Genomic DNA, 56186 nt, shown 5'->3' with positions numbered 1-56186 from the left:
CCTGAAGCGCGGAGGGAATTTTTGTATTCATATCTACGCCGACTACATCCCCGAGGACGTCATTGCACAACTGGAAACTGATGTCGGCAATGAACTGGGTGGAACGCTGGATGGTGTTTTCGAAGGCAACCTGTCACTGGCTGTGCCGTCAAGCAATGGCATGGACAGCATCAATGCGTTTTTTGATCGGTTCCGCGAGAAAACCGGACTCGAATGGTATTACGCCAATATCTATAAAAACATTGATGATGAAGATGATGAAACGCTGCTCAATTGGTGGTTGCAGAGCTGACTGATAGACCAGCAGACGGCAGGTTCACGAGACCAGGATCAAGTCAAAGGAGTGACAACATGAAAGACGCCATTCGCTTGGGCGACGCCACCACCCACGGTGGCAAGGTGCTCGAAGCCTTCTCCCAAACCGATCTCAACGGCAAGCCTGTTGCCGGAGTCGGTCACAAGGTCAGCTGTCCACTGTGCAAAGGGGTTTTCCCGATTGCAGAGGGCAGCAGCACCTACACCGTTGATGGCACGCCCATCGCTCTGGACGGTATGAAAACCGCTTGCGGCGCTGCGCTGATTGCAAGCGGCCCGAAAGGGGCTGTGATCAGTTGAATCAACATGTACCGCATCGGCATATGCCGGGCATCACCTGATGTTTGTTGCATGAGTGTTGGCAGGCCCAGGCCATCAATCATTTCTTTAAAGTCTCGAACTATCTTACGGATGAGATGCAGTCATGACGACTGAAACGCCTGTCGCGAAAGTACGTGAACCTCAAGTGGCGATCGTTCCGCTCAACACCATTGACATCAAGGATGTCGGACGCGGTGCAGCCAGATTCGATGCCTGGCTGCAATCGATCAGTGGTGGAGTAGTCACTCTTGAGCGCGTCAAGAACGTTGCCGGAGCGTTGCCGGTGGTGGGCAACATCATGGCCTTGGTGGATGCGCTCGGAGACATTGTTGTCCTTGCCAAAAGCAAGCAACGCCAGATTCTGGACTGGGTCAGCCTGGGTATCAATCTGATCGGTGTTTTACCGGCCCCACCCACAATGGCCTCGGCGCGTATGACCTTGCGTCCGACCTTGTCACTGGTGCGTCAAGAACTTCGTAACAGCGCCAAGATGCTGCTGGGCGATTCGCTGATCGAAGTCCTGATCGGACATTTGAATGCCACCATTGTCGGTACGATCGATGACTTTGTAGAGCAGGCCAAGCCGAAGCTGGCTGAAATACTCGACAACGGCGGCAAGCTTGGCCAGAACGCGGTCAACGAAATCGCCAAGGGACTGGAAACGGTGGTCAACGGCGAGCTTGATGCAAAAGGCGACATGAAGTCGGCGAGTGCCAAGATGAGTGCGGCCGGAGGTCAGTTGTTGCATGACCCGAAGGCAGCCATCAGTAATATTTTCGGCGCAGCCTTCAGCGCCTACAAGGCTGCCGGTAAAGGTGTTGCCAACAGTGCGGCAAAGAATCTGTTGCCGGACAGTGCCAAGGCTTTGGTGCTGAGCAATACCGGCATGCTTCGTACTATGGGTGTGGAGTTGCGCACTCAAATGAACAAGCTGGGTGATCCGGCTGTTCAGCATTCAATCGGTTGGCTGCTGCAGATGTTGGCAGGTTCTGTTATGAGCTGGCGCAAGCGTCGAGCACATGGTCAAGGGGCCAGCGTCAAGCCGGATACTACTTCAAAGACTCAGCACAGGGCTGGAGAGGGGCGGCTTGAAGCCAGCAGCCAACAAGCGCCAGCGACGCATAACTGCAAAACATGTAAAAACGGCGTCATGCCGGGCACGGCGCATAGCATCAGTTTTGCCCTGGGCTCTGAATCGCTGAGCCATACGGATTTCAACCTGCCTGGTGCATTCCCTCTCGAGTGGACACGCACCTACTGTTCGCGTCTGGATGCGTATGACGCCAGCGAGATGGGCGCCCGCTGGATTACGTCGTTGACTACCCGTTTTGACTGCGTTGGCGGGAGTCTGGTGTTCCATGACGCTGATGGTCGCAGCCACGACTATGTGCTGCCCGAGACAGGGCAGACTCACTACGATGCCATTGAAAACATGACGCTGGTACGGGTGACCGATGACCAGCTTCTGTTGTGCAGAGGGTTTGAACGCAAGGAAACCTATCTGCGTCGTGGACAACGTTTCGTGCTGGTCGGCGTGGTTTTGCGCAACGGTGCGGGAATCATGCTGCACTACGAGCATCGCCACGAAGGAATACCGGTGCTGTCCGACCTGATTACCTATCAGGGTGATATGGCCGACGTCAGATATCACCTCGGCACCCTGCTTGATGAGCACGGTCGCGTAAAGGGGCTTTGGCTGATCAGCGACGGTGTTCCTCAGCGTCAACTGTGTGCCTATCACTACGACAGTGTCGGTGATTTGATTCAGGCTCAGGACGAGAACGGTGCGGCCTGGAGCTATGAGTACCAGCATCATCTTATCCGTCGTTACACCGATCGGACCGGACGGGGCATGAATCTGGAATGGCAGGGCACAGGCGCTGATGCGCGGGCCGTTCGCGAGTGGGCAGACGACGACAGTTTCGATACGCGCCTTGAGTGGGACGAGAATATTCGCCTGACCTATGTCACCGATGCCTACGGTAACGAAACCTGGCACTACTACGACATTCTTGGTTATACGTACCGCATTCGCCATCCGGATGAACGTTCCGAATGGTTGTTCCGTGACGAAGCGAAAAACCTGATTCGACACGTACATGCTGACGGCACAACTGATCGCTTCATCTACGACGCGCGTGGCAACGTCGTCGAACATTTGCGTGCCGACGACAGCGTGCTGCATTTTGCCTACGACGATCTGGATCAACTGATCAAGACCAGCGATGCAGAAGGGGGGCAGTGGCAGCGTGCTTATGACGATCATGGCAACCTTGTGGAAGCAGTCGACCCCCTTGGTAACGTAACGGAGTTTGCCTACAGCGTGGCAGGGTTGCCGACAGCGATCAAAGACGCCGCCGGCAATGAGAAGAAGCTCGACTACAACGATGCCGGTCAACTGATCGAGTATGTCGACTGCTCAGGAAAGACCAGGGCCTGGGAGTACAACGAACTCGGACAGATGATCTGTTCTACCGACGCGGCCGGCCAGAGTACCGAGTACGGGTATCGACTGGGCCATCTGGCCTGGATCAGGCACCCGGACAAGTCCGAGGAATATTTTGAACGAGACGCTGAAGCCCGGTTGCTCGCGCACACGGATCGTCTTGGCCGCTGCACTACCTGGAAATATACAGCTGCCGGTCTTGTAGCCGAGCGCATCGATGCTGATGAGCATACATTGGTCTACCGCTGGGATCGTCTCGGGCGCTTGCAGGCGCTGGACAACGAAAACGAGAGCCGGGCGCATTTCCTCTACGACCCGATAGGTCGCCTGCTGGAAGAAAAGAGCTTTGATGGTCGTATCACCCGCTATCGGTATGATTCTGATACGGGCCATTTGAGTCATATCGTCAACGGCGAGCGTGTGATTTGCGTGAGCTTTGATGCCATGGGACGCCTGATTGAGCGGCGCGCCAGTCAAGGTGAGAAATCGCAAAGCGAGCGCTTCATTTATGACGGCAACGGTAACCTGATTGAAGCCGCCAACTCAGACAGTCGTTTACAGTGGTTTCACGACCTGGCCGGCAATGTGCTGCGCGAGCATCAGCATTACCTTGGGCTGGACCAGCCCCCGGTAGTTGGCGTGTGGCAGCACGAGTACGATGTGCTCAACAATCGGGTCGCGACAGTTCGTCCGGACGGGCACCGTGTCAGCTGGCTCACCTATGGCAGCGGTCATTTGTTGGGGCTACGCCTGGACGAGCACGAGCTGATTGGCCTGGAGCGCGACGACCTTCATCGTGAGATTGTCCGGCATCAGGGCAACCACCTGCAGCAGACGCAAAAGTGGGATTCTGCCGGTCGTTTGCAGGAGCAGGTGCTGGGACGCAGTGAGGACGGTGCGACGCTTGTCAAACGGACATATCAATACGATGCCGCTGGTCAACTGACTGCGATCAACGATACCCGAAGAGGCGCGATTTCATACCGTTACGATCCTCTCGGTCGACTGTTGGAAGCAGCGACACGACAGGTGGTTGAAACATTCACCTTTGACCCGGCCAGTAATCTGCTTGATGAAAAGGCGAGTGAAATTCGACGACCACTGGACCGGTCTCCGCGCCAGGAGAGGCAGGTAGACAACCTGCTACACGAGTACGAAGGTAATCAGTTCACATACGATGAGCGCGGCAACCTGGTCGAGCGTCTGCAAAACAATCAGCGGAGCTTCCTGCAATGGGATCTGTTTGACCGTTTGGTGCGATTTGAAGATCAACGCTTGTCGGTTGAATTCGCCTATGACGCTCTTGGACGTCGTCTTCACAAAAACTCTGTCGCCCATTCCAAGGGGCGTCCCGAGGCGGGGTCGCACTGGAACCGGAACGAGCATGCACGCATACAGCGTGAGTACGGCTGTGGCTTCACGCTCTACGGCTGGGACGGTAACCGACTTGCCTGGGAAAGCAGTGCCACGCAACTGGATGGCGGTGCCGGACGCACGGTGCACTACATTTTCGAGCCCGGTAGTTTCGCTCCTGTAGCACAGGCCATACGACATGCCCCGATTACACTGACGAATCAGCCTGAGTATCAGGGAGAGTACAGCCTGGATGACGATCCGTTATGGAATCGCAAGGTCACGGTTCAGCCAATTGACGTTTTGCTCTGGTATCAGTGCGATCACCTGGGTACGCCTCAGGAACTGACCGACTCTGAGGGGCAGTTGGTCTGGACGGCTCAGTACAAGGCATGGGGGGCGATATCGGAGCAGCGATCGCAATCGGCCCGACAAAGTGATGTGAGAAATCCTATAAGATTTCCGGGGCAGTACCATGATCATGAGACCGGGCTGCATTACAACCGGCATCGTTACTATGACCCGGCGGTGGGGCGATTCGTCAGCCAGGATCCGATCGGTTATGCGGGCGGTCTGAATCTCTACACCTATGGTCCGAACCCTACAGGGTGGGTGGATCCGATGGGCCTGACGGGGGTCGATGTCTATCGGGCCATGAAAACCGACGAAAAAGGGAAGCCCATTGCTGACTCGACCGCGCGTGGCCTAGGGGTACGTCCTGTCGATATTCCAGTTGATAAAGATGGGAACGTTCATCCCAATACCGGTGGGATGTCCGTAGCGCCGGATACTCCGCAAAACCTGCCGGATCATCGGCGCCCCTCCACGTTACCCGGCGGAACCGGCAAAGACAGCGCCTGCAAATTGAATACCGCTTCACTTCCGGAAAGTCTTCGTTACGTGCAAGACAAAAAAACTCACGGAACCATTCAGCCTAGTAAGGCCATGCCACTTTCTGATTACCAGAAGGCACTAGGGTCGACGGCTGAGCATTGGGAGAAACAATGATGAAAACGCTTGATAAACCGTTGGACGATGAACTGTCCGGCGCATTGAGGAGGGGGGATGATCTTCTTTCGATACGGGAAATCCTGCTGAAGTATCGAGATAAGGGTTTTTCGGCTATATCGGTTAATGAACTGTTGGGGTCAATGCGCGGTGATGCCGATGAAGAGTTGGAGGATCGGATTCTGGAGGTGATGGATATCGTTACCGGGTTTTGTGCGCCAGCTCTGGAAGTCTGGTAAGCGGCGGGTTTGGAATTGAGAAGTTTCACTGGAAATCTGGGAAATGAGCATGAAAAACACTGCTGTGATCCTTGCACTGACCGCCACTTTCGGCCTCTGCGCCCTGGCCCGCGCAGAAGCGCCAGATCCCGCTACCCTGAAAAGCATGTATGACAGCGGTCGCAACATGTCGGGCCTGATCAAGCATTGCGTCGACAAGGGCTACCTGAAAGCGGACAGCACGGAAAACGCCAACAAGATGGTGGCGTTCGTTGCGAATATGCCGGGCGCGTTCGACAAGGCTGATGGCGACAAGAACGAAAGTCTCGGTCGCAAAGGCGAAGTGTTGGCCGACGGTCAATACAAGAGCCTGCAAGGCAACCTGCCGCCGGATCTGAGCCTCAAGCAATGGTGCGAGCAAGCGGATCAAGGGATGCGTGAGGGGCTCAAGCAAATCGGCTTGTAAACCACATCGAAGAGAACACTTGCCATGAAATCCGAAATACCACCCACCGACGCTTCGGCACTCATCGACGCTCGAATCGCTGAACTGGCCGATTGGCGTGGTGCCATCCTCGGCGAGATTCGCAAAGTCATGCACCAGGCTGATCCCAAGGTGGTGGAGGAGTGGAAGTGGCGCGGTGTTCCGGTGTGGTCACGGGGCGGGATCATTTGTACCGGAGAGACCTACAAGGCGGCAGTCAAAATGACCTTCGCCAAGGGCGCGGCGCTGGCCGATCCGGCGGGGTTGTTCAACGCCAGCCTTGAGGGCAACACCCGCCGGGCGATTGATTTTCATGAGGGTGACACGATCGATGAACAGGCCTTGCAAGCGCTGATTCGCGAGGCGATTGCGCTGAATTTGTCGAAGTGAATCGTGGCGTTTGCCTCGGCTCAGAAATAACTGGCTGTTTTAAAACAAATTTTTTTGCACTCAGGGCTTCCCAGATCAAAAAAAGGTTGGTAAATTGCGGCCCATTCTCGCAGAGCTTGTTACAGAGCTTGAGATACAGGGGCGTCGCCAAGCGGTAAGGCAGCAGGTTTTGATCCTGCCATGCGTTGGTTCGAATCCAGCCGCCCCTGCCATATTCAGAAAAAACGCCAGTCCGAAAGGGCTGGCGTTTTTTTATGCGCGCGATTTGTGGCTGGGGCTGACAGTTGCCTGAGCCGGAGCGGGGGACTGATGTAAACTGCCCGCGCGGAAGTCCCGGCGGGTTATTGGCCGGCGACCCTCAATCTCTCCAGACAAGAGACTTTCATGGCTAATCAAGACCTCAGCTTTACCCCTGATCCGGATGCAGATTCGATTTCCTCCGACGTTGTCGGTTTCAACGGCATTCTGGTTTCGACCCAGATCCCGACCCGCGCCGACGGCAGCCTGGAGCTGGGCGATATCACCCTGCAAAGCGAATGCACCCTGCAGGCGCTGAAAGTGGCGCTGGAGCGGGCCGGCAGTTCGATGGATCGCGTGATGCACCTGACCATCTACCTCACCGACATGGCCGATCGCGCGGCGTTCAACGAAGTCTACAAGCGCTTCTTCGCCAAGCCATGGCCGGTGCGCGCTGCGGTGGGCGTGGCGTCGCTGGCGGTGGAAGGCATGCGCGTGGAAGTCACCGCAATGGCCGCCAAGGCCTGACCGCCCCCTGTAGGAGTGAGCCTGCTCGCGATAGCGGTAAATCAGCCACCATCAACGTTGACTGTGCCACCATCATCGCGAGCAGGCTCACTCCTACAGGAGACTCTCGTGTCGGATTGGAGCGAGGTCATCTGCCACTTGGCAGCACAGGCGTGCCGCTCGGGCGTTTCGCGGCTACAATGCGCGCCTTAACCGTGACAGCCTGACTAAAAAAACTATGTCCTTGCCCAAGCATCATCTGGAATTGCTCAGCCCCGCCCGTGACGTGGCGATTGCCCGCGAGGCGATCCTGCACGGCGCCGACGCCGTGTACATCGGTGGCCCGAGCTTCGGCGCGCGCCACAATGCCTGCAACGAGGTGAGCGAAATTGCCGAGCTGGTGGAGTTTGCCCGCCGTTATCACGCGCGCATTTTCACCACCATCAACACCATCCTGCACGACAACGAACTGGAGCCGGCGCGCAAGCTGATCCACCAGTTGTACGACGCCGGCGTCGACGCGCTGATCGTCCAGGACCTGGGCGTGATGGAACTGGACATTCCGCCGATCGAGCTGCATGCGAGTACCCAGACCGACATCCGCACCCTGGAGCGGGCGAAATTCCTCGATCAGGCCGGTTTCTCGCAACTGGTACTGGCCCGCGAGCTGAACCTGAAAGAAATTCGTGCCATCGCCGACGAAACCGATGCCGCCATCGAATTCTTCATCCACGGCGCGCTGTGCGTGGCGTTCTCCGGGCAGTGCAACATCTCCCACGCGCAGACCGGGCGCAGCGCCAACCGTGGCGACTGCTCCCAGGCCTGCCGTTTGCCGTACACCCTCAAAGACGAAAAGGGTGGGGTGATCGCCTACGAAAAACACCTGCTGTCGATGAAGGACAACAACCAGAGCGCCAACATTCGCGCGCTGGTCGAAGCCGGTGTGCGTTCGTTCAAGATCGAAGGTCGCTACAAGGACATGGGCTATGTGAAGAACATCACCGCCTATTACCGCCAGCGCCTTGACGACGTGCTCGAAGACCGCCCGGACCTGGCTCGCGCTTCCAGCGGCCGCACTGCGCACTTCTTCCTGCCGGACCCGGAAAAGACTTTCCACCGTGGCAGCACCGACTACTTTGTCACCGATCGCAAGATCGACATCGGCGCGTTCGACTCGCCGACCTTCACCGGCCTGCCAGTGGGCACCGTCGAGAAAGTCGGCAAGCGTGACATGCAGGTGGTGACGCAGGAACCGCTTTCCAACGGCGACGGCCTCAACGTGCTGGTCAAGCGTGAAGTCGTCGGTTTCCGGGCCAACATTGCCGAGCCCAAAGGCGAGTTCGAAGAAGACGGCGAGAAGCGCTATCGCTACCGCGTCGAGCCGAACGAAATGCCCGAAGGCCTGTACAAGCTGCGGCCGAATCATCCGCTGAACCGCAACCTCGACCACAACTGGCAACAGGCGCTGCAGAAGACCTCTGCCGAGCGTCGTATCGCATTGAGCTGGGTCGCACGTCTGCGTGAAGAACAGCTGGAAGTGACCGCGACCAGTGAAGAGGGGATCAGCGCCAGTGTGACCCTCAACGGCCCGTTCGGTGTGGCCAACAAGCCGGAGCAGGCGCTGGAGCAATTGCAGGATCTGCTCGGTCAGCTCGGTACCACGCAGTACCACGCCACCGACATCAAGCTCGACGCGCCGCAGGCGTTCTTCATCCCGAACTCGCAGCTCAAGGCCTTGCGCCGTGAAGTGATCGAAGCGCTGACCGCTGCTCGCGTCGCCGCACACCCGCGTGGCGGCCGCAAGGCCGAAACCACGCCGCCGCCGGTGTACCCGGAATCGCACCTGTCGTTCCTGGCCAACGTCTACAACCAGAAGGCACGCGACTTCTATCACCGTCACGGCGTGAAGCTGATCGATGCGGCCTACGAGGCGCACGAAGAGGCCGGTGAAGTGCCGGTGATGATCACCAAGCACTGCCTGCGTTTCTCGTTCAACCTGTGTCCGAAACAGGCCAAAGGCGTAACCGGCGTGCGCACCAAAGTCGCGCCGATGCAGCTGATTCACGGCGACGAAGTGCTGACCCTGAAGTTCGACTGCAAGCCGTGCGAGATGCACATCATCGGCAAGATGAAAGGCCACGTCCTCAACATGCCGCAACCGGGCAGCGTGGTTGGCCACATCAGCCCGGAAGACCTGCTGAAAACCATCCCGCGCGCGCCACACTGAGTGACGGGCGGGCGTGGCGCTACGGTGTCACGCCTGCGCGGGCTCGCGCTCCGCAAGGTCTTCGAGCAGGTCGGCTGACGGCACAAAGAACAACCCCCCGGTGACTGCGGTGCTGAAGTCCAACAAACGGTCGTAGTTGCCGACGGGTTTGCCGACAAACATGTTCTCCAGCATCTGCTCGATCGGTTCCGGCGAGCGCGCGTAACCGATGAAATAGGTGCCGAACTCGCCAACCCCCGGGCGGCCGAACGGCATGTTGTCGCGCAGGATCTTCTGCTCCTGACCGTCCTTGGTGATGGTGGTCAGGGCGCTGTGGGAATTGCTCGGCTTGACCTCTTCACCGAGTTCGATGTCGGCCAGCTTGGTGCGGCCGATCACCTTCTCCTGAGCCTCGACGCTCAACGCATTCCACGCCTCCATCTTGTGCAGGTACTTCTGCACCAGCACATAACTGCCGGATTCGAATGCCGGGTCTTCGTTGCCGATCAGGGTGAAGTGGTCTGCCTTGCGGCCCACCGGGTTCTCGGTGCCATCGACGAAACCGATGATGCTGCGCATGTCGAAGTAGCGGAACCCCTGCACCTCATCCACCACGGTGATCGCGCCATTGAGCGCGCTGCACAACTGGGTTGCCAGTTCGAAACACAGATCCATCTGGTCGGCACGGATGTGCAGCAGGATGTCGCCCGGCGTCGCAACGGCGCGACGGCCCTCGACGCCGAACTCGCGGAACGGATGCAGCGAGGCCGGGCGTGGACTGCCGAACAGGGCGTCCCAGGCGCTGGCGCTGAAACCGCAGACACATGACAAGTTGCCGTTGGGCACACGTTTGCCGACCGAACGGGTGAGGGCGGCGATGTCGCCGCACCAGCCGCGCACCTGACTGGCGGCGTCGCTGCCGGGCAGCAGCGTGGCGACGATGAAGATCGCGCTGCTGGTGATCGGGTTGCAGATCGCTTGCGGCTCGGGGGTATCCATTGATGAGGTCATAGTCGGTTCCATATGCGCGGGGCCAAGTTCGGCGCTCAGTATGAAACCAAAAACGTTTCATCGGTATCTCAGAAGCGACCCAGTCGATAGGCATCCATCGTCGGCACGCCGGAATGGGTCGAGGGAGACGCCAACTGAGCAATCATCTCGGCAGTCACCGCCGCCTGCGTCAGCCCCAAATGCTGATGCCCGAACGCGAGCAGCACCTTGCCGTCGCAGACCTTGTCGATGATCGGCAGCGAGTCCGGCAGCGACGGACGAAAGCCCATCCACGGCATTGCGTCTTCAGCGTTCAAATCACGGCGGAACAAACCTTTGCTCAAGCGATGCAATTGCCAGGCGCGCTCCATAAACGGCGGGCGCTGCAGGCCGGCGAACTCCACCGTACCGGCCAGGCGCAGGCCGCCGGTCATTGGTGTCATGATGAACTTGCGCTCCAGCGACGTGACGGCGAACGGCAGTCGCTCGTGCTCGTGGGGCAACATCAGGTGATAGCCGCGCTCGGTGTCCAGCGGCACGCGTTTACCGGTCAGCGCAGTGGTGAGCTTCGCCGAATGCGCGCCACAGGCGATCAGCACCTGCCGCGCGGTGAAACGCCCCTGATCGGTGATCAGCGACACGCCATGCGCCTGCAACTGGCCGCCCTGAACTTCCTGCTGGAAAAACTGCACGCCGGCCGTTTTGGCCGCGCTCGCCAATTCGCACACCACCTGATACGGGTCGAGAAAATGCCCGGTGCGCGGGTAGAACAATCCGCCCTGAATCTGTTCGCTGAGCTGCGGCGCGGTGTCCCGCACGGCGCTGGCCGACCAGAAGTCCACGGGCACCTGTTGCTGACGCATGCGAGTCTGCAAGGCGTCGATCGCTTGCCGCGACTCGGCGCGCTCGAACACCAGCAGCGAGCCGTCCTCCTTGAGCAGGTCGGGGCGAGCGATGCTGTGCAGCAGGCGCTTCCAGGCGTCGAGGCTGCTTTCGTTGAGCGCGCGCAAACCGGCCACGGTGCGCTGAAACGGAGCTGGGCGCAGGTTCAGCAGCAGGCGGCTGAACCACGGCACGGCGCACGGCAGGTACTTCCAGTCCAGGCGCAGCGGCCCCATCGGGTCCATCAGCATCGCTGGCAGACGCTTGAGGATCGACGCATCGGCAATCGGAAACACCTGCTCGGTGGCCAGATGCCCGGCGTTGCCGAACGAGGCGCCATGACCGGGCGGCTGCTTGTCGATGACCACCACCCGTTTACCCTGACGTGCCAGTTGCAGGGCGCAGGCGACACCGATGATGCCGGCGCCGATCACCGCGATATCGGCGTTGTCCGCTGTGAGGTTGTCGGGCATGTTCAGGCTTCCCTCTGACCGTCGAGCAAGCGCCGTAATTGCAGCGGATTCGTCTGTTTCAGCGGCTGCGGCAGCAGGCTGTCGGGGAAATCCTGATAACACACCGGACGCAGGAAACGCAGGATCGCCGCCGTGCCGACCGAGGTGCTGCGCGAATCCGACGTGGCCGGGAACGGCCCGCCATGCACCATCGCGTCACACACTTCGACCCCGGTCGGCCAGCCGTTGACCAGCAGACGTCCGGCCTTGCGCTCCAGTGTCGGCAACAAGGCCCGAGCTTGATCCAGATCGGCGTCATCCAGGTGCAGGGTGGCGGTCAACTGGCCTTCGAGGTGTTCGCAGATCTGACGGATTTCATCGTCGTTGGCGCACTGTACGAACAGTGATGCGGCACCAAAGATTTCACCTTGCAGGCGTGCGTCGGCGAGGAAGTCCTGCGCCTGAGTCATGAACAATTGCGTCTGGCACTGGTTCGGGCCTTCAGCCGCTAGACCGCTCGCCACGTGTTGCGCCTGCGGATGTTCGGCCAACGCGGCGACGGCGTTTGCATAGGCGCGGAAAATCCCCGGCGTGAGCATGGTCTGCGCCGGGCTGCGCTGGACCCCTTCGGCGGCGGTGGCGATGAAACTGTCCAGCGCCGGCCCTTGGTGAGCGATGACCAGCCCGGGATTGGTACAGAACTGCCCGGCACCCTGAGTCAGCGAGGCGACAAAACCCTGCGCCAACGCCTCACCGCGAGCAGCAAGCGCTGCGGGAAACAGCAGCACCGGATTGATCGAGCTCATTTCCGCGTATACCGGAATCGGCTCGGGACGTGCCTGCGCCGCTCGGCTCAGGGCGAGGCCGCCGCTGCGCGAGCCGGTGAAGCCCACGGCCTTGATGCGCCAATCACTGACCAACGCAATGCCGACTTCGTTGCCGGAACCGAACAGCAGCGAAAACACGCCTTCAGGCAAACCGCATTTTTTCACCGCGCGAGCCAGCGCTTGGCCGACCAGTTCACTGGTGCCGGGATGCGCGCTGTGCGCCTTGACGATCACCGGGCAACCGGCGGCCAATGCCGAAGCGGTGTCGCCGCCGGCCACCGAGAACGCCAGCGGAAAGTTGCTGGCGCCGAACACGGCCACTGGCCCCAGCGCGATCTGCCGTTGGCGCAAATCAGAACGTGGCAGCGGCTGGCGCTGTGGTTGTGATTGATCGACGCGAACGTCCAGCCATTCGCCAGCACGCACTGTGCGGGCAAAGGTGCGCAATTGCCCGCAAGTGCGTCCGCGTTCGCCCTGGATACGGGCGCGTGGCAGGCCGGTTTCGGCCACGGCACGGTCGATCAGCGCATCGCCAAGGGCTTCGATCTCATTGGCGATGGTTTCGAGAAATTCGGCGCGAGCGTTGAGGGACGTCTCGCGATAACGATCAAAGGCTTGCCACGCCAGTATGCAGGCCTGTTCGACATGCTCGCTGCTGCCACCGGCATAGGCGGGTTCCAGCACTGCGTCGGTGGCGGGATTGATCGCGCGGATCGCTTCACGGCTGCCGGCAATGGCTTGGCCGCCGATCAACATGTGGCCTGTCAGAGTCATGACGCTTCCTTGAAAAAACAGGTGAAGCCCCGGCATCACGCTGGGGCAGGGGCTGCGATCAGGCGAGGTTCTGTTCGGCAGACCAGTTTTTGTACCACTGGCGGAACAGCGCGTACTGGGTCTCGGCGTAACGCCGCTGGGCATCGCTCAAGGCGTCGGTTTCGTTGAAGTGCAGGGCGTATTCGCGGTCGCCGTTGAGCACCATCAGGTGCTTGTAATACAGCACCAGATCGCAGCCTTCGTCGAACGACGACAGCACTGCCAGCGCCGCTTCCAGTTCGCGCGCCAGACGTCGGGCCTTGGCATCGCCCTTGGCCGCTTGCTTGCTCAGCGCCACCAGTTGCAGCACTTCGCGGGGCAGGGCGTTGCCGATACCGGTGATCGCGCCGGTGGCGTTGCAGTTGACGAAACCGTGCACCACTTGGGTATCGACACCGACCATCAGGGTCACGGCATCGTCCTGCGAGGTGATGTTTTCGGCGGCGTAGCGCAAGTCGGCGCCACCACCGAATTCCTTGAAGCCGATCAGGTTCGGGTGTTCACGGCGCAGTTCGAAGAACAGGTCGGCGCGGGTGGCGAAGCCGTAGTAGGGGCTGTTGTAGATCACCGCCGGCAGGTTCGGCGCAGCGTTGAGGATCGCGGCGAAGTGAGCTTTTTGTGCGGTGGCTGAGGCACCACGGGACAAGACACGTGGAATCACCATCAGGCCATGGGCGCCAACTTTCGCCGCATGTGCAGCGTGGGACACCGCTTCACGGCTGTTGACCGCGCCAGTGCCGACGATGGTCGGAACCCCGGCGGCCACCAGACGCGCTACGCCTTCCTGACGCTCGGCCTCGGTCAGCAGCGGCCAGTCGCCCATCGAACCGCAGTAAACCACCGCGCTCATGCCGATATCGATCAGCTCGCGACCCTTGGCCACCAGGGCGTCGAAGTCGGGTTTACGCGCGGCGGTGCACGGAGTCATCAGCGCGGGAATGCAGCCAGTGAAGATGTTATCGCTCATTGTTGTAGCTCCTCGGGACATTCATTCAGGTCGAAAAAAACGGGGCGGGTCAGATGCCCCAGGCGAAAGGGTCCTGCTCGTCGATCAGCAGGGTGGCGTCGGCGGTCATGTAGGCGCGGCCGGTAATGAAAGGGCGCACGCGTTCGCCATGCCATTCGAAGCGGCCTTCGAACTGGCTGCCGGTGATGCTCGCTTGCGTCCAGACCTGGCCTTCGGCGAGTTTGCCGTCAGCGGCCAGGCAGGCGAGTTTGGCGCTGGTGCCGGTGCCGCAGGGCGAGCGGTCGTAGGCCTTGCCCGGGCACATGACGAAGTTGCGGCTGTCGGCGTGGGCGTCGTCGGCAAACAGTTCGACGTGATCGATCAGTGCGCCGTCCTCGCCGTGAACGCCTTGGGCCTCAAGGGCCTTGAGCATCGCCCAGGTGTAATCGGTGAGGCCTTCGACGTTGCTCATCTGCAGGTCCTGGCCGTGTTCGGAAACCAGGAAAAACCAGTTGCCGCCCCAGGCAATGTCGCCGAACACGCGACCGTAGCCGGGCACATCGACCGGCACCTGTTTGCGGTAGCGCCAGGCCGGGACGTTGCCCAGAGTTACCGCGCCGTCCTCGTGCAGGGTGGCGCTGACCGGGCCGACCGGGGTGTCGATCTGGTGCACGCCCGGTTCGATCTGCCCCAGGTAATGCAGCGAGTTGACCAGGCCGATGGTGCCGTGGCCGCACATGCCGAGGTAACCGGCGTTGTTGAAGAAAATCACCCCGCAGGTGGCATCCGGCGAGACCGGCGCGCAGTACAGCGCACCGACCAGCACGTCGTTGCCACGTGGTTCGAGCAGGCAGGCGCGGCGCCATTGATCGTGGCCTTCGCGCAAGGCATCGCGCTTCTCGGCCATGCTGTTGCCGGGCAGCTCGGGGAAGCCCTTCATCACCAGGCGCGTGGGTTCGCCGCCGGTATGGGAATCGATGATGTGCAGTCGTTTCATGGTTCGTCCCTTGAGTGAAGGTCAGGCGTGAGCAGGGCGCTGGCCCGTTGCCGAATGGGTGGAGGATTCAGCGGCTTCGCTTTCGTCGTCCTCGGTTTCCAGACGAATCAGGCGTGCCGGTACGCCGGTGGCGGCGCCCCAGTAGTAGATGCCCAGCGCGCAGACCGCGACGATCACCGTGTCGAACGGATGACTGAGCACGCCGATGCCGCCGAAACTGCCGAGCTTGGAGAGGACGATGGTCACGGCGTAGAAGCCGATCAGCCACGCCGACGAGCGCACTTGCTGGCCCAGATTCAGGTGCGCGGTCGGCACCATGCGCCCGCACAGCAGGTAGATGACAAACATCAGGATTTGCAGGCCGAGCAACCACGACACGGTGCCCCAGCCCGACCAGTAGACAATCAGCGCGGCGATGATGAACGACAGCGGCCCAAGCACGCTCATGCCCTTGACCCGGAACGGACGCGGCATGTCCGGCGCGTTACGGCGCAGTGCGGCCACCGTCACCGGCGCCACCGCATAGCTCAATACCAGCGCGGCGGAGACCACGTTGATCAGAGCTTCCCACGACGGGAACGGCAGGGTCCAGAACACCGACAGGCCAAAGGTCAGCCACAGCGCCGGGCGCGGGATGCCGGATTTTTCGTCGATGCGGGTGAAAATCTTGAAGAACGTCCCGGTCTGCGCCCAGCCGTAGATCACCCGTGGCGTGGCGTTCATGTAGATGTTGCCGCAGCCGCTGGGCGAGATCACCGCATCGGCCACCACCAGATACGCCAGCCAGCCGACGCCCAGTGCCAGGGCGATGTCGCGATACGGCAGGGCCAGTTCCTTGGCGACGCCGGCCCAGCCATTGGCGAGCATTTCGGTCGGGATGCCGCCGAGGAAAGCGGTTTGCAGCAACACGTAAATCGCGGTGGACAGCAGCACCGACAGGATCAGCGCGATCGGGATTGTGCGTTGCGGGTTCTTCACTTCACTGGCCACGGAAATGATCGGCGTCAGGCCCAGATAAGCAAAGATCACCCCACCCGCCGAGACCGCCATCTCAATGCCGGACAGACCGAACGGCGCAAAGCCATGCACTTCGAAATTGGCCGGTTTGAAGAAGGTGAACAGCACGCCGATCACCAGCAGCGGCACGATGAACTTGAACACGCTGACCAGATTGTTGGCCATGGCGAAGGTCTTCACGCTGCGGTAATTGAGCAGGAAAAACAGGCACAACAGCCCGAACTGCACGAACCACCCGAGCACGGTCGGGTCGCTGGAACCGGCCTTGGTCAATTCGGGAAACCACGCCGCCGCATATTGCCGCGAGGCAACCACTTCGATCGCCACCAGACTGGAAAACGCGATCAGCGTGATGAAGCCCATCAGGTAGCCAAGCAGCGGGCCGTGGGAGTAAACCGGGTAGCGCACCACACCGCCGGCACGGGGCAGTGCGGCGCCCAGTTCGCAGTAGACGATGCCCAGCAGCAACACGGCGAAACCACCGAGCAGCCAGGAAAAGATCCCCGCCGGGCCGGCGATGGCCGACACGTGACTGGCGGCGAACAACCACCCCGAACCGAAGATCGCCCCCAGCCCGATGAACGTGAGGTCTATCAATGAAAGTTGTTTCTTGAACTTGCCTTGGCCTGTCATAGCGTCGCCTTCTTGTTGGTTGTTGGAGGGGCGTGCAGTGGCGCTACAGTGAACTCATCGGGCGATGGGCGATTGATGTTTTTTGCCGGTGACGATGACGAAATCAGCACAATGGCCAACGGCAAAGGCCCGGCTCGACAGGCTGTCGGCCATGGGGCAATCTGCGTGCAAGTGATAAAACCGAGTGGGGAGTGAGAGGCATGCCGCAGAACGCGTTTGCGATCCTGAGCCAGCACAACGAAGCGAGCCGACCGCAATGCCTCGACGATCTGCTCGCCAGCATGGCGCTGCTGTTGCCGATGCTCGACGTGATTCCCAACGCGGCGATCTTCATCAAGGATCTGCAGGCGCGCTACGTAATGGCCAACCAGACGCTGGTGCAGCGCTGCGGTTTGAAAGACCTGCGACCGTTACTGGGCAAGACCAGCGCCGAAGTGTTTCCGGCGCAATTGGGCCCGGGCTACACCGAGCAGGATCGGCGCGTACTGGAAGAGGGATTTGTGCTGGAGGATCAGCTGGAGCTGCATCTGTACGGCAGCCGCGAACCGGGCTGGTGCCTGACCCACAAGCGTCCGTTGTACGACCGCAACAATCGGATCATTGGCCTGGCGGGAATTTCCGTCGACTTGCAGACCGCCAGCGAAACCCATCCGGCGTATCAGCGACTGGCGGCGGTGGATGAATACATCCGGGCGAACTTCAATCAGCGCGTCAGCCTGAGCGAACTGACGCGCATCGCCGGGATTTCCGTGGCGCAACTGGAGCGTTACTGCAAGCGAGTGTTCCACCTGACGCCGCGGCAGATGATCCAGAAGGTGCGTCTTGAGCACGCGCATCGGCTGTTGCACGGCGACCTGCCGATCACCGAAGTGGCGCTGCAGTGCGGTTATACCGACCACAGCGCGTTCACCCGGCAGTTCAAGGCTTCCACCGGATTCACCCCGCGCCAGTACCGGTTGGCGACGGCGCAGTGAGGCTTGCCCGTCAGGCCTTGACCCAGCGCTGCCGGCTCCACGCACTCAGCGAATCCACGCCCAGCACCAGAATCAGCATCGCCAGAATCACCGTGCTCGCCTGCGCTTCCTGAAACAGGCTGAGGCTGACATACAGCATCTGCCCCAAACCCCCGGCACCGACAAAGCCCAGCACGCTGGCCATGCGAATGTTGTTTTCCCAGCGATACAGGCAATACGCGAGCAATTGCGGAGCGAGGTTGGGCAGGGTGCCGTAGCAGAACGCGAGCACCGGGTTGCCGCCCTGCAAGCGGATCGCTTCGGCTGGTTCCGGCGGGGTGTTTTCCAGCGCTTCGGCGAACAACCGGCCGAGCACGCCGGTGGTGTGCAGGGCCAGCGCCAGGGTGCCGGCGTTCGGGCCGAGGCCGGCGGCGAGCACCATCAGTGCCGCCCACACCAGTTCCGGAATCGCTCGCAGGCCGTTGAGCAGCAGGCGCGAAGCGCTTTGCAGCGGCCAGCCGAAGCGTCCGGCGGCGGGCAGCGCGAGGAGGATGCCGAACACCGCCGCGAGCAGGGTGCCGAGGGCCGACATGGAGAGGGTTTCCAGCGAACCCTTGAGGATCGCCCGCAAGTGCGTGGCGCTCAGGTCCGGGCTGAGAAAGCGTTGCGCATACGCGCCCATCTGCTTGAGGCTGGTGGCGCTGCCGAGTTCACCGAGATCGAGTTCGAGGTAACCGAACGAGGCGATAACCGCGACGCCAATGCCGACGATCAGCAACAGATTGATCAGGCGATTCATGTCAGCCTCCAGCGCAGCAGGCGGCTGAGTTGGTCGGCACCGAGCACCAGAATCAGGAAGGTCAGCAACATGCTCGCCACTTCACCGCTGGCGAACATGCGCAATGAAAGGTCGATCTGTTGGCCGAGGCCACCGGCGCCGACAAACCCCATCACCACTGACGCACGAATCGCGCACTCCCAGCGATACACCGTGTACGACAGCAGCTCCGCCGCGACATTCGGCAGAATCCCATAGGCAAAACCCGCGAGCCGTCCGCTGCCGGCCTGCATCAAGGCATGTGCCGGACGCTGGTCGGTGGACTCGAAAATCTCCGCGTAGACCTTGCCGAGCATGCCGCTGTAGGTGATCGCGATCGCCAGCACACCGGCCGCCGGGCCGAGGCCAACGGCACGCACAAACAGCAGCGCCCAGACAATCTCGGGCACGCTGCGCAAGAAGATCAGCAGGCCGCGTACTGGCCAGCGCAACAAGCGCCCGAGCCGACTGGGAATGCCGCTCCGGGACGCCGCCGACAACGACAGCGCGCGGCTGGCAATCAGGCTCGCCGGTACCGCCAGCAGCAGCGCCAGAGCCATACCGGCGGTGGCGATGGCCAGGGTTTGCAGGGTCGCCTTGAGCAGCAACTGGAGAAAGTCGTGGTCATGCGCCGGTGGCCAGAACCCGGAGATGAAACGGCCCATTTCGGTCTGGCTGTCGCTGTGCAGCAGCACGCCAAGGTCCAGTTCGCTGAGCTGGATGCCCGGCCACAGCAGGGCAATCGCCAGCAGGGTCAGCAGTAATCGCGGCGCGGCAGCAGGGTCGCGTGAATCGGCCCTCAGCATCTCGGGATCTGCACAATCAGCGGCGCACTGGGCGTCGTCGGGCTTTGCAATTGCTCGTTGGCGTACAGCGTGTCGAGCATCTCGCGGCTGACCTGTTCGGCCGGGCTGTCAAACAGGATCTGGCCGTCGCGCAAACCGATGATGCGCGGAAAGTGCGCCAGCGCCAGTTCCACCGCGTGCAGGCTCGCTACCAGCGTGACGTTATGTGCCCGGGCATGCTGCGAGAGGATCGACAGGGTGTGCCCGGCGAGTACCGGGTCCATCGCCGACACCGGTTCGTCCGCCAGCAGAACCTCCGGCGCCTGATACAGCACCCGGGCAATGCCCACGCGCTGCAATTGGCCGCCGGACAATTGCTGGCAGTAAGCGAAGAGTTTGTCACCCAGATCCAGGCGGCCGAGGGCCGCACGGGCGCCGGGGATGTCCGTGGGATGCAGCAGATTGAGCAGGCTCTTGCCCAGACTCCATTGGCCGAGTTTACCGGCCAGCACCGCCGTTACCACGCGCTGGCGCGGCGGCAGAGGTGGGGCTTGATGCACCAGGCCGATGCGCGCACGCAGGCGTTGCCGTTGACGAGTGGAGAGGTGCCAGGGACGTTCGCCCAGCACCTCGATTTCACCGCTGCTGGGGCGCAACGCGGTGGCCAGCAGGTTCAACAGACTCGACTTGCCGGCCCCGGAAGGACCGATGATCGCAACCTGCTCACCGGCGCCAATCTGCAGGTCGATGCCACGCAGCGCATCGACCCCGTTGGCGTGGTGCAGAGTGCCTTGTTTGAGGCTCAGGGTCATTTCAACAGATCGGCGGCGCGAGCAGCTTCCTCGATGCCCTTGTAGTTTTCAGGCTTGGTGTCGATGAAGCGGCTGGCCGCCTGCAGATCAAGAATCTTCTTCTGCTCAGGATTGGCCGGGTCGAGGTCGAGGAAGGCTTTCTTGATCTTCGCCGCCAGCGCCGGGTCGAGGGTGCCGCGCACGGTCCAGTTGTAATCGAAGTAGGCCGGAGTGGTGGCGAACACGTGGACCTTGCTGGTGTCGACCTTGCCTGCGTCCACCAGTTTCTGCCAGACGCTGGCGTTCAGCACTCCGGCATCGACCTTGCCGGCCTGGACCCAGGCGACGGTGGCGTCGTGGGCACCTGAGTAGGCGACGCGGCTGAAATAGGCTTCCGGCTTGATGTTGTCGTTCTTCAGCATGAAGTAACGCGGCATCAGGCTGCCGGACGTCGACGACACCGAGCCGAAAGCAAAGGTCTTGCCCTTGAGGTCGGCCAGGCTCTTGACGTTCGGGTCGGCGGTAATGAATTTGCTGGTGAACTGCGCATCCTGCTCGCGCTGCACCAGCGGGACCACCGGGGTGGTGGCGTCGGTCTTCAGGCGTGCCTGAACAAAAGTGAAACCGCCCAGCCAGGCCATGTCGAGGCGGTCGGTCGCCAGCGCTTCGACCACGGCCGGATAGTCGGCCACGGGAACGAACTGCACTTTCATGCCCAACTGCTGCTCCAGGTACGCACCGAGCGGCTCGAACTTGCGCAGCAATTCGGTCGGGGCTTCATCGGGAATCGCGCTGACCCGCAACACATCGGCGGCATGCGCCACCAGAGCAGAAAAAGACAGGGCCAGACCAGCAGTCAGTGCCAGGGTTCGTTTGAGCATGGAAATCTCCGTTTCATGAGCGTCGCATTCTAAGCGCCGCCGGGCGCGGTGTCGCGCGCGGGCGCTCAATCAGGTTAGACGAAACGGCGAGGTTATACGCAGCCGCGCTGTCAAAGGCCAGCAGCGGTGTCCGACGATGTTTTACCCCGGATTACGATCATGGGGTTTCCGGGAGTCTGGCGATCACCTTGATCTCGAACTGAAACCCGGCCAGCCAGGTCACGCCCACCGCAGTGATCGTCGGATACGGTGCGCTGCCCCAGAACTCCGGTACCACTTCCCAGATGGTTTCGAAGGTCGATTGTGGATCGATCATGAACACCGTGACGTCCACCGCGTCGGCGAAGCTGCAACCGGCGGCATCGAGGATCGCATTGAGGTTATTGAACGCCAGGCGCACCTGGTTCTGCAGATCCGGCTCGGGCGAACCATCTTCACGGCTGCCGACTTGCCCCGAGACGAACAGAAAACCGTTGGAACGAATCGCTGGCGAATAACGATGGCGCTCGTAAAGCGCATGGCGGGCTGGCGGGAAAACGACGTCGCGCTGGGTCATGGGTGTCTCCATCATTGTTTGGTGGTTGTTGATGGAGTGACTGTAGGGGCTTGCGCAGTGGCGATAAACGCGCAAGCTTGGCGTTCACTGTTTGCAGATTCCAAACAATCCGAGGGTGCAAAGTGGACCGTTTCGATGCAATGCAGGCGTTCGCCCGGGTGGTCGAGGCGGGCAGTTTTACCAAGGCCGCCGAGACCTTGCACATGAGCAAGACCACCGTGACCCAACTCGTGCAGCAACTGGAGGCACGGCTGCGGGTCAGGTTGCTCAATCGCACCACGCGCAAGGTCAACGTCACTGCCGATGGCGCACTCTATTACGAGCGGGTCATCAGATTGTTGGCCGATATGGACGACGCCGAAACCAGTCTGTCCGGCGCGTCGGCATTGCCCAGAGGACGCTTGCGCGTAGATGTGCCGAGCCCGCTGGCGAGGCTGATTCTGGTGCCGGCATTGCCTGAGTTTCATGCGCGTTATCCGGACATTCAGATCGATATGGGTGTCAGCGACCGCATCGTCGACATCATCGATGAGAACGTCGATTGCGTGGTGCGCGGCGGCGAATTGCTTGATCAGTCACTGATGGCGCGGCGGGTCGCCGATCTTCAGCTCGGGGTTTTCGCCGCGCCGGATTATCTGGCCCGTGCCGGCACGCCGCAGCATCCACGCGAGCTGGAGGACTCGCATCATCGGGTGGTCGGTTTTCTCTGGGCGCGCACCGGCAAACCCGTGCCTTACGCCTTGCACAATGGCAGCGAACACCTGCAGATCAAGGGCCGCCACGTGCTCGCCGTCGATGACGGCAACGCTTACCTTGCGGCAGGTCTGGCCGGCATGGGTGTGCTGTGGTTGCCCAGGTACATGTCGCACGCGCATCAGGCTCGGGGCGGGTTGGTGCCGCTGTTCGAGGACTGGCAACTCGAGCCGATGCCGCTCTACGTGGCGTACCCGCCGAACCGGCATATCAGCCAAAAGCTAAGGGTATTTATCAATTGGATCGTGGAATTGATGGCGCACCATGGCAATGGCCCGGAACTTGCTGAGCCGCGCTCCGGGACTGTCAAATAACTAACGAATAACGCCAACCATGACAGTCGCTTGCTCTGGATGCACCGCTATTCACTCAAGGAGCGTCACCCGTCATGAACATGTACATCGATATTGTCGGCGCGTGCAATTTAAGCTGCCCCTCCTGCCCGATGGGCAACTCGGAAAACGTCAACTTCAAGAAAGCAATGCAAGTCGACATGTTCCGCAAGATCGTCGAGAAGGCCCGCAACGAAGGGGTCGAGACGATCTTTCTGTACAACTGGACCGAGCCGTTGATCCACCCGCGAATCGGTGAGTTTGTCGAGATCATCAATGCCGCCGGTTTGCAGAGCGGTATCAGTTCCAACTTGAACCTGGCCAAGAACATGGAAACCGCCATGCTGGCCAACCCGTGGTTCTTCCGTATTTCGTTGTCCGGGTTTTACCAGGAGACTTACCAGCAGGGGCACGTGGGCGGCGACATTGAAGTGGTCAAGGCCAACATGATCAAACTGCATGAACTCAAGCAGCAACATGGCTTGAGTACGCGCATCGAGGTTTACTACCACCGTTATCTGGACAACATGGAAGAAGAAGGGCTGATGCGCGAATTCAGCCAGAGTCTGGGTTTCGAGTTCTCCACCGGGTATTCAGTGATGATGCCGCTGGAGAAAACGCTGGCGCTGATCGAGCGCGACCCTTCGGTGACGGATACCGATCATGAAACCCTGAAAAGGCTGGCGCTGCCGCCCTTCGACGATCTGGTCAATCTGGTCCGTCAATATCCCAAGCAAGCGTGCTCGCTCAAGGATGACTGGCTGGTGCTCGACTGCAACGGCAATACCGTTTTGTGCTGTTCCGTTTTCAATCAGACCGAATACCAGGTCGGCAAGTATCTGGACATGCCTCTGGCGCAATTGACCGGCCTGAAGTCCACCCAGAAAAATTGCGCCGACATGTGCAATCGTTGCGCAAAAAACGGCTTGCACATCTACTCGACCCAATCCAATCGGGGGCCGCTGGAAAGTCACGCCGTCAACCGCATTATCGACTTCCAGCGGCGCACGATCATGGGGCTGCCGGTCGAAAGCGAAAAGCTTGGGCGAACCGGCGAAGTCAGTGCGGAGAACTTCGACGAAGCGCAATACCTGCATATGAACCAGGACGTCAAAAACGCGATTTCCACGGGCGCGTTCACCAGCGGTTATCAGCATTACGTGCTGTTCGGTCGTCTGGAAGGCCGGCTCGGTGCGGGTTATCTCACGGTCGTCTGACCGTGCGGATCAGGTCCCGCCAGTTGGCTTGAAAGCCATTCACTGAAGCATCGCGCCATCGGGTCATTCTCGCTGTCGCGATGCGTCAGCAGCGCCCAGTTCGGGCCACGAATGGTTTGCTCCACCAAGGGCTGCAACAGCCCGTTTTCCTGCGCCTGATGGCTGAGCAACTGACTGACCAGCGCAATCCCCAGCCCTGCCGCAGCGGCATCGAGCAACAAGCCCGGATCGGAAAAATTCAGCCCCTGATCCTGTTGCCCGACATCGACGCCGGCCTCCACCGCCCAGTGGCTCCAGTCCATTTCCCGCTCACCGTGCAGGGTCGTGCGTTGCGCGGCGGGCTGCGCCAAAACGCTGGGATGACACGCCGGAAACAGGCGGTCGGCATGCAGCACCTTGAAGCTGCATTCAGCCTGGGAGCTGATGTCGTCGCGCACCGCCAGATCGATGGTTTGCGTGGCCATGTCCGGTACTTCATCGGTGCTGAAAATCCACAAATCGACTTGCGGATGCTGGCGCCGAAAATCCGCCAGACGCGGCAGCAACCAGTGCCGGGCAAACGCCGGCGTGGTGTTGAGCACCAGTTGATTGGGCTTCTGATATTGCCCCAGACGCCGGATGCCGACCGCCAGTTGCTGCAGCATCGCCTGGGTGGTGCTGAGCAGATCGTGGCCGGCATCGGTCAGCGCGACACTGCGACCGTTGCGAAAGAACAGCGGCTGTTCGAGGTACGCTTCGAGGCTGCGAATTTGCTGGCTGATCGCCGACTGAGTGAGGCTCAACTCATCGGCCGCCTTGTGAAAACTGCCGAGGCGCGCAGCCGCTTCGAAGCCGCGCAGGGAGCTGAGCGGCGGCCAGTGCTTGAGCATATCGATAAGTTCCTCTAATCAGTTGTGCGCTAAATCCATCGTTTGTTGGTGCGATTTCAGCGCCGTAGCATTCACCTCACGCCAAATCCCGGCAATTTCCATTGAACACAATGGCTTAATCGAGAGGTGCTTGTCATGCCGCGCAACGAGAATAACAACAACGCTTGGATGATGCCTGCCGAATGGGTGACGCATGCCGCGACGTGGATGGTCTGGCCGCATAACCAGGCGCTGTGGGAGTCGGGCTGGCGCGTGACTCTGCCGCTGGTGCAGGAGGATTTCGCCCGGGTCGCCAACGCCATCGCGCGATTCGAGCCGGTGAAAATGGTCGTTGATCCCTCGGCGGTAGCGAGCGCCAAAGCCCTGTGCGGGCCGAACATCGAGCTGATTCCGCTGGCGGTTAACGACAGCTGGTGCCGCGACTCCGGCCCGAGCTTTGTCTGCCACCCGCAACAAGGGCTGGCCGGTGTCAGTTGGCGCTTCAACGCCTGGGGCGGCAAGTCGGCGCACGACCTGGACGAAAGCCTGGCGCGGCGCGTACTCAATCATCTGGGGCTGGAATGCTTCGGCACGCCGCTGGGCAACGAGGGCGGGGCGATTCATGTCGCCGGCGAGGGCACGCTGATCACCACCGAGTCGGTGCTGCTCAACCCCAATCGCAACCCGGGCATTGGCAAGGCCGAGATGGAAGACATCTTCAGCCGCTTGCTCGGCGTGAAGAAAACCATCTGGCTGCCGGGCGATCCGGATTACGTCACCGGCGACATGACTGACGGTCACGTTGATGGCGTCTGCGCCTTCGCCCGTCCCGGCGTGTTGCTGGTGGATGCGACCCACGACCAAAGCTCGGTGTACGCCGAAGTGGTCCGCGAAAACCGTCGTGCGCTGGAGTTGGCGACCGACGCCCAAGGGCGCAAGTTCGAGCTGATTGAACTGTTTGAAGCCAGCGAAGCGGTGGACAGCGACGCCGAAGTGTTCTGCGCCTCGTACACCAATTTCTACATCGCCAACGGCGCGATCATCATGCCGGCCTACGGCATCGAGGCCGACGAGGTGGCGGCCAAAGTGCTGGCGCAGGCGTTCCCCGGACGCGAAGTGGTGCCGGTGCGCATCAATCATCTGGCCCATGGCGGCGGAGGGGTGCATTGCATCACCCAGCAGCAACCCGCCTGGCCAGTGGAGGGTTGAGCGATGAGCCATCTGACCATCGCCACCACCCAGATGTCGTGCACCTGGGATCTGCCGCGCAACCTCGATCAGGCCGAGCAACTGGTCCGCGACGCGGCCGCGAAGGGCGCGCAGGTGATCCAGTTGCAGGAGCTGTTCGCCACGCCATATTTCTGCATCGAACAGAGCCACAAACATCTGGCGCTGGCCGAGGAGTATCGCGACAGCCGTGTGCTGCAGCGTTTCGCCGCGCTGGCCAAAGAGCTGGGCGTGGTGCTGCCGCTGAGCTGGTTCGAGAGGGCCGGCAACGCCTTCTTCAATTCGTTGAGCGTGGCCGATGCCGACGGGCGCCTGTCGGGGGTGTACCGCAAAACCCACATCCCCAACGCCATCGGCTATCAGGAGAAGGAATATTTCAGCCCCGGCGATAGCGGCTTCAAAGTCTGGGACACCGCGTTCGGCCGCCTCGGTGCGGGTATCTGCTGGGATCAGTGGTTTCCCGAGACCGCGCGTTGTCTGGCGTTGATGGGCGCTGAAGTGTTGCTGTTCCCTACGGCCATTGGCTCCGAGCCGGGCTGCGCGGTGCTGGATTCTCGCGACCACTGGCAGATGACCATGCGCGGCCATGCCGCCGCCAATCTGCTGCCGGTGGTGGCGGCCAACCGGGTCGGGCGCGAAGTGGCGAGCACCGATCAGTCGCTGCAGATGAACTTCTACGGTTCGTCGTTCATCAGCGATCACAAAGGCAAGTTGCTGGCCGAAGCCGACCGCGACAGCACTGGCGTGCTGGTACACAGCCTCGATCTCGATGCGATGCGCGAAGAGCGCCTGTGCTGGGGCATTTACCGCGACCGCCGGCCGGATATGTACGGCGCGCTGCTCAGTCAGGATGGTCGCAATCTTCATGCACGCTGGAACGCTCAAGGGGTTTGATATGACTACGCATCACAAACGACTGCTCGGCGTTCTGGGCCTGGCCCTGACTTGCGTGATCCCGGCGCTGCATGCCGAGGACAAAACCCTGCGCCTGTACAACTGGGCCGATTACTTTGCCGAAGACACCCTGAGCCGCTTTACCGCGGAAACCGGGATCAAGGTGATTTACGACGTCATGGACGGCAGCGAAACCCTCGAGGCGAAGATGCTTTCAGGTGGCAGCGGCTATGACCTGATTTTCCCCGGTGACACCGTCGCCGAGCGCCTGATGCGCGCCGGCAGCCTGATGCCGCTGGACCCATCGAAGCTGACGGCGCTGGCCGACATCGAGCCCGGCTTGCAGAAATTGCGCAGCCACTACGAGCACTCCAGCAAAGCCACCGTGCCCTACACCTGGGGCACCATCGGTCTGACCTACAACGCGGCGCAGATCAAGCAACGCATGGACGACGCGCCGGTCAACAGCCTGGACATGCTGTTCAAACCGGAGCTGGCGGCGAAGTTTGCCGACTGCGGCATTTCGCTGATCGACTCGCCGGATGAAGTGCTGGCGGTGGTGCTCAATTATCTGGGCCGCGATCCGCGCAGCGCGAAACCGGCGGATCTGGCGGCGGCCAGTGAGGTGCTGATGAAGCTGCGGCCGTACGTGCGCAAGTTTCAGTCGCAACCGGTGACCGATCTGGTCAACGGCAACCTGTGCCTGTCGCTGGGTTACAGCGGTGACATGACCCAGGCCCAGCGCACCTCGGACAGCGCTGGCAAGACCACCCGATTCGAATACCGCATCCCCCGCGAAGGCACCACGGTGTGGATGGACACCATGGCGATTCCGGTCGATGCGAAACACCCGGAGTACGCCTACGCGTTCATCAATTTCGTGATGCGCCCGCAGAACATGGCCGCGATCAGTAACTTCACCGGTTACCCGACTTCCAACGCCAAGGCACGGGACAGCGTCGACGCCGCGATGCGCAATAACCCGGACATCTACCTCGACGAGGCAACCTATGCTCGATTGATCCCGGGCAAGGACATCCCCCAGGCCGACATGCGTGCACGGATGCGCACCTGGACCAAATTCAAAACCGCCACCCACCCATGATTCAACGGCCGGCGCCCGGTCGCCGGCCCTTTTCAGGAAAACCAGATATGTCGACGCGTCGTGAATTCATCAAACAGGTATCGGTCGTGGCAGGTGTCAGCGCGGCCATGGGCCTTGGCCTGGCGCCGGGCAGACTGCTGGCGGCCAGTGCGGGGGATTGGTTCATGCCCGACGAGGGTGACAGGCACGAACGCGCCTTCATTGCTTTCGGCGCACAGGATGCGATCTGGGAAGATTTCACCGCCGATGTGCAGGCAGCACTGGGTCGCATCGCCCGCACCATCGCCCGCTATGAGCCAGTCACGGTGTTGTGTCGCAGTGGCGAACGCAGCCTCGCCGAAGAATATTGCGGCACCCGCAACGTCACCTACGTAACCGCCGCGCTCGACGACATCTGGATGCGTGACATCAGCGCCAATTTTGTCATCGACGACAAGGGGGGCCTCGGCGCGGTGGACTTCAATTTCAACGGGTGGGGCGACAAACAGCGGCACAGCAAGGATGCGAAAATCGCCGCACGGGTGGCCGCCGATGCACAGGCGACCTACCTGCGCAGTGAACTGGTGGGCGAGGGCGGCGGCATTGAAGTCGACGGCCACGGCACCGGGATCATGACCGAGAGCAGCTGGATCAACAGCAACCGCAATCCCGGCTGGAGCAGGGCCGATGTCGAGGCTGAATTGAAGGAACGTCTGGGCCTGCGCAAAATCATCTGGCTGCCGGGGATCAAGGGCAAGGACATCACCGACGCCCACGTCGATTTCTATGCGCGGTTCGTCAGGCCCGGCGTGGTGATCGTCAACCTCGATACCGACCCGCAGTCCTACGATCACCAGGTCACGCTGGCGCACCTGGAAATCCTCAGGAAAGCCACTGACGCGGACGGTCGCCCGCTGCAGATCCACACGATTTCGCCGCCGCTCAAGCCGCGCAAGAGCAAGTTCAACCAGAACAATCCTGATTTCGCTGCGGGTTACATCAACTATTTCGTGATCAACGGCGCGATCATTGCCCCGGAGTTCGGCGACAAGGAGGCGGATAAAAAGGCTTATGACCTGCTGTCGAAGCTGTACCCGGAGCGTAAAGTCGAGCTGCTGAACATCGATGCGATTGCTGCCGGCGGCGGCGGGATTCACTGCGTGACCAGTCATCAGCCGCAAGCGTGATTGACTCTTTGGCCCATCAAGCCAACTATCGGCGCATAACAACATGACCGATGGGCCAGACCTTGATCGAACGACGTCAATTCAGCGGAGGCATGAAGGGTAAAAACCTCCGCTATCTGAATGAGCAATCCGCCGAGACCCGCATCACCCGCACCGGTTTTCTGCTGCTGGAACACTTTTCGCTGCCGGCCTTCACCCAGGCGCTGGACACCATCATCACCGCCAACCTGTTGCGCGCCGGACTGTTCAGCTCGCGCACGTTCGGGCTGAGCGAGGGTGAGGTGATCAGCGATCTGGGGCTGGTGATTCGCCCGGATGCGCGGATTGACGCCGCCAGCCTTGCGGATCTGGACTTGCTGGTGGTGTGCGGCGGCTACCGCACTGAGCTGAAGGCCAGCGAGGAGTTGAACAGCCTGCTGCGCTCGGCGGCGGAGCGCGGGGTCAGTCTGGCCGGTTTGTGGAACGGTGCGTGGTTTCTCGGCCGCGCCGGACTGCTCGATGGCTATCGTTGCGCGATCCACCCGGAGCATCGCCCCGCGCTGACCGAAATTGCCAAAGCCACCCAGGTCAGCAGCGAACCTTATGTGATCGATCGCGACCGGCTCACCGCGTCGAGCCCGTCCGGGGCTTTCCATATGGCGCTGGACTGGATCAAGAGCCTGCACGGCAAGGCGCTGGTCGAAGGCATCGAGGACATTCTGGCGTTCGAGGAGTCGCGGTATCGGCGGATCAAACCGGATGAAAACCTCTGCGTCAGCGCACCGTTGCGCGAGGTGGTCAAACTGATGGATGCCAACCTCGAAGAGCCGCTGGAGCTGGAGCAACTGGCGGTGTACGCCGGTCGCTCGCGGCGACAACTGGAGCGCTTGTTCAAGGAGCAACTCGGTACCACGCCGCAGCGCTATTACCTGGAATTGCGCATCACCGAAGCCCGGCGCCTGTTGCAGCACACCGAGCTGTCGCAGATGGAAGTGCTGGTGGCCTGCGGTTTCGTTTCGCCGAGCCATTTCAGCAAGTGCTACAGCGCGTTTTTCGGTTATCGACCGTCCAGGGAAAAACGCCTGGTCAAATAGACCGAGGCGTTTTCTGCCTTCGACCTCAGAGGTGATCGGCGTCGATCACTGCCTGAGCAAACGCCTGCGGATCTTCCTGCGGCAGGTTGTGGCCGATGCCGCCGTTGATCAGGCGGAACTGGTACTTGCCGGTGAAACGCTTGGCGTAATCCTCAGGCGCCGGGTGCGGCGCGCCGTTGGCATCGCCCTCGAGGGTGATGGTCGGCACGCTGATGGATGGGGCGCTGGCGAGTTTCTGCTCCAGCGCCGCGTATTGCGGTTCGCCCTGCACCAGGCCCAGACGCCAGCGGTAGTTGAACACGGTGATCTCGACGTGATCGGGGTTTTCCAGCGCTTTGGCGCTGCGGTCGAACGTGGCGTCATCGAAGGCCCATTTCGGTGAGGCGAGCTGCCAGATCAGCTTGGCGAAGTCGTGGGTGTTTTTACGGTAACCGTCCCGGCCACGGTCGGTGGCGAAGTAGAACTGATACCACCACTGCAATTCGGCCTTGGGCGGCAACGGATTTTGCCCGGCAGCCTGATTGCCGATCAGGTAGCCGCTGACTGATACCAATGCCTTGACTCGCTCCGGCCACAGCGCCGAGACGATGTCCGCCGAACGTGCGCCCCAGTCGTAACCACCGAGCACCGCTTGCTTGATGTTCAGGGCATCCATGAAGTCGATCACGTCGCTGGCCAGCGCCGCAGGCTGCCCGTTGCGTGGCGTCTGATCGGAGAGGAAATGCGTGTCGCCATAACCCCGCGCATACGGCATCAGCACCCGATACCCCTTGGCGGCGAGCAACGGCGCGACCTCGTCATAGCTGTGAATGTCGTACGGCCAGCCGTGCAGCAGAATCACCACCGGCCCCTGCGCCGGGCCGGTTTCGGCGTAGGCCACATCCAGCAGCCCGGCCTTCACATGCTTGAGCGGACCGAACGGCGAGGGCGCGGAATACCTGACGTTGTGGTCGCCGGTTGCCGGCTGCGCGGCGGCGGCCGTTGGCATTTGCGTCGCCGCCAGCGCGCCGAACAGCGCCACGGCGAGGATGTTCATACGGTTGAATGCTGCGTTTTTCATGCTGAAGTCTCCTTGGCAATCCTGTCGGGGGCAGGTGCGGGCTGAGCCCGGCAAACCTTGCAGGCATTTGAACGCCGGCACGTATCTGGCCTATGTCGAAAAAGCGCGGTGATTCAAGTTCATGTATCGCCGGGGTGTCTGTACACACTGTGATACACAGCCGGTGTGCTTTGTATGGCCGTGTATCCAGCTCTGCACGTGATACACGGCGAGACCAAACGCGGGTTTTTCGACACATGGCCGCTACACCCGGCAGTCACAGTGCAGGCCTTCACACCATGACTGTCGAGAGGGCAATTGCATGCAACGCACACTGATTCTGGCCACTGTGGCCGCACTGGTTTCATTCACCGGCCTGGCGCAGGCGGCAGACGCTCAGGCCATGAGCTGGCAGCAGGGCTTGAGCCGTACCGACCTGATTCGTCAGGACCTGGGCGACGCGGATCGCGAGGTGATACAGGCACGTATCGATTTCGAACCGGGTGTCACCGCGCCGCGGCATGCGCATCCGGGTGTCGAAGTGGCGCACGTGGTCAGCGGCACGCTGGAGTATCAACTGGAGGGGCGGCCGGCGGTCACGCTAAAGGCCGGTGACTCGCTGTTCATCCCGGCAGGCGTGGCCCATGTGGCGAAGAACGTCGGCCAGGACCAAGGCGTGGAACTGGCGACCTATGTGGTGAAAAAGGGCCAGCCGCTGCTGCAGCTGAAACCGTGATCGGGCTTATCTGGCGCGCAGCAACTTGCGGTAATCCACCGGCGAAATCCCGCGGGCCTGACGGAAGGAATGGCTGAAAGAACTGGCCTGCGAGTAACCCAGCATCAGGGCGATGTTCATGATGCTGGTCTCGGTGCGGCGCAGGTAATGGTCGGCCAGTTCCATGCGCATGGTTTCCAGCACCTGATTGAAGTTTTCCCCTTCGGCCGCCAGTTTGCGCTGCAAGGTGCGCGGCGAAATCGCCAGCTGCCGGGCCAGGCTTTTCAGGCTGAAATCACCGGTTGGCAATTGCTCGGTGAGCAGCGCGCGCAATCGATCCGTCACCGAAAACGCCGGATACGACAGGCACAACTGCCAGTCGGCCTCCAGCAGCATGCTGCGATGCATGCGCGGGTCGGCGCCCTGGATTCGTGTAGAGAGTGTCGACTCGGCAAACACCAGCGCATTGCAACCGGCCTCGAACTGCACCGGACAACCAAAGAAGTGTTCATACAGCGCCGGTTCGCCCACCGCCGAATGCATCATCCGGACTTCCAGCATCGGCTGATTACTGGCGATCAACCAGCGGCCGAACGCTGCCCAGCCGACCATCAGCGCTTCCTGATGCAGGGCGCAATAGGGCTCCAGTTCACTGATGCGTTGATCTTCGAGGGTCACGCGGCCGTCGCCGATGACGATTCGGGTCTGGCTGGACGGACTGTCGTAAACGATCTTGCCGAAACGCAGAATCATATTCAGCGATTCGCCCAGTGTCGCGCTGGTCATCAGCACATAACCCAGTACGCCGTAGGTGCCCGGGCGTACGGCGGCGCCGACCAGCAGGCCGAAATGCGGCAGGTTGCTGCTGAGCGCCGCCAGTTCCAGCAAGGCACGCAGTTGGCGCATGGGAATGCGCACGATCGAGTCAGACAACTGCTCGCGTGAGAGTCCGGTCTGCTGCAACAGCCAGTCGCCATCGCAGCCGTATTGTTCGGCGACATCAAGGACGTGGTTAACGAAGGCAGCGCTGGAAGTGGCGGGTCGCATGGGGGGAGGGGAAGTCCGGTAATCCGGTGATCTTGCTTTTCCGAAAGGTGAAGAAAGCGACGTCGCCAAGGCGCGCGGCGTCAATAGACCCTACATGCGCCCGATCACCGGAATACCGGTGCCAGTGACGGCCGACGCTTGTTCCGAGATCAGAAACAGAATGACCGCCGCCAGTTGTGCGGGCGTCACCCAGCGCTGATGCTCGGCGTCGGGCATGGCTTCACGGTTTTGCGGGGTGTCGAGCACGCTCGGTAGCACGGCATTGACCGTGATGCTCATGTCCTTGAGTTCTTCGGCGAGGCTCTCGGTCAGGCGCAGTACGCTGGACTTCGACGCAGCGTAAGCGCCCATGCCCAGCCCGGCCTTCGCCGCCATGCTCGATCCGATATTGACGATGCGTCCCGCCGAGGATTGCAGCAGCAATGGCAGCAAGGCTTTGCTGGCGTTCAATGCGGTTCGAAGGTTCAGCGAGTAGAGCCGATCCCAGGCCTCTATCGCACTGCCCAGCAACGGCTCCCACGCATAGCCGCCGGCGCCGTTGACCAGGGCGTCGAGGCGTCCGAAATAGCGGTTGATCTGGTGGGCGACTGCCTGGCAATCGGCAAGGGAGGTCAGATCGATGCCGGACAGGACCAGTCGATTGTGGGAACTGGGCATCGCCATCGTCGCCTGATCGATCAGCACCAGATCCGCGCCCTGGGCTGCGGCCATGTCCGCCAGGGTCTCGCCGAGATTCCCCAAGGCGCCGGTAATCGCCACAACGCGCCGTGAGAGTGACTGAGTCATCAAGAGTCCTTTCCTTTTTAAGGGCGCATACTCTAATGATATCGGTGGCCCGTGGCATGCTTTTGGATGTCAACTTGTTGTGCAAAAGTGCCAAAATTTTATGCTTGGCAACACATCACGAAAGGGTCGTGAAACAGGCGTCAGAAAGTTGGCTTCTTACGGTGGGCGCCAAGCGGATTCTGAAAGCCTGGCGATGGTTTGGTCTGGCATTCTTGTCGCTGTTTCGCCAAGCGCAAGTCCTTCCTGAAGTCTTTAGCACGCTTTTTTTCCGGACGACGCCGTGCAATTCAGAAGTACGTTTTTTGCGTCACATAATCTGTTGCTGCAGCGAGTCAGTGCTGCTTGTATCCTTGCGCGCGACAAGGACACGCGGCTGCAGTCATCGAGTCGGTCGACCCGCCGCAGGAACGGAAACCGGACTTTCCCAAAGGTAGTAATGTGAAGCGTGATACCCGCCTGGTTGTGCTTTTGTTGTTGGTGATCGGTTGTTCCCTCGGGTCACTGACGGTGTGGAAAGTGCTGGCCTCTCGAGAGCGCGCACTGGAGGAGGTAAACGTTCATGGCCTGAACCTGACCCAGGCGCTGGCGACTTATTCCGAAGGGATCGTTCGCCAGAGTTCGTTGCTGCTGCTCGGGATCGTCGAACGTCTGGAAACCGAAGGCAGTGGCCCCGCGCAGATCCAGCGTCTGAGCGCACTGGTCAATCGCCAGGAACCGCTGATGCCGCAGCTCAGCGGCATCACCATCTACGACAATCAGGGCCGTTGGCTGATGTCCTCCAACCGACCGATTCCGGCCGGGGCCAACAGCAGTGATCGTGTTTATTTCATCCATCATCGTGACGACCCGAGCCGCGAGACCTTTATCGGTCCGCCGATCCAGAGTCGCTCCAATCAGGAGTGGGTGATCACCGTCAGCCGCCGTTTCAATGATGCGCACGGCGAGTTTGCCGGTGTGGTGGCGGTGACCCTGGGAATCGAAAACTTCCTGCGCCTGTTCGGCAAGATCGATGTGGGCCAGGAGGGTGCTATCGGCTTGTCCTATACCGACGGTACGTTGCTGGTGCGCTATCCGTTCCGCGAGCAGGACATGGGGCGTAACTTTTCCAAGTCGCCGATCTATGAGAAGTATCTGGTCGATCGATCGGTCGGCACCGCGTCATTTACTTCCAGCCTCGATGGCGTCGAGCGGCTCTATGCCTTCCGCAAGAGCGACCGGCTGCCGCTGATCACCACTGTCGCCCTCGGCAAGCGCGAAGCCCTTGCTGCGTGGCGCATGGAGGCCTGGCTGTCGGCAGTGGTGGTCGCGGGGTTGCTGGGGCTTACTGGGCTCATCGGCTGGTTTCTGATTCTCGATATTCGCAGGCGTACCAGGGCTGAAGATCAATTGCGCGGGACGCAGCAGCAGTTGCTTTCCTCCAATCGTCAGCTTGAGTTACTGGCGATGAAGGACGCCCTGACCGGCCTGGCCAACCGGCGCTGCTTCGATGAGAGCCTCGCCATGGAAGCCCGACGCGCACAACGTGACGGCACGACGCTGGCGTTGCTGATGATCGATATCGATTACTTCAAGCTGTTCAACGACTCGTTCGGGCATGTCGCCGGCGATGCCTGCCTGCAGAAGGTCGGCACAATCCTCGAAGGTTGTGTGCGGCGCCCGTCGGATCTGGTGGCGCGTTACGGCGGCGAGGAGCTGAGCGTGATCATGCCGGCCACCGACAGTGACGGTGCTGCAGTGGTCGCGCAGTTGATCCTCGAACGCTTGGAGCAAGCGAACATCGCACACCCGTCCAGCCCATTCGGCCGGCTGAGTGTGAGTATCGGCATCGCTACGGCCTCCGGGGCGCAACTGCAATCCTTGCAAGGGTTGATCGAGGTCGCCGATCAGGCGCTGTATAACGCCAAGACGCTGGGGCGTAACCGGTTTGTGAAGTGATCGGTAGGCCTTAATCCGATAGATCGCCGTCAGGCTGACTTTCATGCCGGGCGGCGAACCCGCTGGGTGTCTCTTGATGGCGGACACCCGAACTGGCGACTGAATTGCGACGGGCTTTCGTAGCCCACTCGATAGCAGGCACTCGCCCCATCCAGCCCTTCGCCGAGCTCGCAGCCCGCGCTATCTCGGATGATTTGCGCCAGAAAACGGACAAGATCCGCGTCACGGTGGTGTGCCCGGGCGTCGTCGAGTCATTTATCGAGGCCGCAACGAAAACCATCTGTCGCGCCGTCAGTCGCCGCCGCTGAACACTCCAGAACCGCAGCCCTCTACCGACTTACAAGTCCGGGGGTAATGACCATGAGCGACATTCGCAAAGAGCAGGCGTTGGCCGCCTGGCGAAAATTACTGGAAGAGCCAGAGATCCGTATGGACGCCGAGGATCAATACGACGAGTTGCTGAAAATGGCCGACACCATGGAGCAGGAAGGGCTGATTACAGCAACAGAATGGCGCCAGTTGGTGCGCAAGGCCGGTGCGAGGTTCGCCCAGGCCACCGAGGGGCTTTCGGGCGGAACCTGAGAATTTGGCGGGGCAGGGCGCAGAGCGACGGTGCCGCATTGACAGCGGCAACTGTTGTTAATGGGAATCTATATTAATTGCGAATAATTTTGTATAGCATGCGCGGGAGTTTTTTGGCGGATTCACCCCCTGCATTGGCCTATTCGTAAAGGTTTCCCTCTCCATGCGTCGAACCCTGCTTTCCATTTGTGTGCTGCAAGCATTGTCGCCTGCCTCATGGGCTGATCAAACGGGGGCATCACCCTCAACGCTGGAGCTGGACGCAACCGATGTCATCGGTACGGCGAATTACGAAAGGGCGGACGGCCCGGTGCAGGGTTATCGCGCGACGCGCTCGGCCAGCGCCACGCGTACCGACACCTCGATCCATGAAACTGCGCAATCGATCAGTGTGGTCTCGAAGGATGCGGTCGAAGATCTGGGCGCCACCCGATTGCAGGACGCGCTGGACTACGCCGGCGGCGTGGGGCGGGCGAACAACTTTGGTGGTCAGGGCCTGACCACGTTTACCGTGCGTGGCTTCACTACCGGCGAGTTCTATCGCAACGGTTTTCCGATCAACCGCGGCTATCCGAACATGCCGGATGCCAACACAATCGAACGCCTCGAAGTGCTGCGCGGCCCGGCGACCATGCTTTACGGCCGGTGTGATCCTGGTGGCACCTTCAACGTGGTGTCCAAGCAGCCGTTGCCTGAAAGCAGCGTCACCCTGGGCAGCCAACTCAACGATCAGGGCATGAAACGCGGCACGCTGGACGCTTCCGGCCCGCTCGACGAAGAAGGGCGTCTGGCCTATCGCTTGAACGTCGTGGGCGAGGGCGGCGACACTTTCCGCGATCATGTCGAAACCGAGCGCTACGGCATCGCACCGGTGCTTACCTGGCAGGCAAGCGACGCGACCAAGCTGATTTTCGAAGGCGATTTCATGCGCAACAACGCGCCTCTGGATCGCGGCCTTACCCGTTACGCGAAGCAGACCGGAACCGCCTCGCGCGGCAGTTTTTTCGGCGAAAAAGACGCTGGCAAACTGCATAACGACAACAACATGGCCCAACTGCGTTTCGAGCACATGCTCAATGACGACTGGACCCTGGGCGGCGGGTTCCAGTGGCTCGACGGTTCGCTCAAGGGCAACGCAATCGAGGCCAATGGCATTGCCGATGACGGCCGCACTTTGGGGCGCAATTTCAACTATCGCAAGCTGGAGTGGACCGACAAGGATACCCAGCTCAACCTGACCGGGCATTTCGATACCGCGGGTTTGCAGCACACGTTGCTCACCGGTATCGAGTACGAGGATTACGACTACAAGTCGATCATCCAGCGCTCCAGCGGCGCCGTCGGTGCGTACCCGATCGACATCTTCGACCCGGTCTACGGCCAGCCGCGCCCGGCACTCACCCGCACGCCGACACACGACAAGGAAAACCTCAAGACGTATGCCGCGTTCGTGCAGGATCAGGTGGCGTTGACCGATAAACTCAAGGTGTTGGCCGGGGCGCGTTTCGAGCGCTTCGAACATGACTACGAAACTTACGTGCCCGGTGGCAAGAGCTGGCAGGCCAGTGACAACGCGGTGACTCCGCGCATCGGCGTGACCTATGACCTGACCGAGACATTGGCGATCTATGCCGACACGGCGCGCTCTTTCAAGCCGAACACCGGCGCCAGTCGCCAGGGCGGAGGGTTCGAGCCAGAGAAGGGCAAGTCCTATGAAATGGGACTCAAGTGGGAAGCGCTGGATCAGCAGTTGAGCGTCGACGCGGCGATCTATCAGATCGAAAAACGTAACGTGCTGACCACCGACCCGGTTGACTCGACCTTCAGCGTTGCGGCCGGCGAGGTGCGCAGTCGTGGATTCGACGTCAACGTGGCCGGCAACCTGACACCCGAATGGCGGGTGATGGGTGGCTACGCCTATGTCGATGCGGAGGTGACCAAGGACAACGTACTGCGCTCTGGCACGCGGCTGATGAACATCCCGAAGAACAGCTTCAGCCTGCTGAACATGTATGAGTTCCAGGACGGCACCTTCAAGGGACTGGGCCTGGGCACTGGCCTCAAGTACGTCGACGAGCGCGCCGGCCAAACCGCCAACACCGCGTTTTCGATGGGCAGCTATACCGTTGTCGACTTGCTCAGCTTCTACAAAATCAATGACAAGGTGCGGCTTAATCTCGACGTAAAAAACCTGTTCGACCGTGATTATGAAGAGGGCGCATTCGGCAACGTCTATGCCTACCCGGGGGCGCCGCGAACCGTGCAGGTCGGCGTTTCCTACACCTTGTAGCAGGGTGGAGCAAAATTCTCACAGGCCACAAATGAAACAGCCCTGAATATTCAGGGCTGTTTCTTGTTTATCCGATAACGCTTGAAACGTTCTTGCTGTAGCCGCTGCCGGCCTCCGTCAGATTAGCGTAAAAGATACAGCCGATCAGTCTCGCGAACAGGCCTAACGTATCCGCCAGATCCGGGTCGTCGAAAATCACCGCCCTGGAGTCCAACGCACACAGCGCGCCCCAAAGTTGTCCGTCAGGAAGGAAAATGGGCGCGCCTGCGTAGCTTTCAATCAAATATTGCTTCACCACGGGGCGTGTGGAAAACCTGCCGTCGCGACTTATCTGCGGCACGAAAAGCACCTGAGGGTCTCTGCGAAACTCACTGCACAGCGTGGTTTCCAATTCCAGCGTGTCGCCGGAGTTGATCCCAAGCTCGATCGGATCGTAGGCGGAACAGACGATCCAGTCCGTTTCGGTGAATTTCGCGATCGCCGCGAACCGTGTCCCGGTCATGCGTGTAACAAGCTGCAGAATATTGGTTGTAGCTTCAATTTCAGCGATAGAGGAACGTTCCTCTGCGCTTAGCAACGCTCTGTCAATGGTGTCACTGAGGGGCATGCATTGTTCTCCGGTCATGATTTTTTAAGTTGGCGACTGCTAAACGCTTTTGAAACTGCCCATTTTGATACTAAACAAAATGGATTCGTTCACATCAAAGGTTCCTGATGGCTGCAATAGCGAAGCGTCATTGGCGTGCGGCTTGAGGCGCCGTTATCGGCGGCGTAGCCTTGATCTCATAAATGTTGGATGTCGCATTGAATGAAAGGTGAGGAAAGTGGAAGGCGTAGTGTTGAGCGAAAAGATGCAACGTGAAGCTGATCGGCTCCTGGCGCAGATTGTCCGGGCAGACTCGATGATCATCGCCGTGAAGGCGGGTGCCCGTGCGGATGGCTTCGTGCTTGGGCTGGAAACCAGCGAGGTTCTGCGTGCCGGCGATGCTGAAAAGCTGTACGTCATTTTTGAAGCTGCTTTGGTCGAGCGGCTGAAGACGCTTTCTCGCAGTTGAGCTGCAGAACATTTATCCGCTTGAACTAACGATTGACCGGTAAGTCAGGGTAGTTATCTGCCACTCTGATTTTGAGGTTATCAATGCGCAATTACACCATCGAGTACCTGTTCAACGGCGAGTCCCGTACGCATCAACTCGCGTTGCAGCAGTCGAAGCTCTCCATTCACGACGCTGCCATGCATCTGCTGGAACTGCATTTTGGGGATGCTGAGAACAGTCTGATCATGCCAACAGCTGACTCGACTGCTGAAGAGATACTGGAGCAGGCCAGTCTGGTGGGTATGACGCAAATCGACGTGAAGGATGCAGGCGCTGACTGATTTCTTCTTCGCTCGCCCCCGGCCCCTGCGCGATGCCCAATCCTGCGTTGACGATACTCACGTATACACTCAGGCGAGTTGACACGCAGTCGTTCGGAAATCGGGACATCAGCATCCTTGAACCCCCAGTTGGTTCCAGTGGACAGGAGCGTATAACTGAGGCAGGCGGCGAAGGCGTCCCAGGCCATGGCCGCGCTGTTGAAGGAGATCGCTATTGGTTTGATTGCTACAAAAAAGCGAGTTTGCTTGTGAGTGGCGGCTAATGGCCGATCTGTGGCGTTCGTGGAGGGCAGAAAACGGCCAAAAGCAGTCATCGACGTATAACCGTGACCTGTACCTGTATTGGAACCGAACTCGGGTACATCTAGCCGTCTGAAACTTGCTAGAAAAGAGGCCGACGCAACCCCGCCACGTATGCCGCGCGCTATTCAGCGCAACACACTTTTCAGAAAAGATCCGACTTTGGTTGGAGCACTTCCTCTGATGTTGCCGCGGCGGGCACAGTGATTGGCGGTAAGCCTGAGGGATGGTCCACGTTTTGGCCTTTGGTGGCGAGCACTATTGGGGACGCGTCAGCCTCAACGGCTGCCTGCTGCTCTATGGCGACTTGTACCTCCGCTTCTTCCTTCGCAACCGGTTCCTCTGCGACATTCAGATCCACGTACGCATCGCCCATCATCATCTTGTAGTGGGCCAAATGTCCTGAGTGGTCGAAAATCTTGAAGAAGACTCTACGGTAGTTTTCTACCATTGAGTCTTCAATCGCTAGGTATAAATCGTCATGAGCGAAATGGGAGCCGTCATTTACCCAGGATAGCAACGAGCGGCAGTGGATCTTGTCTGCCCCGTCGAAATGCTTGTAGAGGGTGTGCGGGTCGGTGGAACCCAAGATTTTGAAATAGTTTTCGAGGATCCTGCGCAGTGTGTTTTGAATCGTTGTGTTGTTGATGTCTGGTCGCTTCAACTCCGACCAGAGCAGATCGTAGGATGTTTTGATAGGATTGCCTGCATGGGATTCGATCTTCGATTTCTGATCAGATTTGCGTATCACCCAGAACGTCTCATACGGCAAGGCGTTCTTCTTGCGTTCATGGTTGAACGTAATCTCTTTGTGGAAGTAGATGTTGTGGGTAAAGATGAACACCTGCTTGATGTATCCGGTGTTGGTTTTAACCTCTTCGAAGAGCTGCTTGATCAAGCTACTGACGATGAAGAGCACGTCGCTGTCCAAACTGGATACCGGATCGTCGATCACCACAACGCGGTCATTGGTCGTTCCGACCGTAGACGCGCTTCCCTTTAGTAGATGGTAAAAATAAAGGAAGGTCACGAAAGTCTTTTCACCTTCACTCAACGTGCCTTTAGCGTCGGCACCGTTGCTGCGCACTAACTTGTAAGAGCTCTCAGTCGAGGCGACGGCAAGCTTGAAACCATGAAACCCGAACCCCTTGAGCAGCTTGTTGATCGCCCGAGCGGTGGGTTCGATAGTTGTTGAGGCGCGTTCTAGTTTGTCCAACTCTTCCTTTTTAACCTCTATGACCGTCTCACCAACACGGATCTTGGTTGCCAAGCCGGTGATGGCACCCTCCAGGGCGGCTTTTTGTCTGAGATAGTGCTTGATCTCTTCCTTGAGCTCCACCTCCAGCAGGTATTTCCATATCTCACCAGTGAGTTCGTCATATTCCCGGTCGAAGTTGGCGACGACGTCGTTGTGCCGATAGATCTGCTGATTGGCGTCTGAGATTAAATCCAGGATTTTTTCGCATGTACTGGCCGTAGATTTGAGCTCAATTACAAGGCTTGGCGTGGCCTTCTTAAGATGAATTTTTTCCAGGTTGGTGCGTGTCTCGGTCGTCAGAAGATCAATCAGAGGCACCAGTTTGTCGTGGTCGAGAAACTTGCTTTCAGGCACGAGAATCGCGTGAAGCTGCTGCAGGATCATAGTGCTCGTGTCTTGGTAATTACCTCGGAGTACATCGATGGCTAGTGTATTTTTCTCAAAGCTGTCATCGAAATATTCGGTAAGGCTTCGCTCGAAATCCTTCGTGGTTTGCTGCTGGCAAAAAGGACACTCGCCATCGTTTTCGTTGAAATACTTGATGCCCTGACGCACCCAATCGCTGTTGTTGAGTCTTTCAATCATCGCGGCGATGTCGACATCGCTTTTCCCGATGATTTTTGTCCCTAGAATGGGCGCTTTTTCGTATTCAGTGAGAGCGTTGAAGTTGATGGAATGGATCACCACCTCAGACTTGGGCTTCTCACCATAGAGCAGCTCTGCTTTTTTCGTCAGATCCGGGAGTTGCAGGAATTGTGACGCGCTACCCCGGGCTTCTTGGAGCACTCTGTCTTTGAATTTTTCAGCATTGTTGCGCAAACCCTGAAAAGCGCCATGGAAAGCCTCATCATGCTTGCGTTTCTGGGCCCAACACTTGTCCTTAAACTGTTCTTCTAGGACGATAAGCTCCTGGCGTTTGCCACCCGTTTCGTCGGTGCCAATGAGCGCTGTTTTCAGGCTCTGCCGGCCGGCCTCCAAGCGTTCGATGTCTTTCTTTAGGACCGTTATCTCGTCAAGCTTGGCTTGCTGGGTTTCCCCGAGTGTGAAGACGCCTTTGAGGTTGGCAACTTGGTTGAAATTTCTTTCCATGAAATCCTGGTTGTACACCATCGTCTCAACGCGCCGGCCGTTTTTCCACTGCACATCAGAGAGAAGGTAACTTTCAGGGTGTTCGATGACCCGGCCAATGCTCGTCTTGCCAGCGCCGTTCGCCCCATAGAAGAAGTTAATTTCTTTAAGGCCGTTGATCGTGACGGGATCGGTATATGTGGCGATGGCAAGGCGTATGGATTCGATCATCACTGTCATTCCTTGTTAGGAAAATCACTGTGAACCTGGTTAGCGCAACGGTCTCGGTGTTCAGACTTTGCTGGCTGATCACGCGATACGATTTTTATTGAAATAGATTCAGCCCGCTTCTCGCGCTAGCCAACAAACTCCGCGGTCGGTTCGACGCGAGGGCGATGATCGATCAAGAACACCGGTGGTGGATCAGGTCTTGAATTTCTTCATTGCTTTCTCGGGTATCTGCTTTGTCGTATTAGGCAGACTTTCCAATACCTCTTCACGACAGCATAGCGACTTTCTGCCAAGCTGCCGTTTGTAGCTAGCCGGTTCAACCATTCAGGACAAATGACCCAGTATCGCGAGCATGTCAATCAGGTCAGAAAAGCCTTGAGGCTCTCGGACTTCACTGAGTTTGATTCAGTTTTGTTTACTGGAGCAACATGCCCGGGAATGGTGGTGAATAAACCAATCGATGGAGTGCTCATCCACAGCTGCTGGCTATCAACATATAGTGGTGCCCGGGTGCGATTGAGGATGACCGTCCGCTATTGGCCGAATGCGGTCGCTCCTGAGCGGCAGCCATCGGCTCAGAGTGTGTAAAACATTCATGGACTTCATCGTCGTCGAGCAGTGACATTTGCTGACCGAGAGATCGCACGGTCATGTCACGCGCCATATCGTTCGTAGCTTGGAACACGGCAACGCTGTTTTTACAGCCTCTGGAATGGGCCGAAATCAGCCTTTTTCAGGCCATTAGCGCTTGCATCAAACCGTAGGCACCGATGATTTTCATGACCCGTTTCAAGTTGTAGGCGAGAACATTCAAGCTCATCAGCGCACTCACTCCGGCCAGCTTTCGCGTCAGGAACTGCGTCCGCCCCCATTCATTGTTTGAGCGTCCCGAAGGAAAAGCGAGCACGAGAGGGCGGTCGCGTAGGTTGCCCGGCTTCTGTGCGGTACGCCCGTCGCGGTGTTCGCCACTGCGACGTGGGCGAATCATGTTTCGTCGCGGACCTGCATCAGCGCGAATCCCAGCAGATTCAGACCTTGCCACAGGTTGGGGTTATTCGCGTTTACGTGATCCTGGGCGAGTCCGATGCCCCAGATGCTGTCAACCGGGCTGGCCTCAACAATGATGCGAGAACCGGTATCCTTGAGGAATGCATTCAACTCCGGGTTTTGCGAGAACTTGGCCTGGTTGGCCCGGACGACAATTGCATATCGGTGTTGCAACCAATCGTGTTCGTTGAATCCACGCACGTTGCGGCCAAGCGCCTTGGCCGCGTTGGGCGTAGGCGCCGTTAGCACTTGAGCGCGAATGTCCTGATCGCCGAACAAGGCTGCTTTCTCTGCCATCATGAAATGTTCGGCAGTCGCGTAGCGTTGCCCGTCGACAACAAATTCGGCTTCGAACCACTGGCTGAAGCACGAAGCGCTGACTCCGTGCCTGCTTCGCTGGTGTCCCCAGAAAAAGACATAGTTCAGCTCCTCTCCAGCGTTGAAGCGGGAGCGGAGGTCTTCCAGATATTTGGAGTCGTGCAATTGGACTTCCTTCATGCTTTGTCAAAACCAAACAATGAACGCAGCCAACCTGCCGACTTCCGTTCATAGAAGGGCGTGGTTTGCTTGAGCAAGTAATCGCTAAGGCCTGAATCTGCGTCATGAACGCGGTACAGGTCAACGGGTTCGCCATCCGGAGCCAAGTCCGCGGCAACGCTGCCCGCTTCGCGCATGACCTGTTCAAAATCGCCGTCCGCTTCGATCCCGATGATCAGATGAGGCTTTTGGTCAGACGAAGCGTCATGCATCAATGCCAGAAACGCGCGCTTCACATTGCGATGTCTGGCGAGTAGTTGCTTGAGCGAATTGACCATCTTCGAGGGATATTGCGACGGCTGCCCGAGCAGTACCTGAGTGTCCTTTTCGACCGTGCGCTGCACCGGTCCCTGGCCGATCTCATCGGAGAGCAGGTAGCGCACTTCCTCGGGGAAAAATTCTTTCCCGTAAGGAGACTTTGGATTGAGGAAAAGAGGAGTGCCCAGCGTGATTTCAAACAGCGATCTGGCCGGGATCTCTATATAGGACTCCTCGCTGTTTATGGATCTTCGTAGTGTATGCAACGAAGTGAAAAACGGGATGACAGCGGAGCCGTCGGGCTTTTGCCAGTGCGCAATGCTGATGTTGCTGCCTGCCTCAAGGTTGACTCGCCCTTCGCCAGTGCCGGCGGTGCCGAGGACGTAGATATCCGAATTCAGCAGCGTCTTGAAAAAATCAGGTCGGTGGGCGGGTTCATCCGCCGCCAGTCTGAGTGACTTTTCGAGGGTGTTTTCTTGCTGGGTATCCATGATGTCCATCGGCCGTTCCATCAATGCAGGCAAAAAATGGGTGACAAAGAACGCGCAGTTTTTCACGCTGCTGTGAAAACAGGAAGAACTGAAGCCTGATAAATCTGCCGCATCAGGAAGGCAACACCGCGTGATGACGCCGAGCCGCGTGGAAAGAATGCTCTATCTCGTCTTCAGTTTTGCGCACCGTAGAAGTGGTTGAGCAGTATCAACTCAATCACAGCTACAAAAACGCACAGCACGAGAAAGCCAGGACTGAAGACGCGCTTGCGGCCGGATGAGCTTGTATCCATCCAGTTAGCGCCGGAATCGCCGGAAGTCAGCAGCAGGAACATTACCCAGGCACAAGCCCAAACTTTGCCCCAGAAACCATCATTTCTGAAAGAAGTCATCCGTGTTTTTCCGTATGCCGCTTGATTCGGCAGATCTTTATTTGCTGGTTAAGCTTGGCGGGAGGGCATTTACGCCTCCCAGAGAACGCTTCCGTGCCAAACGAGACGGCCGATTGATTTCTCAACCCCCAGAAACGACAAAGCCCTGAATAATCAGGGCTTTGTCGTATCAAATATGGCGGAGGCGATGGGATTCGAACTCATGGACCTGTTACAGTCGACGGTTTTCAAGACCGTTGCCTTAAACCACTCGGCCACACCTCCGTTTGCGTTGCGGGCGCCATAATACCTGAATGAAACACACTGTCAAACTCTGTGCATGGCTTGTTACAGAGCGTCTGTTATGATCTTTGCCACTGAACGTTTCAAACCAACAGGAGTGTCGCCATGCGCGAACAGGATTACGCAGTTCACAACAGCGTGCAGGCTGAGCAGCTAGAGGTTAGCCGCGTCCTGCGCAACACTTACGGTCTACTGGCGCTCACCCTCGCATTCAGCGGTGTGATGGCTTTCGTGGCCCAGCAGATGCGCGTCGGCTATCCGAACATTTTCGTGGTGCTGATCGGTTTCTACGGGCTGTTCTTCCTCACCAACAAACTCCGTGATTCCGCGTGGGGCCTGGTGTCCGCCTTTGCGCTGACCGGTTTCATGGGTTTCCTGCTCGGCCCGATCCTCAACCGTTACCTGGGCATGCAGGGCGGCGCAGAAGTGGTCAGTTCGGCATTCGCGATGACCGCGCTGGTGTTCGGTGGTCTCTCGGCCTATGTGCTGATCACCCGCAAGGACATGAGCTTCCTCGGTGGTTTCATCACCGCCGGTTTCTTCGTGTTGCTGGGTGCAACGCTGGCGAGCATGTTCTTCCAGATCAGCGGCCTGCAACTGGCGATCAGCGCCGGTTTCGTGCTGTTCTCGTCGGTGTGCATTCTGTTCCAGACCAGCGCGATCATCCACGGTGGCGAGCGCAACTACATCATGGCAACCATTAGCCTGTATGTATCGATCTACAACCTGTTCATCAGCTTGTTGCAGATCTTCGGCATCATGAGCCGCGACGACTGATCGCTGTTTGTGAATCAACAAAAAACCCGCTTCGGCGGGTTTTTTGTTGCCCGTGCGAAAGCGTAGTGGCCTTTCGCCGACATTTTTTCAAGAAATCATGGCGCCTTTATGGAATTGGCCTACACCTAAGACAAGGAAGAACGGCAGGCGGTCGACAGGAGTCGGCATGCAGTAACACCTTCTACAGCCCCCGCATCCCATTTTTCTTCTTCTGTTCAAGCCCGTAGCTTCGCCCGGGTTGTCGTATTCGTTCATCCGGAAAACAGGAGGTCCTCCAAACCAGCCTACCCAGATTCAACCGTGAGTTGCTCTCGGCCCGCAAGCCGAGTCCCTGATTATCAAAAAAATAATGGAGGCCCTGGTGGTCGGACTCGATTCATGGGTCGCTGCAGGCGTTGTCCCAATCAAGGAGATCATCGATGAACCAGCCCCAAGGAAAGCGTGCCGTATTGGCTATCACGACAGCACTGTTCAGTGCCTCGACTCTTGCCGGTGTCTACCCCGATTTTGGCTATCAGCCACCCGCCAGCCAATATTCAGGCCCGTTGTTCGAACTCAGCCAGAGTTACCCGACCCAAGCTCCCCAAGGAGCGCTGCCGGATTTTTTAAAAAAACTTCCGGCCAAACCCGACAACAACTTTGAAACCTGGCGTGCCTACATGGAGGAGGTGAAGCACTATTGCCTGGAAGGCAATGTCGAGGTCGATTGGAATGTACAGAAGAACAAGCTGCGTCAGTGGTACCACATGCCTTGGCAGCACTATGGCCCGCTGGGGCGTGAAGGTATTCATGGTCTGACCAAGGAAGCGCAAATTCCGGTCAAACAACTGGCACAGACGCAGATCGCCAGCGGCCAGACCTACGCCGTGGGCATTTACAACGACATTGGCGCCTACACCATTGGCGAGGTCTGGAAAGATCCGAACAACCCGGATCCTGGCTTCACTTCGCAACCCAAAAGCTTTGCCAATGGCACCGTAGTCTGCAAGGCATTGTTTGCCGATATTGATCGCACCACCGTACCGTTCCTCGTCAACCCGGTGTTGTGGCAAGGCTATATCACTGAAACTTTCACGTCCGCAAATCGCAAGATCAAAGATGTTGCGCTCATTCAGATGGACATCGCCGTGCGTGATACCCGTATGAGCGACACAGGCTGGATTTTCGGCACCTTCCAGTACAACGGGGCTAAAACCGGCAAACCCGGTTGGGACAATCTCGTTCCGGTCGGGATCATGTGGGGTAACGATCCGAAAGAAACCGGCAATGACTTCACCAATCCGACGCCGACTGAAACCAGAATCAACTCGGCATTGCAGCAGACGGCAATCAACGCCAACACCAAAGAACTGCCGCCCACCCACCTGGGCTGGAACGGTCGCCTAAACGGGCCTGTAGACAACCCCAACAGTTCCTGCCTGAGCTGCCACGCCACGGGTGAGTCGCCACAGGTGGCGATCATGAATCCCACCTTCCAGCCCAAGGACAAAATACCGAGCCCGGGTTCTTCGGAATGGATGAAGTGGTTCCAGAATATTCCGGCGGGTCATCCATTCACGCCAGGGACCAAGAGCACGGACTACAGTCTGCAACTGTCAGGCGGTCTGGTTAATTATTTCGAATGGAAATGTGACATGAGCGGGATCTACGCCGATGGCAAGAACGCCTGCGCCAAGGTTCAGAACCTCAAGTTGAAAATGCTCAAGACAGGCGACGACAATTCGCAGCCTCAGCAAAAAGTCATGCGTGACCCAAGCTTGCAGCAATTGCTCGAGTAAAGTGCAGCAGCCTCCAGACGTCTCGGCGTCTGGAGGTTTTCAATCAGTTGATCACGATGCTGCCATCGGCCTGTTGCTTGTAAATCGTGTAGGGCAGCAGAAACGTATCCAGCACACCTGAGACTGCTGCATCGACCACCAGGCCAAGGGAGGCGTTGTTGTAATTGAACGCGTCGACGTCATCCGGCTTTTCGGCGTGCAGCATGCAGAAGTCGTAGGTTGCACCGCTGTAAATGCGCGGAACAGCGCCGCAGTAGCTCTTCTTGGTTTTCAGTTGATCCACAGAAGCCTTGTCGCTGAGCACGACGGTCTGCACCGTCCCGCACCCGCCGAGCATCAACACCGTCAGCATCACTGCCTGAATTCTCATTACCGCCCAATCCTTTCGCCGGGAAAACCTCAATCTACGCCGAGCAGGCGCAAAAAGCACTCACGCCATCGGCGGTAACCGGCGTTTGACCGGGGTTTTCTTGACGATCGCGGTGTTGGTTTCGGCCAGCGTATTGAGGCGGTCGAGCAGGGTGTCCAGCTGTTCCATCGAACGCACATGCAATCGGGCGATGAAGCAGTCCTCGCCCGTGACCTTGTCGCACTCGGTGAACTCCGGGATCGACATGATCTGCCGTTCCACCTCCTGCAATTGCCCCGGCAGTGGTCGCACCCGGACGATGGCCTGGAGTTGATAACCAAAGCATTTGGGGTCGATCTCGACGGTATAGCCCTTGAGCACGCCGCGCTCCTCCAGGCGGCGCAGGCGTTCGGCCACGCTGGGTGAGGACAGGCCGCTGATTTGCGCCAATGCCTTGAGCGAGCGACGCGAGTCGTCCATCAAGGCGCTGATGAGGATCTGGTCGATATCGTCGGTCATGGGGCAACTCCGGTATTAGGCATTTGAGGGCAACCACCCACGATAAAAAAGGCAGAAATCGAGTTTAGCCTGCTTTTTGCGCTGGAGGCGCTCGTGGTCGGCTTGGCATACTTTTGCCACGCTTTCGTCAAACGCTTAGGGAGATCGATGATGGACAACACAATCCGCCGTGGTTCATTGGAAATGACCGCCGCCATGCTGATTTCCGGGACCATCGGCTGGTTCGTGCTGGTGTCCGGGCAACCGGTGCTGGATGTGGTGTTCTGGCGTTGCGTGTTCGGCGCCGGCACCTTGCTGCTGATATGCGCGGCGTTCGGCTTCTTGCGTCCGGGCATTCTGACCCGCACCACGTTCCTGCTCGCGGTGCTCAGTGGGGTGGCGATTGTCGGCAACTGGGTGTTGTTGTTCGGCTCGTATTCCCGCGCCTCGATTGCCATCGGCACAGCGGTCTACAACGTGCAGCCGTTCATGCTGGTCGGTTTGGCGGCGCTGTTTCTCGGCGAGAAAATCACCTTGCAAAAGCTGTTCTGGCTGGCGATTTCCTTTCTCGGCATGCTGGCGATCGTCAGTGCCCATGGCGGGCAGGGCGAGGGCGGTAGCGAATATCTGCTGGGGATTGCGCTGGCGTTGGGGGCGGCGCTGCTCTACGCGATGGCGGCGCTGATCATCAAGCGCCTGACTGGCACGCCGCCGCATCTGATCGCGCTGATCCAGGTCTGCACCGGAGTGCTGTTGCTCGCGCCGTTCGCGCACTTCAACGGCCTGCCGCAAACCAATGGAGCCTGGGCCAGTCTGGTGACGCTGGGCATCGTCCACACTGGCCTGATGTACGTGCTGCTGTACGGCGCGATCCAGAAACTGCCGACTGCCCTGACCGGTGCGCTGTCCTTCATCTACCCGATTGCGGCGATTTTCGTCGACTGGTTCGCCTTTGGCCATCGCCTGCAGATCCTGCAATGGATCGGGGTGGCAGCGATTCTGCTGGCTGCCGCCGGGATGCAGCAGGGCTGGGGCCTGAAAGCCCGGCGCCAGCTCAAATCGGTTTGATCAGATCCTTGAACAGGCCTTTGAGCTGTTGATTGCCGGCATCCACCAGATGATTGTCGTCAAAGTACAGCGGCACGCCGTCCATGGAGCCCATGCAATTGCCGTTGGGGCACAGGTACGGCGTCGGGTCGATCACCGTCGCGTTGCAGCGGCTGGCGGCGGCTTCGATGGTTGCGATGGCGATGCGGTTGCGCTTTTCATAGGCCTGCAACGGCAAGGAAATGTCTGTGTTTTGCCGGAACAAGCGCTGATTCAGATTCAAGCCCTTGTAGACGCTGAAAGGCATCTCCGGGATCGGTTTGACGATGTACACCGGATGGTTTTCCGCGATCGAGCAGACCGTGCTGACGTACTCTTCGGTATACGCTTCGGCAAACGTGGCCTGGCGCTCGGGAAAGGAAATCCGGTAGCTGTTTTCCCGGCCCGAATCCGCATACAGCGCCGCACGGCTGAACAGCACCACCGGCACCCCGGCGTACGCGGTTTTCAGTTGTTGCAGCTTTTCCTGATTGAAGCCCCGGCACTGGCTTTCGACGGTCTTGTCGTGCATGGCGAAGTGCGTCAGGGTCGGGCAACCGCCCCGTGACCATGACAGTGCCGCCTGAGGATTTTCCATCTGCACCGCCGCTGCGGTGGATTGCGCATGGCTGTCGCCGTACAGAATTACCGACACATCACCCGTGCCCAGTTTGCAATCCGCCGCCGCATAGGCATTCGGGTAGCACTCCTGCGGATACAGCTTGCTGGTGTATTCCGGCTGGCCAAGTTCGACCAGTGCCGGGCGCCAGTCGGGGTGTTGCTTGACCAGCGACGACGTCGTTGCCGACACGGCCACCACCGCTACCGTCAGTGACGCGAACTTGATCACTGTTCGAGTAGCGCTCGTACCTTTCTTCACCTTCGATTCCACCAGGTAGAACGACAGGGTGCCGAGGGCGAACGAGGCGATGATTGCGCCGATCACGTGCGGCCAGCTGCTCAACAGCCCGCACAGGTAAAGCAGCACCACCAGCGGCCAGTGCCACAGGTACACCGAGTAGGAAATGCTCCCGACAAATTGCAGCGCAGGATTGCCGCTGAACATCGACCGGGTGTTGGCGTGAATCACCAGCATCGTCCCCAGCACCGGCACCAGTGCCAGGTAGCCCGGCCACAGATCCGCCTCCGAAAAAACCAGCACGCTGACGGCAATCGCCAGCAGACCGAGCCCTTCGCAAATCGCGCCGCCGCGCTGGCTCAATCGCAGGGGAAACAGAAAAACCAGCCCGCCAGCGATCATTTCCCAGGCGCGGGTGGGCAGCATGTAGAAAGCGAATGTCGGGTTGACGCGGGTCACGATGATGGACGCCAGCAGCGAAATCAGCGCCACGGCCAGCAAGGCAAAGCGAGATTTATCGGTGCCGAAGAACCGGTGCAGCCCCATGATCAGCACGGGGTAAAGCAGGTAGAACTGCCATTCGACCGACAGCGACCAGGTATGCAGCAACCAGTTTTCATGCAGCGGCGCCGCGAAGTAATTGCCGCTTTGGGCAAAGCTGAAGTTCGAGCTGAACAGCAGACTGCTCTTGATCGTACGGATGGTTTCGCGCAAGTCATCCAGCAGCAGATAAAAGTAGCCGAAGATCAGCAGCGCAACGCACAGGACCAGCAGGGCGGGAATGATGCGGCGGGCGCGGGAGGCGTAGAAACCGAGGAGGGAAAAGTTCTGCTGCTGCACGCCATTGACGATGATGCCGGTCATCAGGAAGCCGGAGATGACGAAGAACACGTCTACGCCGACGAATCCGCCTTCAAACCCTGGCACCTTGAAATGAAACAGCACGACCGAGAGCACGGCCAGTGCCCGCAAGGCGTTGATACTCTTCCTGAATTGCATTTATGCGTCCATGTCACATCCATTGTGCGGCGCATTGTAGTGATGATGTCGGCTTTGTTACATGGGTTTTTTCCGACGGCTCAGATGTTCCAGCGTGGCGCCGTCATCGCCAGACGCTGACGCAGCTCACCAATGTTCGCGGCCAGTTGCCGGGTCAGCAAACGGTAACCGTCCAGCGTGCTGTAGACCGGTGTGTCGAGGCTGGCGTCAGGCAACTCCAGCGGGCGCTGCAGGCGTTGCGTGGCGCCGGACTTCAAGGCCCGGGCCATGCCGATCAACTGTATGCGGATCACCCGGTGTTCGGCCCGCAGTGCCGATTGCAGGTGCGCCATGGCTTCGGGGTCGTTGGCATCCGGGCGGGTGTTGCCGAGGATCTCCAGAGTGCTGACGCACATGCGCAGGTTGCGTTGAATCGCGTCCAGTTCGGTCATGGAGATTTTCACTTCCTTGGACACCGAAGGCATCAGCGAACGCAGTTGCACCATCACTGTGGTCACCCGGCCCATCAGCTTCAGGTGTTCATCGGCGCTGACCGGTTGGCCGCCAATGATCCGCCCGTACAACGTGGCGCAGTCGCGCAAGGCATCGGCCAGGTTGTAGCGCCACGAATACACCGCGTACAGCGGCAGGGCGAAGGAAAAGGCAAGGGCCAGGGCGATGCCGATCAGGATGTCGACCCCGCGCCATAAGCCATCGGTGATCGGGTTGTCGCCATGCCCGGCGACAATGAATACGGTGATTGCCGAGAGCAGGGCGGTGTACCCGCCCTTGCCGATCGCGTGATAGGAGAAGAACCCGCAGACCACCGCCATGGCAAAGTAGGTCAGCCACGGCAGGCCCAGCCATGCCTGTTGCGCTACCAGCAGCAGACCGACGCCGGCACCGATCAGGGTGCCGGTGGCGCGTTCGGCGGCTTTCTTGCCGATGTTGCCGTGGTGTTGCAGGCCGCCGATCACCACCAGCATGGTCACCGAAGCCCACTCGCCGTGGGGCAGGTTGATGCCGGTGGTCAGCAGGATGGTCGCCAGCAGCCCCAGCGATACCCGCACCGCGTGAATCAGTCGGGCGTTCTGATAGCGGCGGTACGGGTCCAGCAACGGACGCAGGATTCGCCGCAGCAGCGGTGGCAGTTGTTGGGTGCTGAAAGTGCTCAGTGCAAAGTCCTCGTCAGAAGATGTAATCGGTGGTCAGGAAGCTCGAATCGCGGCCGCGAATGATTTCGCTGATCAGGTCCTTGTTGCTGTCCTGGAACTTGGTTGCCACCAGTGTGCGGATCGAAAACACCCGCAGGGCATCGTGTACCGACAGCGTGCCTTCGGCGGAGTTCTTGCGCCCGTTGAACGGGTAGGTGTCCGGGCCGCGCTGGCACTGGGCGTTGAGGTTGATCCGCCCGACCTGGTTGGCGAAGGTGTCGACCAGTCGGCCGATCGCCACCGGGTTGGTGCCGAACAGGCTCAGTTGCTGGCCGAAGTCCGATTCCAGCACGTAATCGATCACGGTATCGAGGTGACGGTACGGCACGATCGGCACCACCGGGCCGAACTGTTCTTCGTTGTACACGCGCATCTGCGGCGTCACCGGGTACAGCACGGCGGGGTAGAAGAACGACTCGCGACTATCGCCGCCATTCGGGTTGACCACTTGTGCGCCCTTGCTCTGCGCGTCAGCCACCAGACCGTGCAGGTAGTCGACCTTGCCCGATTCCGGCAGCGGCGTCAGTGCCACGCCGCTGTCCCATGGCATGCCCGGCTTGAGGGTGGCGAGTTTGGCGTTGAATTTTTCGATGAAGGCGTCGACCACGTCCTCGTGCACAAAGAGGATCTTCAGCGCGGTGCAGCGCTGGCCGTTGAACGACAGCGAACCGGTGACCGCTTCGCTGACCGCATTATCCAGATCGACTTCCGGCAGGACGATGCCGGGGTTCTTCGCATCCAGGCCCAGCGCGGCGCGCAAGCGGTGTGGTTTCGGGTGCAGCTTTTTCAGGTCGCTGGCGGCCTTGTTGGTGCCGATGAAGGCGAAGATGTCGATCTTGCCGCTGGCCATCAGCGCGCTGACGGTCTCGCGGCCGCTGCCGTAGATCACGTTGATCACGCCGGTCGGGAAACTGTCGCGGAACGCTTCGAGCAGCGGGCGGATCAGCAACACGCCGAGCTTGGCCGGTTTGAACACCACGGTGTTGCCCATGATCAGCGCCGGAATCAGCGTGGTGAAGGTTTCGTTCAGCGGATAGTTGTAAGGCCCCATGCACAATGCCACGCCGAGCGGCACGCGACGGATCTGGCCGAGGGTGTCCTGTTCCAGTTCGAAACGGCTGGAGCGGCGGTCGAGTTCTTTCAGTGCATTGATGGTGTCGACGATGTAGTCGCAGGTGCGGTCGAACTCTTTTTCCGAGTCCTTGAGGTTCTTGCCGATCTCCCACATCAGCAGTTTGACCACGGCTTCGCGCTGCTGGCGCATCCGGCCGAGGAACGCTTCGACGTGCTGAATGCGCTCGGCCACGCGCATGGTCGGCCACAGGCCCTGACCGCGATCGTAGGCACGCACGGCGGCGTCGAGGGCGGTGAGGGCGGTGTCGGCGTCGAGCAGTGGGGTGCTGCCGAGAATCACTTGTTCATCGCCGTTTTCGCCGTGCAGATACACCGGGCTGCGCACCGTGGCCAGTGGGCCGTCCCAGCGCCGCAGTTGGCCATCGACGAGGTATTCGCGTTGCTCGACCTGACCGTCGAGGCGGTATTTTTCCGGGATGTCGCTGACAGAAGGGAACAGATTGCCAAGGATGTTTGCTGTGGTCATGTCGCTACCCCGTGTTGATGTCCGTATTCAGATCAAAAAGTCTTTACAGGTTATACGCCTGAATGCGCGGGAATTTAAACCCGTGAATGTCACGCGAATGTCACGCAGAGAGGCGGAACAGAGGGATATCAGCAATGCCGTTTACCCTGTGGGAGCTGGCTTGCCAGCGATTAGGCCGGCACTCCCGCGACTTTCATTGGCTGACACTCCGCTATCGCTGGCAAGCCAGCTCCCACAGGTTTTGTGGTGTTGTCCGAGCCCGAGCTCAATCCTGACTGGCCCCGTTTGGCCCCATCGTTGTCCGGCAATGCCCTCAACCCGCTGCCGTGCCTGCCTTAAGGTGTGATCACAACAAAAAGCGATGCCACCCTCGAGGATCGTTATGCGGGCAATCCGACTCACTTTACTGCTGGCGCTGATGATGACGCTGTGCGGCTGCGACGAAAAATCCGCACCGCCTGCGACCACTCACAATGCTACTCCCACCGACCCGGTACTGGCGCAGATCTACGCCAACAGCTGCCAGCTGTGCCACGCCAACCCGGCCGCCAATGCGCCGCTGACTGGCGATCGTCAAGCCTGGGAACCACGCATCCGCCAGGGCGCCGACACGCTGCTCGACCACGCCATCAACGGCTACAACGGCATGCCGCCGATGGGCCAGTGCGTCGAGTGCACCGAAGAGCAATTCCTGCAACTGATCGGCTTCATGGCCGACCAGCCCCTCCCACAATAAGGGCGCGCGCATGAGTATGGATCTGACACGGCGTCAGTTGTTGCAACGGGCAAGCATCGTCGGCGCGTTCAGTGCACTGGTGGCCAACCCCGCGCTGGGGCAATTGATGCGCGCCCCGCGACTGATTCCCTGGCGCAACTGGTCGGGCGGGCAGAGTTGCCTGCCGGCGGCGCGGTTGGCGCCGAAGAATCTTGATGAGCTGAGCGCTGCGATTCGCCAGGCCCAGGGCAAAATC

Annotated in this window: 53 protein-coding genes, 2 tRNA genes and 3 pseudogenes (2 of these 58 cut by a window edge); 29 read left to right on the top strand and 29 right to left on the bottom strand. The window is 59.6% G+C overall.

The window, feature by feature from the left end:
- The 9 genes from HDC30_RS23825 to HDC30_RS23785 form a co-directional block, all read left to right on the top strand.
- Window positions 1–292, top strand: partial view of a DUF4265 domain-containing protein gene (locus tag HDC30_RS23825; RefSeq protein WP_097089968.1) — the 3' portion only. The gene continues 191 nt to the left of window position 1, outside the view; only the last 292 of its 483 coding nucleotides appear in the window; its start codon lies off the left edge, out of view; its stop codon occupies window positions 290–292.
- Window positions 293–351: 59 nt separating this feature from the next.
- Window positions 352–615: a PAAR domain-containing protein gene (locus tag HDC30_RS23820; RefSeq protein ID WP_097089969.1), complete on the top strand. Its 264-nt coding sequence runs from the start codon at window positions 352–354 to the stop codon at window positions 613–615.
- Between the two features lie 124 nt (window positions 616–739).
- The gene (locus tag HDC30_RS23815; protein WP_183785329.1) at window positions 740–5443 is read left to right on the top strand and encodes an RHS repeat-associated core domain-containing protein; all 4704 of its coding nucleotides are present in this window, start codon (window positions 740–742) and stop codon (window positions 5441–5443) included.
- Window positions 5443–5682 carry a hypothetical protein gene (locus tag HDC30_RS23810; protein ID WP_238547102.1) on the top strand — a complete coding sequence of 80 codons (240 nt, stop codon included), beginning with the start codon at window positions 5443–5445 and terminating at the stop codon, window positions 5680–5682. The genes HDC30_RS23815 and HDC30_RS23810 overlap by 1 nt, the downstream gene beginning before the upstream one ends.
- A gap of 49 nt (window positions 5683–5731) precedes the next feature.
- Window positions 5732–6127: a hypothetical protein gene (locus HDC30_RS23805; RefSeq protein WP_027613812.1), complete on the top strand. Its 396-nt coding sequence runs from the start codon at window positions 5732–5734 to the stop codon at window positions 6125–6127.
- A gap of 24 nt (window positions 6128–6151) precedes the next feature.
- Entirely contained in the window at window positions 6152–6535 is a 384-nt protein-coding gene (locus tag HDC30_RS23800) for a DUF1801 domain-containing protein (protein WP_183785327.1), read from the top strand.
- A 137-nt stretch (window positions 6536–6672) separates the two neighbouring features.
- Window positions 6673–6747 (top strand) — tRNA-Gln (locus HDC30_RS23795).
- Between the two features lie 172 nt (window positions 6748–6919).
- Complete coding sequence (locus HDC30_RS23790; RefSeq protein ID WP_003224376.1) at window positions 6920–7300, top strand: RidA family protein; 381 nt, start codon at window positions 6920–6922, stop codon at window positions 7298–7300.
- Between the two features lie 217 nt (window positions 7301–7517).
- A complete protein-coding gene (locus HDC30_RS23785; protein WP_183785325.1) occupies window positions 7518–9506 on the top strand; it encodes a U32 family peptidase in 1989 nt (662 codons plus the stop codon).
- A gap of 27 nt (window positions 9507–9533) precedes the next feature.
- Here HDC30_RS23785 and HDC30_RS23780 read toward each other — a convergent pair whose 3' ends face one another.
- From HDC30_RS23780 to HDC30_RS23755, 6 genes are all read right to left on the bottom strand, one after another.
- Complete coding sequence (locus HDC30_RS23780) at window positions 9534–10496, bottom strand: Dyp-type peroxidase (protein WP_183785323.1); 963 nt, start codon at window positions 10494–10496, stop codon at window positions 9534–9536.
- Between the two features lie 68 nt (window positions 10497–10564).
- Window positions 10565–11830, bottom strand: coding sequence for an FAD-binding oxidoreductase (locus tag HDC30_RS23775; protein ID WP_183785322.1), 1266 nt, complete (start codon window positions 11828–11830; stop codon window positions 10565–10567).
- A gap of 2 nt (window positions 11831–11832) precedes the next feature.
- A complete protein-coding gene (locus tag HDC30_RS23770; RefSeq protein WP_183785320.1) occupies window positions 11833–13410 on the bottom strand; it encodes an aldehyde dehydrogenase (NADP(+)) in 1578 nt (525 codons plus the stop codon).
- A 58-nt stretch (window positions 13411–13468) separates the two neighbouring features.
- Entirely contained in the window at window positions 13469–14416 is a 948-nt protein-coding gene (locus HDC30_RS23765) for a dihydrodipicolinate synthase family protein (protein ID WP_027613817.1), read from the bottom strand.
- 49 nt (window positions 14417–14465) lie between these two features.
- Window positions 14466–15392: a 4-hydroxyproline epimerase gene (locus HDC30_RS23760; protein WP_115990002.1), complete on the bottom strand. Its 927-nt coding sequence runs from the start codon at window positions 15390–15392 to the stop codon at window positions 14466–14468.
- Window positions 15393–15413: 21 nt separating this feature from the next.
- A complete protein-coding gene (locus HDC30_RS23755) occupies window positions 15414–17042 on the bottom strand; it encodes an APC family permease (RefSeq protein WP_115990001.1) in 1629 nt (542 codons plus the stop codon).
- 200 nt (window positions 17043–17242) lie between these two features.
- Here HDC30_RS23755 and HDC30_RS23750 point away from each other — a divergent pair, with 200 nt between their 5' ends.
- A complete protein-coding gene (locus tag HDC30_RS23750; protein WP_183785318.1) occupies window positions 17243–18016 on the top strand; it encodes an AraC family transcriptional regulator in 774 nt (257 codons plus the stop codon).
- Window positions 18017–18026: 10 nt separating this feature from the next.
- Here HDC30_RS23750 and phnE read toward each other — a convergent pair whose 3' ends face one another.
- The 5 genes from phnE to HDC30_RS23725 form a co-directional block, all read right to left on the bottom strand.
- Window positions 18027–18794, bottom strand: coding sequence for a phosphonate ABC transporter, permease protein PhnE (gene phnE, locus HDC30_RS23745; RefSeq protein WP_183785316.1), 768 nt, complete (start codon window positions 18792–18794; stop codon window positions 18027–18029).
- A complete protein-coding gene (locus HDC30_RS23740; RefSeq protein WP_183785314.1) occupies window positions 18791–19618 on the bottom strand; it encodes an ABC transporter permease in 828 nt (275 codons plus the stop codon). Before HDC30_RS23740 ends, phnE begins: the two co-directional genes overlap by 4 nt.
- A complete protein-coding gene (locus HDC30_RS23735) occupies window positions 19612–20409 on the bottom strand; it encodes a phosphonate ABC transporter ATP-binding protein (RefSeq protein WP_183785312.1) in 798 nt (265 codons plus the stop codon). Before HDC30_RS23735 ends, HDC30_RS23740 begins: the two co-directional genes overlap by 7 nt.
- Entirely contained in the window at window positions 20406–21269 is an 864-nt protein-coding gene (locus tag HDC30_RS23730) for a putative selenate ABC transporter substrate-binding protein (RefSeq protein WP_027613823.1), read from the bottom strand. The genes HDC30_RS23735 and HDC30_RS23730 overlap by 4 nt, the downstream gene beginning before the upstream one ends.
- 157 nt (window positions 21270–21426) lie before the next feature.
- Complete coding sequence (locus HDC30_RS23725; protein WP_103367575.1) at window positions 21427–21825, bottom strand: RidA family protein; 399 nt, start codon at window positions 21823–21825, stop codon at window positions 21427–21429.
- A 122-nt stretch (window positions 21826–21947) separates the two neighbouring features.
- Here HDC30_RS23725 and HDC30_RS23720 point away from each other — a divergent pair, with 122 nt between their 5' ends.
- Both HDC30_RS23720 and HDC30_RS23715 read left to right on the top strand, forming a co-directional pair.
- Window positions 21948–22892, top strand: coding sequence for a LysR family transcriptional regulator (locus tag HDC30_RS23720; RefSeq protein WP_183785310.1), 945 nt, complete (start codon window positions 21948–21950; stop codon window positions 22890–22892).
- A 74-nt stretch (window positions 22893–22966) separates the two neighbouring features.
- Complete coding sequence (locus HDC30_RS23715; protein ID WP_096796861.1) at window positions 22967–24127, top strand: radical SAM protein; 1161 nt, start codon at window positions 22967–22969, stop codon at window positions 24125–24127.
- Here HDC30_RS23715 and HDC30_RS23710 read toward each other — a convergent pair.
- Complete coding sequence (locus HDC30_RS23710) at window positions 24109–24996, bottom strand: LysR substrate-binding domain-containing protein (RefSeq protein ID WP_183785308.1); 888 nt, start codon at window positions 24994–24996, stop codon at window positions 24109–24111. The genes HDC30_RS23715 and HDC30_RS23710 overlap by 19 nt on opposite strands.
- Before the next feature lie 135 nt (window positions 24997–25131).
- On the opposite strand from HDC30_RS23710, the gene HDC30_RS23705 reads away from it, so the two are divergent.
- Genes HDC30_RS23705 through HDC30_RS23685 form a run of 5 tightly spaced genes read left to right on the top strand, consistent with a single transcriptional unit; the run spans window position 25132 to window position 30440 of the window.
- Window positions 25132–26184, top strand: a complete 1053-nt coding sequence (locus HDC30_RS23705; RefSeq protein WP_183785306.1) for an agmatine/peptidylarginine deiminase — start codon at window positions 25132–25134, stop codon at window positions 26182–26184.
- A gap of 3 nt (window positions 26185–26187) precedes the next feature.
- Window positions 26188–27096 carry an N-carbamoylputrescine amidase gene (gene aguB, locus HDC30_RS23700; protein ID WP_183785304.1) on the top strand — a complete coding sequence of 303 codons (909 nt, stop codon included), beginning with the start codon at window positions 26188–26190 and terminating at the stop codon, window positions 27094–27096.
- Window position 27097: 1 nt separating this feature from the next.
- Window positions 27098–28201: an extracellular solute-binding protein gene (locus tag HDC30_RS23695; RefSeq protein WP_183785302.1), complete on the top strand. Its 1104-nt coding sequence runs from the start codon at window positions 27098–27100 to the stop codon at window positions 28199–28201.
- Between the two features lie 47 nt (window positions 28202–28248).
- Entirely contained in the window at window positions 28249–29367 is a 1119-nt protein-coding gene (locus HDC30_RS23690) for an agmatine/peptidylarginine deiminase (protein ID WP_183785300.1), read from the top strand.
- 50 nt (window positions 29368–29417) lie between these two features.
- Window positions 29418–30440 (top strand): GlxA family transcriptional regulator, encoded by a 1023-nt coding sequence (locus HDC30_RS23685; RefSeq protein WP_183785298.1) that lies wholly within the window; start codon window positions 29418–29420, stop codon window positions 30438–30440.
- A 25-nt stretch (window positions 30441–30465) separates the two neighbouring features.
- On the opposite strand, the gene HDC30_RS23680 is transcribed toward HDC30_RS23685, so the two are convergent.
- On the bottom strand, window positions 30466–31500 hold the full coding sequence (locus HDC30_RS23680) for an alpha/beta fold hydrolase (protein WP_183785296.1): 1035 nt from the start codon (window positions 31498–31500) through the stop codon (window positions 30466–30468).
- Between the two features lie 301 nt (window positions 31501–31801).
- On the opposite strand from HDC30_RS23680, the gene HDC30_RS23675 reads away from it, so the two are divergent.
- Window positions 31802–32215, top strand: a complete 414-nt coding sequence (locus HDC30_RS23675) for a cupin domain-containing protein (protein WP_183785294.1) — start codon at window positions 31802–31804, stop codon at window positions 32213–32215.
- Window positions 32216–32221: 6 nt separating this feature from the next.
- Here HDC30_RS23675 and HDC30_RS23670 read toward each other — a convergent pair whose 3' ends face one another.
- Together HDC30_RS23670 and HDC30_RS23665 are read right to left on the bottom strand one after the other, a co-directional pair.
- Entirely contained in the window at window positions 32222–33241 is a 1020-nt protein-coding gene (locus tag HDC30_RS23670; RefSeq protein ID WP_027613830.1) for an AraC family transcriptional regulator, read from the bottom strand.
- A gap of 90 nt (window positions 33242–33331) precedes the next feature.
- The gene (locus HDC30_RS23665) at window positions 33332–34027 is read right to left on the bottom strand and encodes an SDR family NAD(P)-dependent oxidoreductase (RefSeq protein WP_027613831.1); all 696 of its coding nucleotides are present in this window, start codon (window positions 34025–34027) and stop codon (window positions 33332–33334) included.
- Between the two features lie 438 nt (window positions 34028–34465).
- On the opposite strand from HDC30_RS23665, the gene HDC30_RS23660 reads away from it, so the two are divergent.
- Window positions 34466–35962 (top strand): sensor domain-containing diguanylate cyclase, encoded by a 1497-nt coding sequence (locus tag HDC30_RS23660; protein WP_027613832.1) that lies wholly within the window; start codon window positions 34466–34468, stop codon window positions 35960–35962.
- Window positions 35963–36003: 41 nt separating this feature from the next.
- On the opposite strand, the pseudogene HDC30_RS29645 reads toward HDC30_RS23660, so the two are convergent.
- Window positions 36004–36129 (bottom strand): annotated as a pseudogene (locus HDC30_RS29645) (AraC family transcriptional regulator CmrA); the annotation flags it as partial.
- A gap of 3 nt (window positions 36130–36132) precedes the next feature.
- Between HDC30_RS29645 and HDC30_RS29390 the strand changes: the two are divergent.
- From HDC30_RS29390 to HDC30_RS23650, 3 genes and pseudogenes are all read left to right on the top strand, one after another.
- A pseudogene (locus tag HDC30_RS29390) lies at window positions 36133–36216 on the top strand (oxidoreductase); the annotation flags it as partial.
- A 106-nt stretch (window positions 36217–36322) separates the two neighbouring features.
- On the top strand, window positions 36323–36544 hold the full coding sequence (locus tag HDC30_RS23655) for a hypothetical protein (RefSeq protein ID WP_027613838.1): 222 nt from the start codon (window positions 36323–36325) through the stop codon (window positions 36542–36544).
- 163 nt (window positions 36545–36707) lie between these two features.
- Window positions 36708–38834 (top strand): TonB-dependent siderophore receptor, encoded by a 2127-nt coding sequence (locus HDC30_RS23650; protein ID WP_183785292.1) that lies wholly within the window; start codon window positions 36708–36710, stop codon window positions 38832–38834.
- 67 nt (window positions 38835–38901) lie between these two features.
- Here the strand turns inward: HDC30_RS23650 and HDC30_RS23645 are convergent, their stop codons facing one another.
- Window positions 38902–39441 carry a GAF domain-containing protein gene (locus HDC30_RS23645; protein ID WP_027613840.1) on the bottom strand — a complete coding sequence of 180 codons (540 nt, stop codon included), beginning with the start codon at window positions 39439–39441 and terminating at the stop codon, window positions 38902–38904.
- 217 nt (window positions 39442–39658) lie between these two features.
- Here HDC30_RS23645 and HDC30_RS23640 point away from each other — a divergent pair, with 217 nt between their 5' ends.
- Window positions 39659–39889 carry a hypothetical protein gene (locus HDC30_RS23640; protein ID WP_027613841.1) on the top strand — a complete coding sequence of 77 codons (231 nt, stop codon included), beginning with the start codon at window positions 39659–39661 and terminating at the stop codon, window positions 39887–39889.
- Between the two features lie 83 nt (window positions 39890–39972).
- Window positions 39973–40212 (top strand): hypothetical protein, encoded by a 240-nt coding sequence (locus HDC30_RS23635; RefSeq protein WP_183785290.1) that lies wholly within the window; start codon window positions 39973–39975, stop codon window positions 40210–40212.
- 1 nt (window position 40213) lies between these two features.
- Here the strand turns inward: HDC30_RS23635 and HDC30_RS29385 are convergent.
- The 7 genes and pseudogenes from HDC30_RS29385 to HDC30_RS23605 form a co-directional block, all read right to left on the bottom strand.
- Window positions 40214–40376 (bottom strand): annotated as a pseudogene (locus HDC30_RS29385) (LysR family transcriptional regulator); the annotation flags it as partial.
- 281 nt (window positions 40377–40657) lie between these two features.
- Complete coding sequence (locus tag HDC30_RS23630; protein ID WP_183785288.1) at window positions 40658–43069, bottom strand: AAA family ATPase; 2412 nt, start codon at window positions 43067–43069, stop codon at window positions 40658–40660.
- Between the two features lie 733 nt (window positions 43070–43802).
- Window positions 43803–44057: a hypothetical protein gene (locus HDC30_RS23625; protein ID WP_097089996.1), complete on the bottom strand. Its 255-nt coding sequence runs from the start codon at window positions 44055–44057 to the stop codon at window positions 43803–43805.
- Complete coding sequence (locus tag HDC30_RS23620; protein ID WP_183785286.1) at window positions 44054–44599, bottom strand: NADAR family protein; 546 nt, start codon at window positions 44597–44599, stop codon at window positions 44054–44056. Before HDC30_RS23620 ends, HDC30_RS23625 begins: the two co-directional genes overlap by 4 nt.
- 11 nt (window positions 44600–44610) lie before the next feature.
- On the bottom strand, window positions 44611–45411 hold the full coding sequence (gene sseB / locus HDC30_RS23615; protein ID WP_183785284.1) for an enhanced serine sensitivity protein SseB: 801 nt from the start codon (window positions 45409–45411) through the stop codon (window positions 44611–44613).
- A 164-nt stretch (window positions 45412–45575) separates the two neighbouring features.
- Window positions 45576–45794 (bottom strand): hypothetical protein, encoded by a 219-nt coding sequence (locus HDC30_RS23610; RefSeq protein WP_183785282.1) that lies wholly within the window; start codon window positions 45792–45794, stop codon window positions 45576–45578.
- 176 nt (window positions 45795–45970) lie between these two features.
- A tRNA-Ser gene (locus HDC30_RS23605) sits at window positions 45971–46058 on the bottom strand.
- A gap of 123 nt (window positions 46059–46181) precedes the next feature.
- Here HDC30_RS23605 and HDC30_RS23600 point away from each other — a divergent pair.
- The gene (locus HDC30_RS23600) at window positions 46182–46853 is read left to right on the top strand and encodes a Bax inhibitor-1/YccA family protein (protein WP_027613775.1); all 672 of its coding nucleotides are present in this window, start codon (window positions 46182–46184) and stop codon (window positions 46851–46853) included.
- A gap of 419 nt (window positions 46854–47272) precedes the next feature.
- Window positions 47273–48631, top strand: coding sequence for a hypothetical protein (locus tag HDC30_RS23595; RefSeq protein WP_183785280.1), 1359 nt, complete (start codon window positions 47273–47275; stop codon window positions 48629–48631).
- 43 nt (window positions 48632–48674) lie between these two features.
- Here the strand turns inward: HDC30_RS23595 and HDC30_RS23590 are convergent, their stop codons facing one another.
- On the bottom strand, window positions 48675–49001 hold the full coding sequence (locus tag HDC30_RS23590; protein ID WP_027613773.1) for a YceK/YidQ family lipoprotein: 327 nt from the start codon (window positions 48999–49001) through the stop codon (window positions 48675–48677).
- Window positions 49002–49061: 60 nt separating this feature from the next.
- A complete protein-coding gene (locus HDC30_RS23585) occupies window positions 49062–49499 on the bottom strand; it encodes an Lrp/AsnC family transcriptional regulator (protein ID WP_027613772.1) in 438 nt (145 codons plus the stop codon).
- Between the two features lie 150 nt (window positions 49500–49649).
- On the opposite strand from HDC30_RS23585, the gene HDC30_RS23580 reads away from it, so the two are divergent.
- The gene (locus tag HDC30_RS23580) at window positions 49650–50546 is read left to right on the top strand and encodes a DMT family transporter (protein WP_027613771.1); all 897 of its coding nucleotides are present in this window, start codon (window positions 49650–49652) and stop codon (window positions 50544–50546) included.
- On the opposite strand, the gene HDC30_RS23575 is transcribed toward HDC30_RS23580, so the two are convergent.
- The 3 genes from HDC30_RS23575 to HDC30_RS23565 form a co-directional block, all read right to left on the bottom strand.
- A complete protein-coding gene (locus HDC30_RS23575; RefSeq protein ID WP_183785278.1) occupies window positions 50533–52422 on the bottom strand; it encodes an acyltransferase family protein in 1890 nt (629 codons plus the stop codon). The two genes, HDC30_RS23580 and HDC30_RS23575, sit on opposite strands and share 14 nt — an antisense overlap.
- Window positions 52423–52502: 80 nt before the next feature.
- On the bottom strand, window positions 52503–53543 hold the full coding sequence (locus HDC30_RS23570) for an FUSC family protein (RefSeq protein ID WP_183785363.1): 1041 nt from the start codon (window positions 53541–53543) through the stop codon (window positions 52503–52505).
- Window positions 53544–53589: 46 nt separating this feature from the next.
- A complete protein-coding gene (locus HDC30_RS23565) occupies window positions 53590–55215 on the bottom strand; it encodes an NADP-dependent glyceraldehyde-3-phosphate dehydrogenase (RefSeq protein ID WP_183785276.1) in 1626 nt (541 codons plus the stop codon).
- 382 nt (window positions 55216–55597) lie between these two features.
- Between HDC30_RS23565 and HDC30_RS23560 the strand changes: the two genes are divergently transcribed.
- Window positions 55598–55951 (top strand): cytochrome c5 family protein, encoded by a 354-nt coding sequence (locus tag HDC30_RS23560; RefSeq protein WP_183785274.1) that lies wholly within the window; start codon window positions 55598–55600, stop codon window positions 55949–55951.
- Window positions 55952–56027: 76 nt separating this feature from the next.
- Window positions 56028–56186, top strand: partial view of a D-arabinono-1,4-lactone oxidase gene (locus HDC30_RS23555; RefSeq protein ID WP_183785361.1) — the start only. The gene runs 1170 nt beyond the window's last position; only the first 159 of its 1329 coding nucleotides appear in the window; its start codon is at window positions 56028–56030; the stop codon falls past the right edge of the window.

This window comes from Pseudomonas sp. JAI115, from assembly GCF_014200835.1.
GTDB classification, from domain to species: domain Bacteria; phylum Pseudomonadota; class Gammaproteobacteria; order Pseudomonadales; family Pseudomonadaceae; genus Aquipseudomonas; species Aquipseudomonas putida_A.
The sequence above is the reverse complement of the archived record's forward strand: the minus strand, read 5'-3'. Positions and strand labels throughout refer to the sequence as shown.

Excerpts from the sequence above, each read along its gene's own strand:
- HDC30_RS23755 (WP_115990001.1), bottom strand. The coding sequence starts at position 17,042 with ATGACAGGCCAAGGCAAGTTCAAGAAACAACTTTCATTGATAGACCTC.
- HDC30_RS23685 (WP_183785298.1), top strand. The coding sequence starts at position 29,418 with ATGGGCCAGACCTTGATCGAACGACGTCAATTCAGCGGAGGCATGAAG.
- HDC30_RS23760 (WP_115990002.1), bottom strand. The coding sequence starts at position 15,392 with ATGAAACGACTGCACATCATCGATTCCCATACCGGCGGCGAACCCACG.
- HDC30_RS23585 (WP_027613772.1), bottom strand. The coding sequence starts at position 49,499 with ATGACCGACGATATCGACCAGATCCTCATCAGCGCCTTGATGGACGAC.
- HDC30_RS23595 (WP_183785280.1), top strand. The coding sequence starts at position 47,273 with ATGAACCAGCCCCAAGGAAAGCGTGCCGTATTGGCTATCACGACAGCA.
- HDC30_RS23775 (WP_183785322.1), bottom strand. The coding sequence starts at position 11,830 with ATGCCCGACAACCTCACAGCGGACAACGCCGATATCGCGGTGATCGGC.
- HDC30_RS23630 (WP_183785288.1), bottom strand. The coding sequence starts at position 43,069 with ATGATCGAATCCATACGCCTTGCCATCGCCACATATACCGATCCCGTC.
- HDC30_RS23815 (WP_183785329.1), top strand. The coding sequence starts at position 740 with ATGACGACTGAAACGCCTGTCGCGAAAGTACGTGAACCTCAAGTGGCG.
- HDC30_RS23650 (WP_183785292.1), top strand. The coding sequence starts at position 36,708 with ATGCGTCGAACCCTGCTTTCCATTTGTGTGCTGCAAGCATTGTCGCCT.
- HDC30_RS23735 (WP_183785312.1), bottom strand. The coding sequence starts at position 20,409 with ATGACCCTGAGCCTCAAACAAGGCACTCTGCACCACGCCAACGGGGTC.
- HDC30_RS23690 (WP_183785300.1), top strand. The coding sequence starts at position 28,249 with ATGTCGACGCGTCGTGAATTCATCAAACAGGTATCGGTCGTGGCAGGT.
- HDC30_RS23810 (WP_238547102.1), top strand. The coding sequence starts at position 5,443 with ATGAAAACGCTTGATAAACCGTTGGACGATGAACTGTCCGGCGCATTG.
- HDC30_RS23675 (WP_183785294.1), top strand. The coding sequence starts at position 31,802 with ATGCAACGCACACTGATTCTGGCCACTGTGGCCGCACTGGTTTCATTC.
- HDC30_RS23645 (WP_027613840.1), bottom strand. The coding sequence starts at position 39,441 with ATGCCCCTCAGTGACACCATTGACAGAGCGTTGCTAAGCGCAGAGGAA.
- HDC30_RS23635 (WP_183785290.1), top strand. The coding sequence starts at position 39,973 with ATGCGCAATTACACCATCGAGTACCTGTTCAACGGCGAGTCCCGTACG.
- HDC30_RS23705 (WP_183785306.1), top strand. The coding sequence starts at position 25,132 with ATGCCGCGCAACGAGAATAACAACAACGCTTGGATGATGCCTGCCGAA.
- HDC30_RS23820 (WP_097089969.1), top strand. The coding sequence starts at position 352 with ATGAAAGACGCCATTCGCTTGGGCGACGCCACCACCCACGGTGGCAAG.
- HDC30_RS23770 (WP_183785320.1), bottom strand. The coding sequence starts at position 13,410 with ATGACTCTGACAGGCCACATGTTGATCGGCGGCCAAGCCATTGCCGGC.
- HDC30_RS23625 (WP_097089996.1), bottom strand. The coding sequence starts at position 44,057 with ATGATTCGCCCACGTCGCAGTGGCGAACACCGCGACGGGCGTACCGCA.
- HDC30_RS23575 (WP_183785278.1), bottom strand. The coding sequence starts at position 52,422 with ATGCAATTCAGGAAGAGTATCAACGCCTTGCGGGCACTGGCCGTGCTC.
- HDC30_RS23800 (WP_183785327.1), top strand. The coding sequence starts at position 6,152 with ATGAAATCCGAAATACCACCCACCGACGCTTCGGCACTCATCGACGCT.
- HDC30_RS23655 (WP_027613838.1), top strand. The coding sequence starts at position 36,323 with ATGAGCGACATTCGCAAAGAGCAGGCGTTGGCCGCCTGGCGAAAATTA.
- HDC30_RS23750 (WP_183785318.1), top strand. The coding sequence starts at position 17,243 with ATGCCGCAGAACGCGTTTGCGATCCTGAGCCAGCACAACGAAGCGAGC.
- HDC30_RS23805 (WP_027613812.1), top strand. The coding sequence starts at position 5,732 with ATGAAAAACACTGCTGTGATCCTTGCACTGACCGCCACTTTCGGCCTC.
- HDC30_RS23590 (WP_027613773.1), bottom strand. The coding sequence starts at position 49,001 with ATGAGAATTCAGGCAGTGATGCTGACGGTGTTGATGCTCGGCGGGTGC.
- HDC30_RS23680 (WP_183785296.1), bottom strand. The coding sequence starts at position 31,500 with ATGAAAAACGCAGCATTCAACCGTATGAACATCCTCGCCGTGGCGCTG.
- HDC30_RS23710 (WP_183785308.1), bottom strand. The coding sequence starts at position 24,996 with ATGCTCAAGCACTGGCCGCCGCTCAGCTCCCTGCGCGGCTTCGAAGCG.
- aguB (WP_183785304.1), top strand. The coding sequence starts at position 26,188 with ATGAGCCATCTGACCATCGCCACCACCCAGATGTCGTGCACCTGGGAT.
- HDC30_RS23565 (WP_183785276.1), bottom strand. The coding sequence starts at position 55,215 with ATGACCACAGCAAACATCCTTGGCAATCTGTTCCCTTCTGTCAGCGAC.
- HDC30_RS23695 (WP_183785302.1), top strand. The coding sequence starts at position 27,098 with ATGACTACGCATCACAAACGACTGCTCGGCGTTCTGGGCCTGGCCCTG.
- HDC30_RS23785 (WP_183785325.1), top strand. The coding sequence starts at position 7,518 with ATGTCCTTGCCCAAGCATCATCTGGAATTGCTCAGCCCCGCCCGTGAC.
- HDC30_RS23725 (WP_103367575.1), bottom strand. The coding sequence starts at position 21,825 with ATGACCCAGCGCGACGTCGTTTTCCCGCCAGCCCGCCATGCGCTTTAC.
- HDC30_RS23670 (WP_027613830.1), bottom strand. The coding sequence starts at position 33,241 with ATGCGACCCGCCACTTCCAGCGCTGCCTTCGTTAACCACGTCCTTGAT.
- HDC30_RS23600 (WP_027613775.1), top strand. The coding sequence starts at position 46,182 with ATGCGCGAACAGGATTACGCAGTTCACAACAGCGTGCAGGCTGAGCAG.
- phnE (WP_183785316.1), bottom strand. The coding sequence starts at position 18,794 with ATGAATCGCCTGATCAATCTGTTGCTGATCGTCGGCATTGGCGTCGCG.
- HDC30_RS23740 (WP_183785314.1), bottom strand. The coding sequence starts at position 19,618 with ATGCTGAGGGCCGATTCACGCGACCCTGCTGCCGCGCCGCGATTACTG.
- HDC30_RS23765 (WP_027613817.1), bottom strand. The coding sequence starts at position 14,416 with ATGAGCGATAACATCTTCACTGGCTGCATTCCCGCGCTGATGACTCCG.
- HDC30_RS23560 (WP_183785274.1), top strand. The coding sequence starts at position 55,598 with ATGCGGGCAATCCGACTCACTTTACTGCTGGCGCTGATGATGACGCTG.
- HDC30_RS23580 (WP_027613771.1), top strand. The coding sequence starts at position 49,650 with ATGGACAACACAATCCGCCGTGGTTCATTGGAAATGACCGCCGCCATG.
- HDC30_RS23730 (WP_027613823.1), bottom strand. The coding sequence starts at position 21,269 with ATGCTCAAACGAACCCTGGCACTGACTGCTGGTCTGGCCCTGTCTTTT.
- HDC30_RS23610 (WP_183785282.1), bottom strand. The coding sequence starts at position 45,794 with ATGACTTCTTTCAGAAATGATGGTTTCTGGGGCAAAGTTTGGGCTTGT.
- HDC30_RS23790 (WP_003224376.1), top strand. The coding sequence starts at position 6,920 with ATGGCTAATCAAGACCTCAGCTTTACCCCTGATCCGGATGCAGATTCG.
- HDC30_RS23715 (WP_096796861.1), top strand. The coding sequence starts at position 22,967 with ATGAACATGTACATCGATATTGTCGGCGCGTGCAATTTAAGCTGCCCC.
- HDC30_RS23665 (WP_027613831.1), bottom strand. The coding sequence starts at position 34,027 with ATGACTCAGTCACTCTCACGGCGCGTTGTGGCGATTACCGGCGCCTTG.
- sseB (WP_183785284.1), bottom strand. The coding sequence starts at position 45,411 with ATGGACATCATGGATACCCAGCAAGAAAACACCCTCGAAAAGTCACTC.
- HDC30_RS23780 (WP_183785323.1), bottom strand. The coding sequence starts at position 10,496 with ATGACCTCATCAATGGATACCCCCGAGCCGCAAGCGATCTGCAACCCG.